This is a genomic window from Streptomyces sp. SM10 (assembly GCF_002910915.1).
GTDB lineage: Bacteria > Actinomycetota > Actinomycetes > Streptomycetales > Streptomycetaceae > Streptomyces.
Genome location: NZ_NEUF01000039.1, coordinates 1 through 55423, shown reverse-complemented (window position 1 = coordinate 55423; position 55423 = coordinate 1). Strand labels below are relative to the sequence as shown.

Here is a 55423-nt window from a genome sequence, read left to right as displayed (position 1 = left end):
AGGGCACCGCTCCGTGCCCGTACGCGTCGGACTTCACCACGGCCATGAGCTGCGCCCCGGACGCCCGCGCACGCAGGGCGCGCACATTGGCGCGCAACGCGGCGAGGTCGATCTCGGCACGGGCTCTCAGGGTCGCTGTCTCGTTCATCGCGCCCAGTCTCTCAGAGCCGTACGCCTGTGCCCTCGACCTCCCGTGCCCGGTGAGGCGGTCAGCGGTGGTCGAGGGCGTGCTCCAGATGGTCGACGAGGACCGGGACATGGCTGGTGGGGACGTCCTTCACGGCGGTGACGAGGGTGACGGCGCCGCCCTTGCGCAGCAGGGCAAGCAGCCCCTCGACGGCCTCGGTGTGGGCGGGGTCGCCGAGCTCGGTGCGGTAGCGGTCCACGAAGTCGTCGTAGCGGTCCCCCGTGCGGTCCTCGTGGTACCAGGTCCGGAGCTCCTTCGAGGGCGTCACGTCCTTGGCCCACAGGTCGACCGCCGCGTGTTCCTTCGAGATCCCGCGCGGCCAGAGCCGGTCGACCAGGACGCGGGTGCCGTCGTCGTCCTCCGGCGGGTCGTACACCCTGCGTACGCGTATGCCGCTGCCGCTGCCCACGACCGATCACCGTCCGTCCCTGTCGCTCCGGCCCGCACTGCCCGGGCCTTCGTTCCAGCCTGGATCAGGCCCGCACGTCCCGCCAGGCCGCCGGCAGGGCCTCCGCCACGTCCTGCGCGGACACCGGTGCACCGTCGGAGGCCCGGCGCGCCGCGAGCCCGTGCAGATAGGCGCCGACCGACGCGGCGTCGCGCGGTGCGAGGCCCGCCGCGAGCAGCGAACCGGTCAGCCCGGACAGCACGTCGCCGCTGCCGGCCGTGGCCAGCCAGGACGTCCCGGTCGGATTGACGCGCACGGGGGAGTCCCCCTCCTCCGCGACGAGGGTCGTCGAGCCCTTCAGCAGCACCGTGGCGCGGTACCGCGCGGCGAGTTCCCGTACGGCGGCGAGCCGGCCCGCCTCGACCTCCTCGCGGCCCACCCCGAGCAGCGCGGCGGCCTCGCCGGCGTGCGGGGTGAGGACGGTGGGTGCGGTCCGTCCGCGTACGGCTCCGGCGTCCATCAGCCGCAGCCCGTCCGCGTCGACCAGCACCGGGACGTCCACGGCCAGCACGTCGGAGACCGCCCCGGCCGCGGCCGGGGAGTCGCCGAGCCCCGGCCCGACCACCCAGGCCTGCACCCGTCCGGCCTTCGACGGCGGTCCTGGATGCACGAGTGTCTCCGGGAAGCGGGCGATCACCGCGTCGGCCCCGGAACCCGCGTAGCGCACGGCCCCCGCGCCGCCGTGCAGCGCCCCGGCGACCGCGAGGACGGCCGCGCCCGGGTACCGCTCCGAGCCGGCGGCCACTCCGACGACCCCGCGCCGGTACTTGTCGCTCTCGGCGCCGGGCACGGGCAGCAGGTCGGCGACGTCGGCGTACTGGAGGGCCTCCAGCTCCGGCCGCGCGGGCAGCTGCGCCGCCAGGCCGATGTCGACGAGCCGGAGTGCGCCCGCGTGCTCGGCAGCCGGGTCGATGAGCAGCCCCGGCTTGTACGTACCGAAGGTGACGGTCGCGTCCGCCCGCACGGCGGGGCCGAGCACCTGGCCCGTGTCGGCCTCGACCCCGCTGGGCAGGTCCACCGCGAGCACGGGCGCGTGTCCCCGGGTGACGGCGCGCACCAGGGCCGCGGCACCGGGCCGCAGGCCGCCGCGGCCCCCGATCCCGGTGATGCCGTCGACGACGAGGTCGACGGGGCCGAAGGCTCCGGGGTCAGGGCCGTCGAGGAGCTGCCCGCCGGCCTTCAGCAGAGCGTCCAGCGCCGCCCGGTGGACCTTGTCGGGTGAGGTCAGCAGGGCCCGTACGCCGGCCCCGCGCCGGGCCAGCCGGGCTCCCGCGTAGAGGGTGTCCCCGCCGTTGTCGCCGCTGCCGACGAGGAGGAGGACCCGTGAGCCGTACACCCGGCCGTTGCGCCGGAGCAGATCACCGCAGGCCACCGCGAGCCCGGCGGCGGCGCGCTGCATGAGCGCCCCCTCCGGGAGTCGTGCCATCAGGGCCTTCTCGGCCGCACGTACGGTCTCGACGCTGTAGGCGTGTCGCATACGCTCAACCCTCCGCGATCACCACGGCCGACGCCACCCCCGCGTCGTGGCTGAGCGACACGTGCCAGGTGCGTACGCCGAGTTCGGCCGCCCGCGCCGCGACCGTGCCGCGCACCTCCAACCGGGGCCTGCCGCTCTCCTCGACGCACACCTCCGCGTCGGTCCAGAGGAGCCCGCCGGGTGCGCCCAGCGCCTTGGCCAGGGCCTCCTTGGCGGCGAACCTCGCTGCCAGCGAGGCGATCCCGCGCCGCTCCCCGCCCGGCAGCAGCAGCTCCCGTTCCACGAAGAGCCGCTCGGCCAGCTGCGGCGTACGCCCCAGCGCGGCGCCGAAGCGTTCGATCTCCGCCACATCGATCCCGACCCCAATGATCACGCGCTCACTCACTCACTCGACTGTCACGGACTTCGCCAGGTTGCGCGGCTGGTCCACCTCGTTGCCCCGGGCGGTCGCCAGCTCGCAGGCGAACACCTGCAAGGGCACCGTGGCGACCAGCGGCTGAAGCAGCGTAGGCGTAGCCGGGATCCTGATGAGGTGGTCGGCGTACGGGACGACCTCCTCGTCGCCCTCCTCGGCGATGACGACGGTACGGGCGCCGCGCGCCCTGATCTCCTGGATGTTCGACACGATCTTGTCGTGCAGCACCGAACGGCCGCGCGGGGACGGCACGATCACGACGACCGGCAGGCCCTCCTCGATGAGGGCGATCGGCCCGTGCTTGAGCTCCCCGGCGGCGAAGCCCTCGGCGTGCATGTAGGCGAGTTCCTTGAGCTTCAGCGCGCCTTCCATGGCCACCGGGTAGCCCACGTGCCGGCCGACGAAGAGCACCGTGTCGTGCCCGGACAGCGAGCGGGCCAGCTCACGCACCGGCTCCATCGTCCCCAGCACACGCTCGACCTCGCCGGACATCGCGGAGAGCTGCCGCACGACGGTGCGGATCTCGTCGCCCCACTTGGTGCCGCGCACCTGTCCCAGGTACAGCGCGACGAGGTAGCAGGCGACGAGCTGCGTCAGGAACGCCTTGGTGGAGGCGACGGCGACCTCCGGACCGGCGTGCGTGTAGAGGACGGCGTCCGACTCCCTCGGGATGGTCGACCCGTTCGTGTTGCAGATGGCGAGGACCTTCGCCCCCTGCTCACGGGCGTGCCGGACGGCCATCAGGGTGTCCATCGTCTCGCCGGACTGCGAGATGGCGACGACGAGGGTGCGCTGGTCCAGGATCGGGTCGCGGTAGCGGAACTCGCTGGCTAGCTCGGTCTCGCAGGGCAGCCGCGTCCAGTGCTCGATGGCGTACTTGGCGATCATTCCCGCGTGGAAGGCGGTGCCGCAGGCGATGACGACGACCTTGTCGACCTCGCGGAGCACGCCCGGCGCGATGCGCACCTCGTCGAGGTGGAGCGTGCCGGAAGCGTCCACCCGGCCGAGCAGTGTGTCGGCGACGGCCTTGGGCTGGTCGGCGATCTCCTTGAGCATGAAGGAGGCGTGGCCGCCCTTCTCGGCGGCCGAGGCGTCCCAGTCCACGTGGTACTCGCGTGTCTCCGCGGCGAAGCCGTCGAACCCGGTGACGGTGGCACCGTCCCGGCGCAGCTCCACGACCTGGTCCTGGCCGAGCTCGATGGCGTCCCGGGTGTGCGCGATGAAGGCGGCGACGTCGGAGGCGAGGAACATCTCCCCCTGTCCCACGCCGACGACGAGCGGCGAGTTCCGCCGTGCCCCGACCACCACGTCGGGCTCGTCCGCGTGCGCCGCGACGAGGGTGAACGCACCCTCCAGCCGCCGGCACACGTCCCGCATGGCCTCGGGCAGATCGCCGCCGGCCGAGTACGCCTCGGCGAGCAGATGGGCCACCACCTCGGTGTCGGTCTCGGAGGCGAGGTCATGCCCCCGTCCGGCCAACTCCTCGCGCAGCGCGGCGAAGTTCTCGATGATCCCGTTGTGCACGACGGCGACCCGGCCCGCGTTGTCGAGATGCGGGTGGGCGTTGATGTCGGTGGGCCCGCCGTGCGTGGCCCAACGGGTGTGCCCGATCCCGGTGTTCCCGGCCGGCAGCGGCCGGTCCTTGAGCTCCTTCTCCAGGTTGAGGAGCTTGCCCGCCTTCTTGGCGGAGGCCAGCCCCCCGTCCGCGAGGACGGCGACCCCCGCGGAGTCGTACCCCCGGTACTCCAGCCGCTTCAGCCCCGCGACAACGACATCCTGCGCCGACTGCGCCCCGACGTATCCCACGATTCCGCACATATCGGCACCATAAGGCCGCAGGGTGGTGGGGGACAGTAGTGATGGTCCACGCGCGGGCGATGTCCGCATCCGGTCAGGTAGTCAAGCGAACCGGGGTAGCTCGGAGGGGAGCGTTCGCACTTCCTGGCATCCCTGAATCCTGTAGTTGTATCTCAGCAGCTCGTAGGCGAAGTCGGTCACCGCCTGACGCAGTTCGTCCCCCGTCACCGCCGTATCGCCGATCGTTCTCGACTCGACGATCAGCCCGTAATCCTGCCGGGCCGCTCCGGACTTCTTCCCGGTAGGCGTACAGGGAACGTAGAGGAAGGCCTGGGTTGCGTAGGACACCGCACGGATGCCCTGAAAGTCGACTTCGAGCTTGCTCGCGTCCGCGTCCTCCTCGACCCCTTCCAGCCACTCATCCGCGGAAATATCGTGGACCGCGCCGTCACCGGAAAGGATGGAATCCTGACTACGCGTTTTCACATTGCAGGAGAACAGGAAATTCTCTCCGACCCCGTCGACCTTCCTCCCTCGCTCGCGAGCGGTCATCGTTCCCGGGAGAATCGTGGCCGCTATGTCCCGGTCAAGCACCCCCGAACAGACCCTTTCTGGCAGACGGTCGGCTCCCTTGGTAAAACCTGTATATATCCGAAGATTCCTGCTGCCACAAGAACCAAGCCGACAAGCGCCTGCTTTGCCATTTTCCTTTGAATCGCTTCCACAATCGCACTCCACAATCTTTGACCGCTCCCGGCTCACGATGGAATCAAGCACCCCATCATTTGAAGCGGGGAAGTGCATCGGAGAATTCCTGACCTTCTTGGCACTCTTCGACCTGGTAGGTGTGCCGCAGGATCTGATACGCGAAATCGGCCACGCGCTGCTGAAGTTCGACGCCTGTCACCCGCGCGTCCCCGATAGTCCTCGCGTCGGCGATCAGTGCGTACGACTGCAACGGCTCCTGCCCGTTTTGGTCCGGCCGAGTGCAGGACACGTAGACGGAGACGCCATCGAAGGTAGTGATCACATCGACCCCCTTCGCCCGCACCTCACGTGGTTCCTGATCCCCCTCGGAATGGACCTCGCGCCACTTGGCCGATGTGACGTCGTTGATCTGGACCTCCCCGGAAAGAATAGAGTCCTGGCTACGAGTCTTGACGTAGCAGTAGAAAACCGTTCCCCGGGAATTCGAATACGCGATTCCCTTTTCCCCGCGCTCCGAAGCCGTAATCGTATTCGGAAGGACGTCGGCCGCGATCTCCCGGTCGACAGCGCCCGAACATACCTTGGCAGGCAAACGGTCGACACCCTTGGTGAAAACCTCGATGTACCCGAAAACTCCGGCAACGACGACGCCCAGACTCAGAACGACCCGAATCAGGACCATTCTCCTCGCTCCGACCCGGGGGACAATGAGCACCTCTCCCTCGTCACGAGCTTGGCCGGGCACTGCTGTCCTCCAGGTTCGTGTCACTGTCCGCCCACCCGGCGTTCATGGATTTGCGGACGATGTCTTTGGTGCCGTCCACCGGAAGATCCGAGTCGTGCCTCTTGATGGCGTCCTCGACCGACGTCTCGGTCTGCACCCGGGCCGAAGAAAGATCCTTGTCAAGGCCCTGCCCGGTGACGTAAAGAGCGTTGTCCAGCGCGCCGTCCATCTCGCGCCCGCCCATGAGGCGATCGACCGCCATACCCACGATCCCACCGAAAAAGCCACCCCCTGCCGCTCCCACCATGGCACCAGACAGGTTCTGAGGCGCCAGGGCGACGGAGCCAACTCCAACGCCCGCCGCCATCACGGACTTGAAGAAGTCTCCTTGCGCCTTGACGGCTTCGTTCTCACTCTTCTGAGCCGCCAAGTCCGCTGAAATGCCAGCATCGGCGACCGAATGTCCCACGATTCCCTCGATGAGCCCTGCGTTGTGACTCACGGCTTCGATGGCCTGAGACGTTGGGCCGCCGAAGAGGGAAGGCGTCGATATATGAGCTTCAAGGAGACTGCTCGTGTAGATACTTTCGCCCATATGAATCGCAGCTCGGCCGTTGTCATCACGGGCGACCTCGTACAGAAATCTCCTGACATCCGTAGGGGACGATAGCCCGTCCCCGTCCGCACTGTTAGTGAGGAAGATGGATTCCGCGCCCTGACCCGCCAGCGACCGGCTGATCTCAGGCATGTACGCGGCAGCCATGTGACCGAAACTCGCACCCATGGCTTTGTCCACGAGGTCGGCCCCGCTGCCAGGCTGGGCGACGGCATGCATGACGTTTCGCATGATTTCGACCTGTGCCTTGCTATGCGGGGCAGGCTCTGTCGGCACCTCGCCGAATGACACACTGGTGACAGCAGCCTCAAGTACATGTCCCACCGACTCCCCCCTGTCCGTGTACCTGGTGCTCTGAAGTACATGTTCAAGGACGGATTTGTCGTCGAAGGTGTTGGTTGCCGCTTCGGCATTGTGCGAGAGGGCGTCCATGAAGCCGGTCATGGGGTCACGTCCGTTGCCCTTTCCGAAAACCATGTCCGCCGACTGGTCCGGGGACGTCCACACGTCGTTGGTGTTCATTCCGGCGCTGCCCGCCGGAGCCATGTCCGACCTGAGGAGCTTCTTCCCGTACTCGTCGAGGAATTCGCTGTCGTACTTGCCTTGACTCATCAGGCTACTCATGACCTGGAAGCCGATGGCCCCGACCGCGCCCTTGAGAGGATTGGCCGGGTCGGCACGGAAGTTGGTGTTCCCCTCGTTGATCAGGTCGTGCTTCCACTCCCTCATCGGAACGGAGTCGGAGTACGTCGCTGATGCGAGGGTCAGGCTCAGGTTCTTCTGCAGATCCTGGAGCTCTTCCAGCTTGGAGCCCTTCACCCCCGCGTACCGGTCCGTGACTTCGGCCCAGAACTGCAGGGTGTCCTTCGGCCCTGCCGCAAGCGCAAACCGCTCCGAGAACAATGGATCCTGGCCGTACTTCTCGAGGCGCGCGTTCAGCCTGGCCAAGTCTGCAGCCGTACGGTCCTCGGGGTCCTTCTTCACGATCTTGGCCATATCGTCCGCCGCCTTCATCGCATCAGCGGCAGCGTCACGGTCCTCGTAGGAAGGCCCGCCGGAGAATCCGTACTCGGCATGGTTCGCCAGCGCCTTCAGCACTTGGCCGGCGGTGCTGTCGCTCTCTGTGGCCTTGGCGAGTATGCCCTGGAGCTCGTCTCTCAGCAGCGTCATCGCCTCTTTGCTGCCATCCGGTTCCGGGTGCACGTTCACGTAGACGGTGAAGCCTCCACCCTTCGCGCCGACGACGGAGAGGTGTTTGTCCCAGTCCCGGTCGATCGCCCGGTTGAGTTCGTCGCGGTAGCCCACGAGCTCACCTCTGGTATCGCGAAGAATGTTGCGGATGCTCGTGGCCTGCTTGACTGCGTCGGCGAATTCGCCTGCCGTCCTGTTAATGAACTCCCTCGAAACGGAAGCGTTCACCCCGGCCCAATTCGCCCTGTTCGCCTTGGCCCGCAGATCGTCCCGCGCCCTCTTCTCCATCTCCGTAAGGCGCTGAATCACTCCGGTCCAGTCCTCCACGGCAGTGCCGAGCGCAGCGAAATTTCCGTGCCGAAGCGCTTCGATGTCCATCAGGACTTGGTCCCCTCGTCGAAGCCCTTGTCCAGCGTCGCGATGCTACTGACCGTGGACGCGATGAAATGCTCGTCGCCCCGATGCGCCTTCTTGGTGAAGTCCATGTGGTTCGATATAGGCACTGTCCCCGATCGCGGCCAAGTCCTGCTGGTCGACGGCCAGGTCACCCTGCTGCCCACCGCCGCCCCCGCCTTGGTTCGGCGCTTGGTTGAGCTGCATGTGCGCGGTTCGCCCCTGCGCCGCTGTTTTCAGCTTTTCCCACTCATCCCAGGCCATGCCTGATCACTTCCCCCGGTCAGTACCAGTGCAGAGCACCCCTGCGAAGGAACCTAGCAAAGAGAATTCCGCACGACCAAGATTTCGAGGCAATCTCATGCTCCTGGGGGGCGGAACCACAACGACCTATTCTGGTGATACCCGACAGCTTCACCGCAGTTCACACCCACCCCGATGTAGTCGGATCGCCCTCGCGGCGGGCACAGGTCCCGGGGTCCCGGGACGCCACGACGAGCGTTAACTCTCGCAAAGCAACCCAAAACACACGTCGGTATCACGCCACGCAAGCGGCGTCGACAGCTTTGGAGTGCCGAAGCAGCAGCGACAGCTGACCGGGGCGCATCCTGCGCGCCGGGCGCGCACCGAGTCGGAACCCCAGGCGTTCGTGAAGGCTGAACCGCTCAAAGTTTGAGCCGCTCCTACTCTACGACTGCGCCGACGCGTCGCTGATCGAAGCGCTCTGCACGATGACGGGCGGAAGAACCCGGGGTTGGTGGGATGAGTACCGCGACCACCTTCCTGTCGCGCTGGTCGACCTCGCAGAGCTTGAGCACCACGCGGTGGAGCTCAGGGTGTGTCTTGTCATCCACATTCCCGCGCTTCTCCAGACCACCGACCACGCGCGTGCGCTGTTCCGCGAAGTGGCCCCGCCGCTCCTCCCCTACGAGGTGGAGCACCGGCTGTCCCACCGCATCAAGCGGCAAGGCGTTCTCCACGGCGACCAGGCCGTCAGGTACACAGCCTTGATTCACGAGGCTGCCCTGCGCATGGGGTTCGGCGGGCGCGACATCGTGCGCGCCCAGCTCCAACACCTGATGGACATTGGGGAACGCGACAACATCACCACGAGGGTCATCCCGTTCGGAAGCGGCTTTCCCGGCACCGGTCAGTCCATCGACTACCTGTCCGGTCACGTATCGCAACTGGACACGGTGCAACTCGATACCCATCACGGCTGCGAGTTCCTCGACGCACAGTCCCAGCTGACCAAGTACCGCTCGGTCCTGGACCGCATGGAAACAGCGGCTCTGACGCCTGTCGCGTCACGCGACCTCATCCACCGGCTCGCGCGACAGCTTTGACAAAGGAGAAGCAAGTGCCCGCCCTTCAATGGCGAACGTCCTCCTACAGCGGTGACGCCTCCAACTGCGTCCACCTGGCCATCGCCCCCGACGGAACCGTCCGACTCCGCGACAGCAAGGTCCCCCGGACCGTCGTCGCCACAGCCCCCACGCCCTCCAGCACTTCATAGGCGCCGTGCTGGCCGGGACCTTGGAACGCACCGAGCCCGCCGGGATCGCCCCCAGCAGCATGTTCACCTCCACGCGGCGACCACGTCCTCCGGCCCCCAGTGGGCAGCCAGCCCTTCGACGGGCGCCCCGGTCGTCGGCCGACGGCTGACGCAGACGAGGGCCGCGTCCTGTGCGCCCGGCACGTGTCGAGCCGCTGCCGCGAGCTCTGCGAGGTCGTGGGCCCCGAAAGGGGTCTCGTCCCGCCACTTCACTGATCCCACGAACGAGACGTGACGGGCCACAGGCTCCGCGTCCGCGCCGATGAGGTCGATCTCGGGATTGTTCTGCCGGTTCCACCAGCCGCCCATCTCGGTCGCCTCGGGGAACAGCCCGTCCGGTACCCTCCGGGCGAGCGCCTCCCTGATCACCGGCTCGATCGCACGCCCCCGCCACGACGGCCAGGACCGCTGGATCCGGGCCGCCGACACGTCACCCCGGCCACGCTCCGCCTGCGCGACGGCGTTCTCCAGATGAGCCAGCCAGAACCGCAGATACGTGTCGGCGATCCGGTAGCGCTTGAGCTTGGGAGCGGGCTTGGCGGACAACGGTGGCTCGGCGGCCACGATCCTCTTGGCCTCGGTGAGCTCCGCCAGTATCGGCGCCAGGGTGCCGTGTGCCAGCGGCCGGCCGTCCGCGCCTCCTGTGCTCGCCGCGATGCCGGAGAAGGTCCGCTCGCCGGAGCCGATCGCCCGGAGCACCCGGCCCGCCTGCAACCGTGCCGGGAACTCCGCAGCCAGGGAACGCTCGCCCGTCGTCAGCAGCACGGATGACGGGTCCCCCACCTGACGTGCCAGATACCCGGCCACCGACTCACCGGCCCGCCATTCGGTCACCAATTCGGGAAACCCCCCGGTGACCAGGTAGGCGTCCAGCGCGTCCGCAGCATCGAGTCCGGTGGAGTGCTGCACGTCGGCCGGGTTCAGCGGTCCCACGGTGTACTCACCCGCCCGCCCGTAGAACGGATGGTCGTACGACGTCAGCCGGTCCATCATCGCCAGATCGGAGCCGAGCAGCAGCAGAAGCACGGGCTTCGCGGACAGATGCATGTCCCAGACGGTCTTGAGGGCAGCATCGAACCCCGCGTCCGCTTCCTCGAGCCACGGCACTTCGTCCAGCACGAGGAGCACCGGCGCGTCCACGGGCAACGCCGCTGCCACTGCGGCGAGCGTACGGACCCAGTCGTCGGGAGCAGCGGCATGCGCCAGAGCAGCCCCGTGCTCCCGCATCCCTTCGCCCTCGGCGACCGCGTCGAACAGCGCCCGCCGGGAAAGGGTCGCGGGAAGGCCACGGGTCGCCTGGAAGAACACATACGGCAGCCCCGAGCGTGCGCAGAACTCCTGCACCAGCCGGGTCTTCCCGATCCGCCGCCGACCCTTGATCACCAATGCCTGCCCAGCACTGCCGCCCGCGGCAGAGGTGATCTTGTCCAGCCAGGAACCCAGAACCCGCAACTCGCGACCGCGTCCGGCGAAGGCCATCGCAAACCCCTTAAGTCGGATCCACTCAAAGTATGAGCCACTCCTACTTTACAACGCTCGTGAGCCGGCCCCTTGCCCCGGCCGGTCCGTGAACCTTTCCCGCCCCTGCGGGCAACAGGCGGGTGCCGGACTCACCGACCGGACCGCTGGAGGCGCTGTGCCCGGAAGACGACCACCACCGGGCGGTCCGGACGACGCCGAGATGATCGCCGGGTCCCTCGACGATCCGGAGCTCTTCGCAGGGCTGTACGACCGCCACGCGGCGGACATCCACCGGTACGCCGCCCGCCGCCTCGGGGAGGGCGCGGCGGACGACATCACCGCCGAGGTGTTCCTCGTCGCGTTCCGTACGCGCGCCCGCTACGACTCCTCCCACCGCCTCGCCAGGCCCCGGCTGTACGGCATCGCCGCCAACCTCATCGGCAGGCACCGGCGCAGCAGGGTGCGCGCCCTCAAGGCCCTGGCGCGTACCGGGGAGGACCCCGTCGCCGCGTCCTGGAGCGAGCGCTCGGACGACCGGATCGCCGTCCAGGCACCACTGGCCGGCACGCTCGCCGCGCTCTGCCCCGAGGACCGGCACGTGCTGCTGCTGGTCGCCTGGGGCGGACCTGGGCTACCAGGAGGTGGCCGACGCGCTGGGGATACCGCTCGGCACCGTCCGCTCCCGCCTCAACCGCGCCCGCAGCAAGGTCCGCGAGGCGCTGCGCACCCACGTGACCGACCCCACCCCCCACTCCGCCGCAACTCCCGCGACAATGAGTACGTGATCACTTCGCCCGCACGGAGCACCCGCCGCACCGAGCACGCGCCGACGCCCTACGTCGACCTGACCCGGGACGAGTGGAGCGCACTGCGTGACAAGACTCCGCTGCCGCTGAGCGCCGAGGAGGTCGAGAAGCTGCGAGGGCTCGGTGACGTCATCGACCTCGACGAGGTCCGGGACGTCTATCTGCCGCTCTCCCGGCTGCTCAACCTCTACGTCCAGGCCACGTCCGGCCTGCGCGGCGCCCTGAACACCTTCCTGGGCGACGCGGGCAACGGGCACGGCGAGCAGCGCGGTACCCCGTTCGTCATAGGGGTCGCCGGCAGCGTCGCCGTCGGCAAGTCCACCAGCGCCCGCATCCTTCAGGCGCTGCTGGCGCGCTGGCCGGAGCACCCCCGGGTGGAGTTGGTGACGACCGACGGGTTCCTGCTGCCGATGAAGGAGCTCGAGGCTCGGGGGCTGATGTCGCGCAAGGGGTTCCCCGAGTCGTACGACCGCAGGGCGCTGACCCGGTTCGTCGCCGACATCAAGGCCGGCAAGGACGAGGTGACGGCCCCCGTCTACTCCCACCTGATCTACGACATCGTGCCGGGCGAGCGGCTGACCGTACGCCGCCCCGACATCCTGATCGTCGAGGGGCTGAACGTGCTCCAGCCGGCGCTGCCCGGCAAGGACGGCCGGACCAGGGTGGGGCTCGCCGACTACTTCGACTTCAGCGTGTACGTCGACGCGAAGGCCGAGGACATCGAGACCTGGTACCTCCACCGCTTCCGCAGGCTGCGCGAGACGGCGTTCCAGAACCCGTTCTCGTACTTCCGCAAGTACACCCAGGTCTCCGAGGCGGAGGCGCTGGACTACGCGCGCACCATGTGGCGGACCATCAACAAGCCCAACCTGCTGGAGAACGTGGCGCCGACGCGCGGCCGTGCCACTCTGGTGCTGCGCAAGGGCCCGGACCACAAGGTCCAGCGTCTGTCGCTGCGCAAGCTCTGACTCCGGAAAGGGTGCACCCGTGCTGCATCTGCGCCTCTTCGTGCCCTCCGACCGCACCGACGAGGTGGTGGGGCTCCTGGAGCGGACCGTGGGGACCGCTCATGTCGCGGTGCTCACCGGAGCGGCGCGGAGCCCCGCGGGCGATGTGGTCCTGTGCGACGTGGCGCGTGAGGCGGGCGACGAGCTCATCGGCGACCTGCGGGACCTGGGCATCGACGACTGCGGTTCGATCAGCGTCGAGAACATGGACCTCACCCTGTCCAGGCGCGCCGACGAGGCCGAGCGGGCGGCACCGGGCGAGGGTGCGGACGCGGTGCTGTGGGAAGAGCTGAGCGAGGTCACCAACGAGGAGTCGACCTTCAGCGCCACCTATGTGACCTTCCTCGCCGTCGCCACGATGCTGGCCGCCTGCGGAGTGATGCTGGACAACGCGATCCTGATCGTGGGCGCGATGGCGGTGGGCCCGGAGTTCGGTCCGCTCGCCGGGATCTCGACGGCGCTGGTGCAGCGCGCGCCGAGGCTGGTGGTGCGGTCGCTGTGGGCGCTGATCGGCGGCTTCGCGGTGGCGATGGTCCTGACGGCCGGATTCTCCTGGCTGATGGACGCGTTCGGCCTCTTCGAAGAGGACATGGTCACGGCGAAGCGGCCCCAGACCGGATTCATCTGGCACCCGGACTGGATGTCCTTCGTGGTGGCCCTCCTGGCAGGGATCGCCGGGACGCTGTCGCTGACCTCGGCGAAGTCCGGTGCGCTGATCGGTGTGGCCATCTCGGTGACCACGGTGCCCGCCGCGGCCAACGCCGCCGTCGCCTTCAGCTACCAGGACCTGAACCAGACCTGGGGGTCGTCCGTACAGCTGCTGGCCAACCTGGGCGGCATCATCCTGGCCGGGACGCTGACGCTGCTGCTCCAGAAGGCGTTGTGGAGGAGGCGCAGGACAGCTCCCGCCTGACGGGGGCGCGGCGGTGACCTGACGGGGTGTCACCGGCTCCGGATGCGCCGGTGGCCGGGCACCCGACGGCGCGGGTCCGGCAACGTGGAGGGGCGCGGCGCTGCCGCACCCTGCACACGCGCGGCCGGCCCCGCCCGTGACACGATCCGGCGCATGACCGAGCCCCAAGACGTCGACTGCCGTCCCGCGCCGGGCCGCGCCCTCCCCTACCTCATCGGGCTGGGAGCGGCCGGCGTGGTCCTGGCAGCCGTACGGGCGGTGCTCCGGGGCACGATCGTGGACGGGTGGGCGCTCGGAGGTCTCTCGACCGCCCTGGTAGGTCTCGGGTGCCTCTACGTGGCTACCACCCGCGTGAGCGCCGACGCCCACGGGATCCGCTCCCGGACTCTGCTGCGCCGCCGGAACACCCCGTGGAGGGACATCGACGACCTGGGCGTCTACATCCAGTACGGGCGCAATCAGGAGATCCACCGCGTCTGCGTGATGCTGCGCGACGGAAACAGACGTCGGCTGCCCCTGCCGATGAGCGGGTCCTCGGCCGACCGCGCGGAGTTCGACGCGAGACTGGACGCGCTCCGCGCGCTGCACCGCCGTCACGGAGACCCCCGGTCGAGCCATGTCCCCGTCCTCTCGTCCCGCACCGCCGGGCGCGGCTCGGTCCTGGCGCTGCTCATGTGCGCGCTGCTGCTCGGGGGTGCGGGCCTGGCCGCCTGGCTCGTACCGATCGTCCAGGAGGAGAGGGCGGCCTGGCGGTCGGCCACCGCGTGCCCGGCCGGAACGCCCGCCTCGCGGCGCGGTGAGTGCCGGAGTACCGGGCACGCGGTGATCGCACGGGCCGAGGTCACCAGGGGCCGAGGAAGCAGCTGGCTGTACTTCGCCGACGGCCGGCCACTGGAGCGTCTCGCCGTCTCCCGCGAGGGGGCCCGTGGCTTCAGGCCCGGCGACGAGGTCCGGGTGACCGTCTGGCGGCACCAGGTCAGGGAGGTCATCGGCCACGACCACGCGTGGCGCGAGCACTTCACCGGCAGCGGGGAGGTGGCCGTCATCGCCGCCGGGTGCGCCCTCGCCGCGGGCTGGCCCGGTGCCCGGGTCCTGCAGCGCCGGCGTGGACGGCGGCTCCCCGACGACGAGGTCCTGCCGTCGGCGCTGCCGTTCACCGGGGCGATCGTCGGTACGGCTCTGTGGCTGCTGCCGCTCTGCTACCGGCACCCCACGTCCCTGTCCGGCTCCTCCGGGGCCCTCGCCTGGGCGGTCTCCGGATCGGTGGTGTCGCTGGGGCTGTTCACCTGGGCCTGGCACGCCACCCGTGTCCGTGCACCCCAGGACACCGCGCCCGCCGGTGGACGGGCCTCTGCCGGGGAGGAGTTCGTGACCGCCCGCTTCCTCGACCACACGGACTACAACCCGAACGGCTTCGGCAGCCACATCGCCCTCGGGGACGGAACGCCCGCCGTGGTCCCCGGCCGGGGACGCTTCGCCGCGCGGCGGATACCGGCGGACCGGCTCACCCTCAAGGCCGTACGGCGCGTCCGGGGCAGCGACGGCGACACCGTCCCCCGGAGCTGGCACATCGCCGAACTCGACGACGCGGGCCGGCCGGTCCGCCTCGCGGCCGCCCCGGCCGACCTCCTCCGCGTCACCGCCGAGCTGGAGCGGGCCGGGAGCCGGAGGGACCCGGCCATGGAGCCGGGTCCCTCCGGGAGTTGAGTGCGCGTCAGCCGAGCGCGGACTTCACCACGTCGGCCAGCTGTCCGGCCACGGCACGCGCCTGTTCCAGATCGGCCGCCTCGACCATCACCCGTACGAGCGGCTCGGTGCCCGACTTCCGCAGGAGCACGCGCCCGGTGTCACCCAGCTCGCGCTCGGCCTGGGACACCGCCGTGGCCACCTCGGGCGAGGTGTCCACCCGGGACTTGTCGACGTCCGGCACGTTGACGAGGACCTGCGGGAGACGCCGCATCACACCCGCCAGGTCGGCGAGGGTGCGTCCGGTGGCCGCGACCCGGGCCCCGAGCATCAGGCCGGTCAGCGTGCCGTCACCCGTCGTGGCGTGGTCCAGGACGATGACGTGGCCGGACTGCTCGCCGCCCAGGGCGAAGCCCTCGGCCTTCATCGCCTCCAGGACGTAGCGGTCACCGACGGCGGTCTGGACGAGGCGGATGCCCTCCCGCTCCATGGCCGTCTTGAAGCCGAGGTTCGACATGACCGTGCCGACGACGGTGTCCTTGCGCAGTTGACCGGCCTCGCGCATCGCGAGGGCGAGCACCGCCAGGATCTGGTCGCCGTCGACCTCCGCGCCGGTCGCGTCCACGGCCAGGCAGCGGTCGGCGTCGCCGTCGTGCGCGATGCCGAGGTCGGCGCCGTGCTCGACGACGGCGGCACGCAGGAGATCCAGGTGGGTGGAGCCGCAGCCGTCGTTGATGTTCAGGCCGTCCGGTTCGGCGCCGATGGTGATGACCTCGGCCCCGGCACGGGCGAACGCCTCGGGCGAGACACGGGCCGCAGCACCGTGCGCCTCGTCGAGCACGACCTTCAGACCGTCGAGCCGGTTCGGCAGGACGCCGATGAGGTGGGCGACATAGCGGTCGACGCCCTCCGCGTAGTCGGTGACCCGGCCCACTCCGGCGCCGGTCGGGCGGGCCCAGGGCTCGCCGGTGCGGTGCTGCTCGTAGACCGTCTCGATGCGGTCCTCCAGCTCGTCGGCGAGCTTGTGCCCGCCGCGGGCGAAGAACTTGATGCCGTTGTCCGGCATGGCGTTGTGGCTGGCCGAGAGCATGACGCCGATGTCCGCACCGAGCGCGCCGGTGAGGTACGCCACGGCGGGGGTGGGCAGCACCCCGACACGGAGGACGTCCACGCCGGCGCTGGCCAGGCCCGCCACGACCGCGGCCTCCAGGAACTCCCCGGAGGCACGGGGGTCCCGGCCCACCAGCGCGGTCGGCCGATGCCCCTCGAAGGTGCCGGCCTCGGCCAGTACGTGCGCCGCCGCGACCGAGAGTCCGAGCGCGAGCTCGGCCGTCAGGTCCGCGTTGGCGACACCGCGCACGCCGTCCGTGCCGAAGAGTCGTCCCACTGGTGTCCTCCGAAGGTGCTCCGAAACCGCAAAACCAAACTAATCAAAACAGGGCAAAGCGAGGCAAGGTATAGCCCAACGGAGGGCGTGCCCGAGATCGCCAGCCCTATAAAAGTGCAAACGTCTAAAGCCGTTATACGCCCGCAAGGGCTGATAGACGAACGCCCCGGCAGCACGAGGTGTGCCGCCGGGGCGAACGTGTAATGCAGACGAGCAGGCGATTTAGCGCTTGCTGTACTGCGGAGCCTTACGGGCCTTCTTGAGACCGGCCTTCTTGCGCTCGACCGCACGGTCGTCGCGGGAGAGGAAGCCGGCCTTCTTGAGCGCGGCGCGGTTGTTGTCCACGTCCGCCTCGTTCAGCGCGCGGGCCACGCCGAGGCGCAGGGCGCCGGCCTGACCGGAGACACCGCCACCCGAGATGCGGGCGACGACGTCGTAGCGGCCGTCGAGCTCGAGCACCTTGAAGGGCTCGTTGACTTCCTGCTGGTGCACCTTGTTGGGGAAGTAGTCCTCAAGGGTGCGACCGTTGATCTTCCACTTGCCGGTGCCCGGGATGATCCGGACGCGGGCGATGGCGTTCTTGCGACGGCCAAGGCCGGCGGCGGGCTGCGGGTCGCCGAAGCGGCCGGCGAGCGACTCGGAGGTGTACTCACCCTCGACGGGGACCTCCGACTCGAAGGTGGTCACCTCGGCGAAGGTCTCTTCGCCCTCGGTACCCTCGACGGGCGTCTCTGCAGTGGTCTCGGCCACGATTCTCCTCAGATCTTTCTTTACGTCTTAGGGGGGAGGCCGGAACTACTGCGCGACCTGGGTGATCTCGTACGGGACCGGCTGCTGCGCAGCGTGCGGGTGCTGGTCGCCCGCGTAGACCTTCAGCTTCGAGATCATCTGGCGACCCAGGGTGTTCTTCGGGATCATGCCCTTGATGGCCTTCTCGACAGCCTTCTCCGGGTTCTTGGAGAGCAGCTCGTCGTAACGCACCGAACGGAGACCGCCCGGGAAGCCCGAGTGGCGGTACGCCATCTTCTGGGTCTTCTTGTTGCCGGAGAGGTGAACCTTCTCGGCGTTGATGATGATGACGAAGTCGCCCATGTCCATGTGGGGGGCGTAGATCGCCTTGTGCTTGCCTCGGAGGAGGTTCGCAGCCGTGGTGGCCAGACGGCCGAGGACGATGTCCTCAGCGTCGATGATGTGCCACTGGCGAGTGACATCGCCGGGCTTGGGGCTGTACGTACGCACTTCGTAGCCTTCGCTTCTTCAGTGGATGAGGTCCAGACACATGGCACCCCTGAAGCGATCATGCAGCTGGGGCACACAATGCCGGGGACGATGCCCGTATGCGAGCCACTGGTAACTGCTCCAGAGAACCTACGTAGGGCTCTTCGCGTGAGAACCACAGAACCCGTACGTATAACAACGGTCGACATTACCCGTCCCGCCCCGCACGGGTCAAAACGCGCCGTCCCTACCGCTTGCGCTCGACCCTGCGCTCGTCCCAGACGGGCTCCGTGGTCTCCCGCACGACCCCGTCGGAGCCGAAGACGAGGTACCGGTCGAAGGACTTCGCGAACCAGCGGTCGTGCGTGACGGCCATGACCGTCCCGTCGTAGACCTCCAGACCGTCCTGCAGGGCCTCGGCCGACTCCAGGTCCAGGTTGTCCGTCGGCTCGTCCAGCAGCAGCGCGGTCGTGCCGGCCAGCTCCAGGAGCAGGATCTGGAACCGCGCCTGCTGCCCGCCGGAGAGCTTCTCGAAGGCCTGGTCGCCCTGCCGCTCCAGCTCGTAGCGCCGCAGCACCGACATCGCGCCGCCACGGTCCTTGGCCTGCTCCGTCCACAGGATCTCGACGAGCGTCTTCCCGAGCAGCTCCGGATGGGCGTGCGTCTGGGCGAAGTGGCCCGCCACGACCCGCGCACCGAGCTTCCACTCACCGGTGTGCGCCACCGGCTCCCCAGCCAGCAGCCGCAGGAAGTGGGACTTCCCCGACCCGTTGGAGCCGAGCACCGCGACCCGTTCCCCGTAGTAGATCTCCAGGTCGAACGGCTTCATCAGACCGGTCAGCTCCAGGCCGGTGCACGTCACCGCCCGCACCCCGGTACGGCCGCCGCGCAGCCGCATCCTGATGTCCTGCTCGCGGGGCGGCTCCGGAGGCGGTCCCGCCTCCTCGAACTTCTTGAAGCGGGTCTGCATCGCGTGGTAGCGGTTCGCCATGTCGGGGCTGTTCGCCGCCTGCTGCCGCATCCGCAGGACCAGCGCCTTCAGCCGCTTGTGCTCCTCCTCCCAGCGCCGCAGGAGCTCCTCGAAGCGTGCGAAGCGCTCCTTGCGTGCCTGGTGGTACGTGGCGAAGCCGCCGCCGTGCACCCAGACGTCCGAGCCCGCGGGGCTGGGCTCGACGCTCACGATCTTCTCCGCGGCCCGCGACAGCAGCTCCCGGTCGTGGGAGACGAAGAGCACCGTCTTACGGGTCTCCTTGAGCTTCTCCTCCAGCCAGCGCTTGCCCGGGACATCCAGGTAGTTGTCCGGCTCGTCGAGCAGCAGCACCTCGTCCGGGCCCCTGAGCAGGGCCTCAAGCACCAGCCTCTTCTGCTCGCCGCCGCTGAGCGTGCGCACCTCACGCCACTGCGCCTTCTCGTACGGGACGCCGAGCGCGGCCATGGTGCAGATGTCCCAGAGGGTCTCGGCCTCGTACCCCCGCGCCTCCGCCCAGTCGCTCAGCGCCTGCGCGTACGCCATCTGCGCCGCCTCGTCGTCCTCGGTGAGGATGTGCTCCTCGGCCGCGTCGACGGCCCGCGCGGCCTCCTTGATGCGGGGCTGTGCCACGGAGACCAGCAGGTCACGGACGGTGCGCTCGTCCCGTACGGAGCCCACGAACTGGGCCATCACGCCGAGACCGCCGCTCACCGAGACCGAGCCGCCGTGCGGCTGGAGCTCCCCGGCCAGCAGCTTGAGGAGTGTCGTCTTACCCGCCCCGTTCGCGCCGACGAGTGCGACGACGGCGCCGTCCGCCACCCGGAACGAAGCGTCGCCGAGCAGCACCCGTCCGTCCGGTAGGTAGTACTCCAGGTGGCCCGCTTCAAGATGTCCCATGCACAGCATTGTCACGGCAGGACAACCGTGCGCCCAACCGGATTACGGTCGGTCTAGGATTCGCCGCATGAGCTTTGGGCAAGGGGGGCCCTCCTGGGGGCCGGGAGACAGCCGGACTCCGGACTGGGCGGCGCTGGCCGAGGCGTCCGCCTCACGTGCCAGGCGCAGGAAGTGGCTGATGATCGGCGGTGGCGCGGTGGCCACGGCCGCCGTCGCCGCGATCGTGGCCACGGCCGTCATCACGACCGGCACAGGCGGCGGCACGTCCGGGTCGGACAAGAACGCCAGTGAGCTGCCGGCCCCCGCCGACCTGCCCTCGCAGTCCTCCGCGCCGGGGCCCTCCTTCTCCTCGGTGGCCCCGCCGCCCCCGCCGGACCCGAAGGACTACATAGCCGACGAGAAGAAGGACAAGGGCCCGGTCACCGTCGACGCCTTCTTCCCGGGCAGGAAGCTGACCATGGGCGACCGCGTCTACGCCAAGGGCGCCACCGCCCGTACGACGCAGTGCGCGACGACGACCCAGGGCGCCCTCGGCACGATCCTCGACTCCAACGGCTGCGACCAGGTCATCCGCGCCACGTACAGCAAGGACGGCGTCGCGGTCACCATCGGACTCGCCGTCTTCGGCACCGAGGCGGAGGCCAGGAAGGCGGCCCAGCAGGCATCCGGCGGCGTCGCCTCGCTGAGCGGCTCGGGAGTCCCCACCTTCTGCCGCGGCGGGTCCGTCTGCCGCCGCACCGCCAACTCCTACGGCCGCTACGCCTACTTCACCGTCGGCGGCTTCACCAGCGGGAAGAACGTCACCACGGCGGCCAAGGACGTCTACGCGGTCGGCGACGACCTGACCGACTTCACCTTCCGCCAGATCCGCCACCGCGGCGAGGTCCAGGCCTCGGCGGCAGCGGGGGCCCCCGTCATCTGACCGCCCGGCCCTCCCCCCACGCACCAGCCCCGTCCCTCCCCTCGACCGAGGACCCGCCGCCGTGCGTCTGACCACGCTCCTCACCATCCCGCGCGTCCTGCGCCACAGCGACGCGATAGGCGCCGACCTGCCCCCGGACGACGCCGTGGTCCTGGACGCGCCGGACACCTCGCTGCGCCTCGCCCTGGCCGCCGCCGCCGGTGGAGACCACGGACCGGCCGCCGAGCTGCTCGCGGCCACCCGCGAGCACGCCCAGTGGGAGCGCCGGGACACCTGCGTCTCCCGCCTGGCACGCGCCTCCCTGCACCACCCCGGCTGGCTGGACAGCTGGCTGGAGGAGGACCCGGAGGGCCCCGACGCCGTCCTGGTCAAGGCCGACCAGTACGTCTACCAGGCGTGGCAGATAAGGACGGGCGCCCGGGCCAGACACGTCGAGGCCGACCAGTTCAAGGCCTTCCACGCGGTGCTGCGGGACTCCGTGCCGGTGATCTCGGCCGCCGCGGAGCTCAACCCCGACGACCCCGTCCCGTGGCGCATCGCCCTGACGCAGGCCCGCGGCATCCAGGCCCCGCGCGAGGTCTTCGACACCTATCTGGCCGAGGCGGTCGAGCGCGACCCGCACCACGAGGGCTGTCACGTCCAGGCCCTCCAGTACCTCTGCGGCAAGTGGTACGGCTCGCACGAGGAGATGTTCGCCTTCGCCGAGCGCGCGGCCGACCAGGCGCCGCCCGGCTCACGGCTCCACGCGCTGCCGCTCCAGGCCGTCGTGGAGTACCTGATCGCCGACGAGGAGACGCCCGAACCCGATCCGTACACCCCGCGCGCCGAGGCCGCGGTGACCCGCGCGCAGGCGCTGTCGGACAGCTACGCCCCCGGCGACCGGGAGGCCGCGGGCTTCCGCAACCACCTGGCCCTGGTCCTGTGGTCGATGAGCCGCTACGAGGAGGCCCTCACCGCCTTCCGCTCCATCGGGGTGCACGCCACGACGTTTCCCTGGACCTACTTCGGCGACGCCCGGGCCGAATTCCTGGAGGCCCGCTCCGACACCCGTGTCGAGCTGGCCATGAAGGTCCCCTTCTTCCGCCCGTCCCCCCGGCCCCCGGCCGGCGGCGCACCCGACTGGGAGCGCGAGCTGGCGCCCCGGTCGGTGGCCATCGCGTCCACCGGACCCACCGAGGTCGCCCAGGCCGCCCTGATCTGCGGCCACAGCCTGCGGACGGCTCCGGCGGGCCGCAACCACACCTACGTGGAGATCGTGCCGGACCCGGTGCGCGGCAAGCGCGCGGCCCTCCTCCCGGACGACCCGCTCACCTCGGCGGCCGGCAACTTCACGACGGGCGAGGAGTGGCCGACCCTGGTCCTGCACCGCACACCGGAGCGCAGCAGCTTCACGCTCCTGCACCGGGGCAGGAAGGTGGCCGACCACGTCTGGGAGACCGCCGCCCCCGCCACCGACCATGCCGAGGCGACGACGGCGGCCGCCTCCCTCGCCCGCGCCTACGGGCTGGCCGACCCGCGCCCCCTGGCCCATGTCCTGCGGGCCGCCGACGACCCCGCCCGGCACCAGAGCGAGCTCGTCGCCGCCCTCGGCCTCCCGCCGCTGCCCGAGGGCTACGGCGGCGAGCAGGAGGTCCTCACCGGGCTGCCGGGCGCCCGCGTACTGGCCCGGCGCGGCTTCCTCGCGGGCATGCGGGACACCATGACCGCCCAGGACGGTGTCCACCCGGAGAGCCCCTCCGCGTCCGAGGCCCACCCCGCCCGCTGGTGGCTCCTGCGCATCCTGGGCCTGCTGGTCTTCACCGCGGCGGCGGCCTACGCCTGGTGGACCCCGGACATCGGCTGGTTCCGCTCCCTCGTCTGCACCGCCGTGGCCCTGCACGTCGCGCGCACACTGGTCCGGGCCCTGCGCCGCAGAGCCCTCAGCAGCAGCCCGCCCCAGGCAGCGTCCTGACGTTGCGGGCCTCCACGGCCCTGGCCGCCAGCAGCCCGTCCGCCGGGTAGGCCACTTCCTCCAGCGTCAGCCCGTGCGGCCGCACCACGTGTACCCCGGGGTCCCGCACCCTCGCCGCCAGCACCTCGGCCGGCCACCCGGCCGGCCGGCGCCCGTCCCCCACGAACAGGGCCGCGCCGATCAGCGCCCGCACCATGTTGTGGCAGAACGCGTCCGCCTGCACGGTCGCCGTCAGCACCCCGGACTCCGTCTCCCGCACCCAGTGGAGCTTCTGCAGCGTACGGATGGTCGTCGCACCCTCCCGCTTCTTGCAGTACGCCGCGAAGTCGTGCTCCCCCACCATCAGGGCCGCGGCCTCGTTCATCGCGTCCAGGTCGAGCGGCCGGTCGTGCCAGAGCACATGGCCACGCAGCAGCGGGTCCACACCGCCCGGCCTGTCCCCCACCCGGTACGCGTAACGCCGCCACAGCGCGGAGAAGCGTGCGTTGAAGCCCGCCGGAGCCTCGCCCGCCCGCCAGATCCGCACGTCCAGCGGCAGCCGCCCGGCCATCCGCCGCAACAGCTTCTCCCGGTGCTCGGCCCACACCTCGGCCGGCAGGTCCACGTGCGCCACCTGCCCGCGCGCGTGCACCCCGGCGTCGGTGCGCCCGGCCACGGTCAGGTCGTACGTCACCGGTGACCGCGTCACGGTGCGCAGCGCGTCCTCGATCTCGCCCTGCACGGTGCGCCTGCTGGTCTGCTTCGCCCAGCCGGAGAAGTCCTTGCCGTCGTAGGAAAGGTCCAGCCGTACCCGTACGAATCCGGGCTCTGCCTCGTCACTCACCCGAAGATCCTCTCAAAACCGAACGGGCCCGCACCGCCCCGAAGGGAGATGCGGGCCCGTACCTGGGTCTCAGAACGCTCAGGCGTCCTTGGACTCCTCAGCGGCGTCGGCCGGCTTGGCGTCCTCGACGGTCTCGGCCGGAGCCTCGTCCTTCTTGAGGGCGTCTTCCTTGACGGCGCGCTTCGTGGCGGCCTCGGCCTCACCGGTGGCGGCCTGCGCCACGGTCAGGGCCTCGACCAGCTCGATGACGGCCATCGGGGCGTTGTCGCCACGACGGTTGCCGATCTTGGTGATGCGGGTGTAACCACCGGGGCGGTTCTCGTACCGCGGGGCGATCTCGGTGAAGAGCGTGTGCACGATGCCCTTGTCCGTGATCGACTGCAGCACCAGGCGACGGTTGTGGATGTCGCCCTTCTTCGCCTTGGTGATGAAACGCTCGGCGACCGGACGCAGGCGGCGGGCCTTGGCCTCGGTCGTGGTGATGCGGCCGTGCTCGAACAGCGACTTCGCGAGGTTGATGAGAAGAAGCTTCTCGTGCGCAGCGCTGCCGCCCAGACGGGCACCCTTGGCGGGCTGAGGCATGGTTTTTCTCCTTGTGTGCTGCACCGGCCGTATCAGGTACCGGTGTCAGTTCCCGCGAGGCGGCCGCCCCGCGGAAGTCTTCGAACGTCAGCCGGACATCAGCCAAAATCAAGCCCGTCCGGCGATTGAGGACAGAAGCCCTCGCCCCGGCACGGGGCACCCTGAAATCCGGGAGCCCCCAGCCGGGAGGCGACTCAGTACTGCTCGGTCTCCACGAAGCCGGCGTCCGCGTCGTCGTCGGCGCCGAAGGCGTCGGCGGCGGCGGTCGGGTCGAAGCCGGGAGGCGAGTCCTTGAGCGCGAGGCCCATACCGGCCAGCTTCGCCTTGACCTCGTCGATCGACTTCGCACCGAAGTTGCGGATGTCGAGCAGGTCCGCCTCGGAGCGCGCCACGAGCTCACCCACGGAGTGGATGCCCTCGCGCTTGAGGCAGTTGTACGAACGGACCGTGAGCTCGAGCTCCTCGATCGGCAGCGCCAGATCGGCGGCGAGCGCGGCGTCCGTCGGGGACGGGCCCATGTCGATGCCCTCGGCGTCGATGTTGAGCTCGCGCGCCAGACCGAACAGCTCGACCAGGGTCTTACCGGCCGACGCCATGGCGTCACGGGGACGCATGGCCTGCTTGGTCTCGACGTCGACGATCAGCTTGTCGAAGTCGGTGCGCTGCTCGACACGGGTCGCCTCGACCTTGTACGTGACCTTGAGCACCGGCGAGTAGATGGAGTCGACCGGGATCCGGCCGATCTCCTGGCCCACCTGCTTGTTCTGGACGGCGGAGACGTAGCCGCGACCGCGCTCGACGGTCAGCTCCATCTCCAGCTTGCCCTTGCCGTTCAGCGTGGCCAGGACCAGGTCCGGGTTGTGGACCTCGACACCGGCCGGCGGGGCGATGTCAGCAGCGGTGACCAGGCCGGGGCCCTGCTTGCGCAGGTACATCACGACCGGCTCGTCGTGCTCCGAGGAGACGACCAGCTGCTTGATGTTGAGGATGAGGTCGGTCACGTCCTCCTTGACGCCCGGCACGGTGGTGAACTCGTGCAGGACTCCGTCGATCCGGATGCTGGTGACAGCGGCACCGGGAATCGAGGAGAGGAGCGTGCGACGCAGGGAGTTGCCGAGGGTGTAACCGAAGCCCGGCTCCAGCGGCTCGATCACGAACCGGGAGCGGAACTCGTCGACGACCTCTTCGGTCAGCGACGGACGCTGAGCGATAAGCATGTGGTGATCCTTCAGTCGTGGGCACCCGCTATTTGATGCCCGACAGATGAAACAAGGGTACGGGCGGCACGCCCCCGAAGGGACATACCGCCCGGACCCACGCTACTGCCGCACGGCCGTCACCGGCCGTGACGGATCAGACGCGGCGACGCTTCGGCGGACGGCAGCCGTTGTGCGGCGTCGGGGTGACGTCCTGGATCGAACCGACCTCGAGGCCCGTGGCCTGGAGGGAGCGGATCGCGGTCTCACGGCCGGAGCCGGGACCCTTGACGAAGACGTCGACCTTGCGCATGCCGTGCTCCTGCGCGCGGCGGGCGGCCGACTCGGCGGCCATCTGCGCGGCGAAGGGGGTGGACTTGCGCGAGCCCTTGAAGCCGACGTGGCCGGCGGAGGCCCAGGAGATCACGTTGCCCGAGGGGTCCGTGATCGAGACGATCGTGTTGTTGAACGTGCTCTTGATGTGCGCGTGGCCGTGAGCGACGTTCTTCTTTTCCTTGCGACGCACCTTCTTGGCTGCGCCCTGACGACCCTTGGGGGGCATGTCTTGACTCCAGATGGAGAGGGGAGGTGATCGGTCCTACAGCGAAGACCGCTGGTTTCCGCGGACGTCCGGTGACCCGGATATCCGCAGTGCGTCCGCTGAGGACTACTTCTTGCCCGGCTTCTTCTTACCGGCGATGGCGCGACGCGGGCCCTTACGGGTACGCGCGTTGGTGCTGGTGCGCTGACCGTGGACGGGCAGGCCACGACGGTGGCGGATGCCCTGGTAGCAGCCGATCTCGATCTTGCGGCGAATGTCGCCCTGGATCTCGCGGCGAAGGTCACCCTCGGTGCGGAGGTTGGCGTCCACGTACTCGCGGATCTTGACCAGGTCCTCTTCGGCCAGGTCACGAACGCGGGTGTTGGGGTTCACGCCGGTGGTGGCGAGGATCTCCTTGGACCGGGTACGCCCGATGCCGAAGACGTAGGTGAGGGCAACCTCCACGCGCTTTTCGCGCGGGATGTCAACACCTGAAACGCGTGCCATTCAATGGCTCCAGTTGTTATGTCGGGGGTCTTCCGCAGTGCCGCTCCCGGACGCCGACCTCGACCGCGTGGGAGGAGGTGGTACGCCCAGGTCCCCGGCCCCCGCCGGAGGTGTCGTCAGCCGAAGCGTGGACGGGCTCTGCGTATGTACGTTTACGTGCGTCGCGCGAAGAACTGCGAGATGCAGGGGGTCGTGCGTCAGCCCTGGCGCTGCTTGTGGCGCAGGTTGTCGCAGATGACCATGACCCGGCCGTGACGGCGGATCACCTTGCACTTGTCGCAGATCTTCTTGACGCTCGGCTTGACCTTCATGGGATGTCAGGTTCTCCGGGTCAGTGCCCACACCACGCCGAAGCGGGATGGCGGCAAGATCTACTTGTACCGGTAGACGATCCGGCCACGCGTCAGGTCGTAGGGAGACAGCTCCACGACGACCCGGTCATCCGGGAGGATGCGGATGTAGTGCATCCGCATCTTGCCGCTGATGTGCGCGAGGACTTTGTGACCGTTCTGGAGTTCCACCTTGAACATGGCGTTCGGGAGGGACTCGATCACGGTGCCCTCAATTTCGATGGCACCTTGCTTCTTGGCCACGCTTCGCCCTTCGAATCGGCTACCTTGATCGACTCACACCATCCGGCGTCCAGACATACGGACACACTGATGCACGAGAGCCGACGAGTCAGTCTACGTCAGCGGACTCCAAAAGACGAATCCGTCAAGTTTGCCCACTTAGCCTGATCCTTAGACACGGATCAGCCGTACGGTCCTCAGCCCAGCGGGTCGGGAGCGGCCTCGACGCCGTACTGCGCGAGCTTCGCGCGGCCGCAGTCCGGGGCGGTCAGGACCAGCGGGCCCTGCTCCGTCAGCGCGATCGAGTGCTCCCAGTGCGAGGACCAGGTGCCGTCGGTCGTCAGGACCGTCCACTCGTCGGCGAGGACCTTCGTCTGCGCCGTGCCCAGCGACACCATGGGCTCGATGGCCAGGCAGACGCCCGGGACCAGCTTGATCCCCTTGCCGCGCTTGCGGGAGACGTAGTTCAGCAGGTGCGGGTCCATGTGCATCTCGGTGCCGATGCCGTGGCCGCCGTAGTCCTCGATGATCCCGTACTTGCCGGTCGCCGGCCGGGGCTGGCGACGGATGTAGGACTCGATGGCCTTCGAGATGTCGACGAGCCGGTTGTTCACCTTCATCGCGGCGATCCCGGCCCACATGGACTCCTCGGTCACCCGGGAGAGCTCGACGAGCTCAGGAGCGTGACCGGTGCCCACGAACGCGGTGTACGCGGCGTCCCCGTGCCAGCCGTCGATGATCGCGCCGGCGTCGATCGAGATGATGTCGCCGTCCTTGAGAACGGTCTTCTCGTCCGGGATGCCGTGCACGACGACCTCGTTCACCGAGGTGCAGATGGTGGCGGGAAATCCGCCGTAGCCCAGGAAGTTCGACTTCGCGCCGTGGTCGGCGATCACCTTGCGGGCGACCTCGTCCAGGTCCCTCGTGGTGGCCCCGGGGACGGCCGCCTCGCGCGTGGCGGCGTGAACGGCAGCGACGACGAGGCCCGCCTCGCGCATCTTCGCGATCTGCTCGGGGGTCTTGATCTGCACCATCGCTGGGCGCCTTTCTGGGTGCGGAGGTGGATGTCGGGCCGTACCCCACGATACGGCGCAAACAATCGGCCGCGACGCCCGAGGGCGCCGCGGCCGGCTGCAGAGGTGGAGACGGAGGGGGTCAGCCCTCGTCGGACTTCTTGAGAGCCTCCATGGCCCGCTCGGTCACCTCGGTGACCTTGCCGAGCGCGGAGATCGTCACGACCAGGCCCTGGGACCGGTAGTAGTCGATGATCGGCTCGGTCTGCGTGTGGTAGACCTCGAGACGGGTCCGGACCGTCTCCTCGGTGTCGTCGTCCCGCTGGTACAGCTCGCCGCCGCAGGCGTCACAGACGCCTTCGGTCTTCGACGGGTTGTACGTCACGTGGAAGACGTGCGCGCTGTCGTTCCGGCAGATACGGCGGCCCGCGATGCGCTTGACCACCTCGTCCTCGGGGACCTCGAGGTCAAGAACCGCGTCCAGCTTGACGCCCTCGCTGAGAAGCATCTCGTCGAGCGCCGCGGCCTGCCCCACGTTGCGGGGGAAGCCGTCCAGGAGGAAGCCGTTCTCGGCATCCGCCTGGGCCATGCGGTCCTTGGCCATCGCGATGGTGACTTCGTCCGGCACCAGCTGACCCGCGTCCATGTAGGCACGGGCCTGCTTGCCAAGGTCGGTGCCCTGGCTGATGTTGGCGCGGAAGAGGTCGCCCGTGGAGATGTGCGGAATCGAGAGATTCGCGGCAAGGAACGCGGCCTGCGTTCCCTTACCGGCACCGGGCGGCCCGACGAGGACGATTCGCATCAGCGGAGGAACCCTTCGTAATTGCGCTGCTGGAGCTGACTCTCGATCTGCTTCACGGTCTCCAGACCCACACCCACGATGATCAGGATGCTCGTCCCGCCGAACGGGAAGTTCTGGTTAGCGCCACCGAAGCCTGCCAACGCCATCGTCGGCACCAGAGCGATCAGACCCAGGTACAGCGAGCCCGGCCAAGTGATCCGGTTGAGCACGTAGCTCAGATACTCGGCGGTAGGTCGACCTGCCCGGATACCCGGGATGAAGCCACCATACTTCTTCATGTTGTCGGCGACTTCCTCGGGGTTGAACGAGATCGCCACATAGAAGAATGCGAAGAACACGATCAACAGGAAGTACGTCGCGATGTAGTACGGGTGGTCGCCCTTGACGAAGTGGTTCTGAATCCAGGTCGCCCAGCCCGCGGTGGAGTTGGAGAACTGAACGATTAGAGCAGGAATGTAGAGCAGCGAAGAAGCGAAGATGACGGGAATCACACCCGCCTGGTTGACCTTCAGCGGGATGTAAGTGGACGTACCACCGTAGGACCGGCGTCCGATCATCCGCTTCGCGTACTGCACGGGGACCCGTCGCTGGGCCTGCTCGACGAAGACGACGAGACCGACCATCACGAAGCCGATGAGGATGACCGTGATGAACTCGATCCATCCGTCGGCCAGCTTGCCGCTCTGCTTGATGGCCCACAGGGCGCCGGGGAAGCTGGCGGCGATCGAGATGAACATCAGGATCGACATGCCGTTGCCGATGCCGCGGTCGGTGATGAGCTCACCGAGCCACATGACGCAGGCGGTGCCGGCGGTCATGGTGATCACCATGACGATGGTCGTGAAGATCGACTGGTTGGGCACGATCTGGTCGGCGACGGGGCAGCCGCTGAAGAGCGCGCCGCTGCGGGCGGTCGCCACCAGGCCGGTGCCCTGGAGGATGGCCAGCGCGACGGTCAGATAACGCGTGTACTGCGTGATCTTGGCCGTGCCCGACTGCCCCTCCTTCTTGAGGGCTTCGAGCCTGGGGATGACGACGGTCAGCAGCTGAAGAATGATGCTGGCCGTGATGTACGGCATGATGCCGAGCGCGAAGATCGTGATCTGCAGCAGTGCACCACCGCTGAACATGTTGACCAGACCGAAGAGGCTGTTGTTGCCCTTGCTTGCCTGGTCGACACAGGTCTGGACGTTCTCGTAGCTCACCCCCGGTACGGGAATGTGCGCCCCGAGACGGTAGAGCACGATGATGCCGAGCGTGAAGAGCAGCTTCTTGCGCAGGTCGGGCGTCTTGAACGCCCGGGCGAACGCGGTGAGCACGGTGCCTCCTGCGACCCCCGCGCAAAAGCGTGAGGTGACGGTCTTGAGGATCGACGGTTACGTAACAGCCAAAGGAACCCGGGCGCTTGCCCGGGACTTACCACATCAACAACGCACGCCACCTTACCGGCGGACATGCCCCCCTAGGAACGACCAACCGGGGATGCCCCAAATGAGAGGCATCCCCGGTCGGGTGTTCAGGCCACAGACCTGTCCGAGTTGTCTCAGACGAGTTCGGTGACGGTGCCGCCCGCGGCGGCGATCTTCTCCTTGGCGGAGCCGGAGACGGCGTCAACCGAAACCTGCAGCGCCACGGAGATCTCGCCCTGTCCGAGGACCTTGACGAGGTGGTTGTTGCGCACAGCGCCCTTGGCGACCAGGTCGGCCACCGTGACCTCTCCACCCTCGGGGTAGAGCGTCGAGAGCTTGTCCAGGTTCACGACCTGGTACTCCGTGCGGAACGGGTTCTTGAAGCCCTTGAGCTTCGGGAGACGCATATGGAGGGGCATCTGGCCACCCTCGAAGCGCTCCGGAACCTGGTAACGAGCCTTCGTACCCTTGGTACCACGGCCTGCGGTCTTACCCTTGGACGCCTCACCACGACCCACACGGGTCTTGGCGGTCTTGGCGCCCGGGGCAGGCCGGAGGTTGTGGGCCTTCAGCGGGCTGTTCTCCGCCATGTCAGTCAACCTCCTCAACCGTCACGAGGTGGCGGACGGCGTTGGCCATTCCGCGGAACTCGGGGCGGTCCTCCTTGACAACCGAGTCGTTCAGGCGCTTGAGCCCGAGCGAACGCAGGGTGTCGCGGTGGTTCTGCTTGCTGCCGATGTACGACTTCGTCTGCGTGATCTTGAGGCGAGCCATTACGCACCCGCTCCCGCACGCGCACGGAGCAGAGCCGCGGGGGCGACGTCCTCGAGGGGCAGACCGCGGCGAGCCGCGATCTCCTCGGGACGCTGCAGGCCCTGGAGGGCCGCCACGGTCGCGTGCACGATGTTGATCGGGTTCGAAGAACCGAGCGACTTCGACAGGATGTCGTGAACGCCGGCGCACTCCAGAACGGCGCGCACCGGGCCACCCGCGATCACACCGGTACCGGGGGAAGCAGGCTTGAGCAGGACGACGCCCGCAGCCTTCTCGCCCTGGATCGGGTGAGGGATGGTGCCCTGGATACGCGGGACCTTGAAGAAGCTCTTCTTGGCCTCTTCGACGCCCTTGGCGATGGCCGCGGGAACTTCCTTGGCCTTGCCGTATCCGACACCGACGGTGCCGTCACCATCGCCCACCACGACCAGCGCGGTGAAGCTGAAGCGACGACCACCCTTCACTACCTTGGCGACGCGGTTGATCGCGACGACGCGCTCGACGTACGCGGTCTTCTCGGCCGCAGCACCGTCACGGCCCTTCCGGTCCCGCCGCTCGCCGCCACCGGCACCGCTTCCGCGGCGCTGGGGTCCAGCCATTGGATTTACCTCTCTCTGTTACGTCCGCTGTGCGTAGGAACCGGGGCTTAGAACTTCAGCCCGGCTTCACGGGCGGCGTCAGCCAGAGCGGCAATCCGCCCGGCGTACTGGTTACCGCCGCGGTCAAACACGACGGCCTCGACGCCTGCAGCCTTGGCACGCTCGGCGACCAGGGCACCGACCTGCTTGGCCTGGGCGCTCTTGTCGCCCTCCGCACCACGGATCGACGTGTCCAGGGTCGACGCCGACGCGAGCGTGTGGCCCGCGATGTCGTCGATGACCTGGGCGACGATGTGACGGTTGGAACGCGTCACGACCAAGCGGGGACGCTCCGGCGAACCGGAGATGTGCTTGCGGACGCGGATATGGCGCCGCTTGAGAGCGGCACGCTTGTACGCGTCGCCCTTGGCGATCTTCACACCGTATGCCATGGCTACTTACCAGCCTTTCCGACCTTGCGCCGGATGACCTCGCCGGCGTACTTGACGCCCTTGGCCTTGTACGGGTCGGGCTTCCGCAGCTTGCGGATGTTGGCGGCTACCTCGCCGACCTTCTGCTTGTCGATGCCCTCGACGCTGAGCTTCGTGGGCGACTCGACCTTGAAGGTGATGCCTTCCGGAGCCTCGATGAGGATCGGGTGGCTGTAGCCCAGGGCGAACTCCAGGTTGGAGCCCTTCGCCTGGACGCGGTAACCGACACCACTGATCTCGAGCGCCTTGCTGTATCCCTGGGTCACACCGGTGATCATGTTCGCCACCAGCGTGCGGGACAGGCCGTGAAGGGCCTTGTTCTGACGCTCGTCGTTCGGGCGGACGACGCTGAGCACGCCGTCCTCACCCTTGGTGACCTCGATCGGCGCGGCGACGGTGTGCGAGAGGGAACCCTTGGGGCCCTTCACCGCGACCGTACGGCCATCGATGGTGACGTCCACACCGGCGGGAACCTGGATGGGGAGCTTGCCGATTCGCGACATGAGCTTTCCTTCCTTTCCCGACTACCAGACGTAGGCGAGGACTTCCCCACCTACGCCCTTCTTGCCTGCCTGCTGGCCGGTCAGGAGGCCGTGGGACGTGGAGATGATCGCCACGCCCAGGCCGCCGAGAACCTTCGGCAGGTTGGTGGACTTTGCGTACACACGCAGACCCGGCTTCGAGATGCGCTTGATGCCGGCGATCGAACGCTCGCGGTTCGGCCCGAACTTCAGCTCGAGAACGAGGCTCTTGCCGACCTCGGCGTCCTCGACCTTCCAGCCGGTGATGAAGCCCTCCTGCTGGAGGATCTCCGCGATGTGCGACTTGATCTTGCTGTGCGGCATGGCGACATCGTCGTGATACGCCGAGTTCGCGTTACGCAGACGCGTGAGCATGTCTGCGATGGGATCAGTCATGGTCATGAGTTGGCCTTCGGCCTCTCTCGCCGGGGTTTCCTGTATGCGCCATCCCTCTCCCCACTCAGTGGCGGGACGGGTGCGGTGCGGGGACCTACGGCGTAGTAAGTCGGTCAGGGCGGCAGGCGCCCAACCCTTCTAGCCTACGGCATGAAGAGCGGGGCTCCTGCCGACCGGATACTTACCGAGAGCTTTCTGGTCCTCTGACGCCCGGAGGCGACGGAGAATTACCAGGAGCTCTTGGTCACGCCCGGCAGCTCGCCACGGTGAGCCATCTCACGAAGGCACACGCGGCAGAGGCCGAACTTGCGGTAGACGGAGTGGGGCCGGCCGCAGCGCTGGCACCGGGTGTAACCCCGGACGCCGAACTTCGGCTTGCGGGCGGCCTTAGCGATCAGAGCCTTCTTCGCCACGGTCAGTTCTCCTTGAACGGGAAGCCGAGGTGACGAAGCAGGGCACGACCCTCGTCGTCGTTGGTCGCCGTGGTGACCACGGTGATGTCCATGCCCCGGACCCGGTCGATCTTGTCCTGGTCGATCTCGTGGAACATGACCTGCTCCGTGAGACCGAAGGTGTAGTTGCCACGGCCGTCGAACTGCTTCGGCGACAGGCCACGGAAGTCACGGATACGCGGAAGCGCGAGCGACAGCGTACGGTCCAGGAACTCCCACATGCGGTCACCACGGAGGGTGACGTGGCAGCCGATCGGCTGCCCCTCGCGCAGCTTGAACTGCGCGATCGACTTGCGGGCCTTCGTGACGGCCGGCTTCTGACCGGTGATCGTGGTGAGGTCCTTGACGGCCCCGTCGATCAGCTTGGAGTCGCGGGCGGCGTCGCCCACACCCATGTTGACCACGATCTTGACCAGACCCGGAACCTGCATGACGTTCTCGTACGAGAACTCCTCACGCAGCTTGCCGGCGATTTCCTCGCGGTAGCGCGTCTTGAGACGCGGCGCAGTGGTGGTCGTCATCAGATGTCCTCACCGGTCCGCTTGGCAACGCGGATCTTCTTGCCCTCGTCGTCAAAGCGGTAGCCGACGCGGGTGACGACCTTGTTGCCGTCCTTCTCCACGACCAGCTGTACGTTGCTGACGTGAATCGGGGCCTCGGTGGTGACAATGCCACCCGTCTGCGAACCGCGAGCCGTCTGACCGGCCTTGGTGTGCTTCTTGACCCGGTTGACACCCTCGACGAGGACGCGGTCCTGAGCGGGGAAGGCAACGATGACCTTGCCCTGCTTGCCCTTGTCCTTACCGGTGATGACCTGAACCAGGTCGCCCTTCTTGATCTTCATGCTTACAGCACCTCCGGCGCGAGCGAGATGATCTTCATGAACTTCTTCTCGCGCAGCTCTCGGCCCACGGGGCCGAAGATACGGGTGCCGCGGGGGTCGCCGTCGTTCTTGAGAATGACAGCGGCGTTCTCGTCGAAGCGGATGTACGAGCCATCCGGACGGCGACGCTCCTTGACGGTGCGAACGATGACGGCCTTGACGACGTCACCCTTCTTCACGTTGCCACCGGGGATCGCGTCCTTGACGGTGGCGACGATGACGTCACCGATGCCCGCGTAGCGGCGACCCGAGCCACCGAGAACACGGATGGTGAGAATTTCCTTCGCACCCGTGTTGTCGGCGACGCGCAGTCGCGACTCCTGCTGGATCACGTCTATCTCCTGATCGTCTGCCGGTTCCCGGCGGGGAGCTCCGTAAGTGACTTACGGAGCTCCCTCACCGAGCCTGGCGGAACTGACCTGAGGGAAACCCCTCAGGAATTACTTGGCCTTCTCGAGGATCTCGACGATGCGCCAGCGCTTCGTGGCGGACAGCGGACGCGTCTCCATGATGATGACGCGGTCGCCGACGCCTGCAGCGTTCTGCTCGTCGTGGGCCTTGAGCTTGTTCGTACGGCGGATGACCTTGCCGTACAGCGCGTGCTTGACGCGGTCCTCGACAGCGACGACGACGGTCTTGTCCATCTTGTCGCTGACGACCAGACCCTCGCGGGTCTTACGGAAACCGCGGTCGGTCTTCTTGGTCTCAGTCACAGTGCTCTCGCTCATCAGACGCTCTCCACCGTCTCGATGCCCAGCTCGCGCTCGCGCATCAGGGTGTAGATCCGGGCGATGTCCTTACGGACGGACTTGAGCCGACCGTGGTTCTCGAGCTGTCCGGTCGCCGCCTGGAAGCGGAGGTTGAACAGCTCTTCCTTGGCCTCGCGGAGCTTGTTGAGAAGCTCCTCGTTGCCCAGCTCGCGCAGCTCGGACGCCTTGGTACCGGCCGACATCACGACTCACCTGCCTCGCGCCGAACGATCCGGCACTTCATCGGAAGCTTGTGAGCAGCGCGGGTGAGCGCCTCACGAGCAATCTTCTCGTTCGGGTAGGACAGCTCGAACATCACCCGACCGGGCTTGACGTTCGCGATCCACCACTCGGGAGAACCCTTACCGGAACCCATGCGGGTCTCGGCAGGCTTCTTCGTCAGGGGGCGGTCCGGGTAGATGTTGATCCAGACCTTGCCGCCACGCTTGATGTGGCGGGTCATCGCGATACGAGCTGCCTCGATCTGGCGGTTCGTCACGTACGCCGGGGACAGCGCCTGGATGCCGTACTCGCCGAACGCAACCTGCGTGCCACCCTTGGACATACCGCTGCGCTTCGGGTGGTGCTGCTTGCGGTGCTTGACCCTACGGGGGATCAGCATTTCGGTCAGGCCTCCGTTCCGGTGCTCTCAGCCGGAGCAGCGGCGGCGGGAGCGTCGGCCTTGGGGGCCTCGGCTGCCGGCGCGGACTGCTGCGGCTTGCGGCCGCGACCGCCGCGCTCGCCACCACGGCCACCACGGCCGGCCGGGCGGTCAGCGCCGCCACGAGCCGGACGGTTGCCGGCGCGAGCCGCTGCGTTCTCGGCGCGGACCTCGGCGATGTTCTTGACGTCGCCCTTGTAGATCCAGACCTTCACACCGATGCGGCCGAAGGTCGTCTTGGCCTCGAAGAAGCCGTAGTCGACGTTCGCACGGAGCGTGTGCAGGGGCACGCGGCCCTCGCGGTAGAACTCCGAGCGGGACATCTCGGCGCCGCCGAGGCGGCCACCGCACTGGATCTTGATGCCCTTGGCGCCGGCCTTCATCGTGCTCTGCATGCTCTTACGCATGGCACGACGGAAGGAGACGCGGGAGGAGAGCTGCTCGGCGACGGCCTGGGCCACCAGCTGAGCGTCCACCTCGGGGTTCTTGACCTCGAGGATGTTCAGCTGGACCTGCTTGCCGGTCAGCTTCTCCAGCTCGCCACGGATGCGGTCGGCCTCGGCGCCACGGCGACCGATGACGATGCCCGGGCGGGCGGTGTGGATGTCAACGCGGACGCGGTCGCGGGTGCGCTCGATCTCGACCTTCGAGATGCCGGCCCGCTCCATGCCCTTCGTCATCATGCGACGAATGGCGACGTCTTCCTTGACGTAGTCCTTGTACAGCTTGTCGGCGTACCAACGGGACTTGAAGTCCGTGGTAATGCCGAGTCGGAACCCATGCGGGTTAACCTTCTGGCCCATTACCGGGTTCCTTCCTTGCTGCTGACGACCACGGTGATGTGGCTGGTCCGCTTACGGATCCGGTAGGCACGGCCCTGGGCACGCGGACGGAACCGCTTCAGGGTCGGGCCCTCGTCCACGTACGCCTCGCTGATGACCAGCGAAGAGGCGTCGGTGTGGTCGTAGTTGTGTGCAGCGTTGGCGATGGCGCTGTCCAGCACCTTGCCAACCGGCACGCTCGCGGCCTGCGGGGCGAAACGCAGGACCGCCTGAGCCTCCGTGGCATCCATGCCACGGATGAGGTCCACCACGCGGCGGGCCTTCATGGGCGTGACGCGGATGTACCGCGCCTGGGCCCTGGCTTCCATGGTTGTCCCTTCGGTGTAAGTCATAGTCGTTTCCACCCCGCGCTTAGCGGCGCTTCGACTTCCGGTCGTCCTTGACGTGGCCGCGGAAGGTGCGAGTCGGCGAGAACTCGCCGAGCTTGTGGCCGACCATCGACTCGGTGACGAACACCGGGACGTGGATCTTGCCGTTGTGCACCGCGATGGTGTGGCCCAGCATTGCCGGGACGATCATCGAGCGACGGGACCAGGTCTTGATGACGTTCTTGGTGCCTGCCTCGTTCTGTACGTCCACCTTCTTGATGAGGTGGCCGTCGACGAAGGGCCCCTTCTTGAGACTGCGCGGCATCTAAACCCGCTCCTAGCGCTTCTTGTTCGTCTTGCGGCGGCGGACGATGTACTTGCTCGATGCCTTCTTCGGCGAGCGAGTACGACCCTCCTTCTGACCCCACGGCGAGACCGGGTGACGTCCACCGGAGGTCTTGCCTTCACCACCACCGTGCGGGTGGTCAACCGGGTTCATCGCGACACCGCGGACGGTCGGGCGAACGCCCTTCCAGCGCATGCGGCCGGCCTTGCCCCAGTTGATGTTCGACTGCTCGGCGTTGCCGACCTCACCGATCGTGGCGCGGCAGCGGGCGTCGACCAGCCGGATCTCGCCGGAAGGCATACGAAGGTGGGCCATCGTGCCCTCCTTCGCCAGCAGCTGCACGGAGGCACCCGCGGAACGGGCGAACTTCGCGCCGCCACCGGGACGGATCTCGATGGCGTGGATGGTCGTACCGACCGGGATGTTGCGCAGCGCCAGGTTGTTGCCCGGCTTGATGTCTGCGGTCGGCCCGTTCTCGACGCGGTCACCCTGCGACAGACCACGGGGGGCGACGATGTAACGCTTCTCGCCGTCCGCGTAGTGCAGCAGCGCGATGCGCGCGGTGCGGTTGGGGTCGTACTCGATGTGCGCGACCTTGGCCGGCACGCCGTCCTTGTCGTGACGACGGAAGTCGATCACTCGGTAGGCGCGCTTGTGGCCACCGCCCTGGTGGCGAACGGTCACACGACCGGCGTTGTTACGGCCGCCCTTGCTGTGCAGGGGGCGGACCAGCGACTTCTCCGGCGTGGACCGCGTGATCTCGACAAAGTCGGCGACGCTGGAGCCACGACGGCCCGGGGTCGTCGGCTTGTACTTGCGGATACCCATTTCTCAGTCCTCGTCCGATTCCGGACGACTCGACCTCCGTCAGGAGGTCGGGCCGCCGAAGATGTCGATACGGTCGCCCTCGGCGAGGGTCACGATGGCGCGCTTCGTGTCGGCGCGCTTGCCGAAGCCGGTCTTGGTGCGCTTGCGCTTACCCTGCCGGTTGATCGTGTTGACCCCGGTGACCTTGACCGAGAAGACCGCTTCCACGGCCTGCTTGATCTGGGTCTTGTTGGAGCCGGGCGCGACGATGAACGTGTACTTGTTCTCGTCGAGCAGCGCGTAGCTCTTCTCGGAAACAACCGGCTTGACGAGAACGTCACGCGGGTCCGAGTAGGTCTTGCTGGTAACGGTCGCCTCACTCATCAGGCGGCGCTCCCTTCGGTCTCAGCGGTCTGGGGGCCAGACACGAAGGACTCGAAAGCGGCCTGGGTGAAGACCACGTCGTCAGAGACGATCACGTCGTACGTGTTCAGCTGGCCCGGCTCCAGGATGTGCACCTGGGGCAGGTTGCGCGCGGACAGCCACGCGGCCTCGTCGGCGCGGTCGACGACCAGGAGCAGGTTGCTGCGCTCCGAGATCTTGCCGAACAGCGTCTTGGCGGCCTTGGTGGAGATCCCACCCTCGACCACGCCGGTGACGACGTGGATGCGGGAGTGACGCGCCCGGTCCGAGAGGGCACCGCGCAGGGCGGCGGCCTTCATCTTCTTCGGGGTGCGCTGCGAGTAGTCACGCGGCTGCGGGCCGTGGACGACGCCACCGCCGGCGAACTGCGGCGCACGGGTCGAACCCTGGCGCGCGCGGCCGGTGCCCTTCTGGCGGTACGGCTTGCGGCCACCACCACGGACTTCGCCACGACGCTTGGTCTTGTGCGTGCCCTGACGGGCAGCTGCCAGCTGTGCGACAACGACCTGGTGGATCAGCGGAACGCTGGTCTTCGCGTCGAAGATCTCCGCGGGGAGCTCGACGGTACCGGCCTTGTCGCCTGCCGGCGAAAGGATGTCAATGGTGCTCATTACCTCAAGCCCCCTTGGCCGCGGTACGGACCAGGACGAGGCCGCCGTTCGGACCGGGGACTGCGCCCTTGATGAGCAGCAGACCCTTCTCCGCGTCAACCGCGTGGATGGTCAGGTTCTGGGTGGTGACGCGCTCGTTACCCATCCGACCGGCCATGCGCATGCCCTTGAAGACACGCCCAGGGGTGGCGCAGCCACCGATCGAACCGGGGGAACGGTGCTTGCGCTGGACGCCGTGTCCGGCGCCGAGGCCCTTGAAGTTGTGACGCTTCATGACACCGGCGAAGCCCTTGCCCTTGCTCTTGCCCGTGACGTCAACCTTGACGCCGGACTCGAACACCTCGGCAGTGACCTCCTGGCCCAGCGTGTACTCGCTGGCGTCAGGGGTGCGGAGCTCCACCAGGTGGCGGCGCGGGGTGACGTCGGCCTTGGCGAAGTGACCCTTGAGGGGCTTGTTCACCTTGCGCGGGTCGATCTCGCCGAAGGCGATCTGCACCGACTCGTAGCCGTCGCTGTCGTTCGTACGGACCTGCGTCACGACGCACGGACCGGCCTTGACGACGGTCACCGGGACAACCCGGTTGTTCTCGTCCCAGACCTGGGTCATGCCGAGCTTCTCGCCCAGGACGCCCTTGATGTTCTTGCTCATCTCGGCCCGTCCCTTCAGAGCTTGATCTCGATGTCGACGCCAGCCGGCAGGTCGAGACGCATCAGCGAGTCAACCGTCTTCGGGGTGGGGTCGAGAATGTCGATGAGGCGCTTGTGCGTGCGCATCTCGAAGTGCTCGCGAGAGTCCTTGTACTTGTGCGGCGACTTGATGACGCAGTACACGTTCTTCTCAGTGGGCAGCGGCACCGGGCCCGCGACCGACGCACCAGTGCGGGTCACCGTCTCGACGATCTTCTTCGCCGAGGAGTCGATGACCTCGTGGTCGTAGGCCTTGAGCCGGATGCGGATCTTCTGTCCCGCCATGGCTACTAGTAGTCCTGTCTCTCATAACGCTCTGGAACCCGGGAGTTCTCTTAACTCCGCCTCCGACCCACGCGGTCGGGCGTGTCGCATCCCCTCTACGAAGATCTCCCGAAGGATTTCCCAACCAAGGGGGTGCGGGCCGAAACCACGCTGCCGGGGGCGAAACCCCACCGGGTGCCTGGTCAGTGCCCCACTGACGCTTCCCGAAAGATTCCCGTACGTCCGACCCTGGGGGTCGACGAGTACTGTGGGACTCGCTTCCGGTCCTCCCGGCGGGAGGCGCGCAGCATTGACACTCAACCGAGCAACCTGGCTAGTGTGCCACACGGCTCGGGGGCCTGGCCAATCGGGCCGGGGATCTTACCCCCTGTGAGGGACGGGTCAAACACACGCACCGGCGCACAGCACGTGAACCCATTCGCCCGGGCGCCCGCCCAGCCGTTCGGAATGTCGCCGGATCGGGGCATGGTCAGCGGCTTTGGCATGCTGGCCCGTGCCGTGACTGCCGTATCGGCCGAGGACGTCGTCGCGTAGCCCGTTTCCCGAGGCAGCAGGGGTCCGCCCGCAGTCGTGGCCGGACCCCTTTGATTGAATCCGGCCCATGTCCACTCACGCCCCTGTCCAGGCCTGGCGCCTGCGCCCCGCCGTGCCCGAGGACGTCGAGGCCATCGCCGAGCTGCGGGCCGTCGTGATGCGCCCCGACCTGGAACGCCTGGGCCGGTACGACGAGCACCGAGTCCGGCAGCGCCTGCGGGACGGTTACGAACCCGGGCAGACCGAGATCGTGGAGCTCGACGGGGCGTTCTCGGGCTGTGTCGCCCTGCGCCCGCACGAGAGCGACGGCTGGTGGCTGGAGAGCTTCTACCTCACGCCGGAACTCCAGGGCCGTGGCATCGGCACGGAGGTCCTGGCCGGCCTTCTGGCCCGTACGGATGCCGAGCGCGCCCCGGTCCGCCTCCAGGTCCTCCAGGGCAGCGCGGCCCGCCGACTGTACGAGCGGCACGGCTTCACCACGGAGCACGAGGACCCGGTGGACGTGTACATGGTGCGCCTGCCCCGCACCTGGCCCTTGGCCGCCGCCTCGGCGGAAGGTTTCAGCTTCCCGTCGCGTACGCCACGAAGTCGGCCCACGCCTCGGCGGTGAACCCGAGCTGCGGGCCCGGTACGTCCTTGGAGTCACGGACGTGGACCGCGCGGGGCGTGGCGGCGACCTCTACGCAGTCGTTGTTGTTACTGCCGCTGTAGCTGCTCTTGGACCAGCGCAACTCGGCAGAGTTCTCTGAGGACTGGAAACTCATGTCTCACCCAGTGCTTTCTCGACGAATGCCAGCGACTCCCGTGGGCTGAGAGCCTGCGACCGGATGATTCCATACCGAAGTTCGAGCAGGTGGACCTCTTTCGGGGCGGAGACCAGGCGCGTAGTGAGCTGGGCCTCGGAGAAACCGACTGCTGTCCCCTCTCTGAGCTTCAGCACCTGCACCTCACCGCCCATCCCTGCGTGGTCCTCCCGGTCGGTCGGCATCACCTGGAACTCGACATGTCTCAACTGGGCCACTTCCAGAAGGTGTTCCAGCTGACGGCGCAGTACCGCCCGACCGCCGAGTGGACGTCTCAGTGTGACCTCCTCCTGGATGAAGGTGAGGGTCACGAGCGGCGACCTGGTGAAGATCTCCTGCCGGGCCATACGGGCCGAGACGAACCGGTCGAGGTCGTCCGGGGACAGTGCGGGCCGCCTCATCTCGAAGAGCGCCCGCGCATACTCCTCGGTCTGAAGCAACCCGTGCATGTTGTGGTTGCCGTACGCGCCGAGCTCGACAGCCTCTCGCTCCAGCCGCGCCAGGTCCCGCACCTTCTTCGGATAGCGGGCCTCCGCCACGTCGCCCCGCATGGCGGCCAGCTTCCCGCCCGCCTCCAGGACCCGGTCCGCGCTGTCCAGGAACTCGGGTTTCGGAGCACGTCTGCCGCGCTCGACGCAGGAGACCATCTCCTCGCTGTACCCGATGGCGGCACCCAGCTCCGCCTGGCGCAGGCCCGCCGCTTCCCGCCAGAGTTTGATCTGGCGACCCACCGCCTTCATCACCGCGCCGGAGTCGTCCTCGAGACCGCTGTCCCAGGACGAGCCGTCCGCGCCGTCCGCCAGATGCCCCGGCCGCCCCGCACCAACGCCCTCCACACCCGTCCCCCTCGCCTCGGCCCTACCTGATGTGCGCAACGTGCCCCGCCGGCACCGCGTCACGGCGTACGGCCCGGACCGAGCCGGGCCACAGCCGGACAAGGACGGCTCGTACGGCTGTCACCTCTTCCGAGAGTAGCCACCGAATGGCCACGCTGAGTGACATGAGTCGAGAATTCACCCGAACCGAACGTTCCGCTCCTGCCCGGGAGTTCACCGTGCTGCTCTCCCCCACCCGGCGGAGCGCCCGCCTCGCCCGCCTTCTGGCCATCGCCCATCTCGGTGTCTGGGGGCTGCCCTCGGAGCGGGCCGCGCAGATCGTCGCCGAGTTGGCCGCCAACGCGGTGTTGCACGGCCGCGTACCAGGCCGGGACTTCCGGCTGCGCCTGGCGGCCCACCACGACGGGGTGCTGCGCATCGAGGTCTCCGACACCCGTGACGATCAGATGCCGTGCACGGCCGCCCCCGTGTCCGACGCCGCGCACGGGCGCGGGCTGCTGATCGTCGAGGCGCTCGCCGACCGGTGGGGCGTGGACCGGGGCCCCGCGCCACGCAAGACCGTCTGGGCCGAAGTCGCGCACACTCCGTGACCGGATGCCGTCTCCACCGGATCGTGGAAGCCCGCGACCCGGTGAGCCGCGTCCCGGGCCGCCGCGTCCCGGTCGGCCACGACGCATAAGGCTTTTGAGGACTCGGGAAAGGACCCTCCCCACCCCAACCCGACCCCACCCCCCACCTGGTCACTCACACGGGTGACTTCGGGCAACTGGGCTGGATGTGGGATGGGTTGACTGGCATATGCTCGCCGCGACAACCACAGACATGCGACGGCCCCCGGCCGGGACGGGAATCCCGATCGAGGGCCTGACCACCGAGGAAGTAAGAGGCTTCCCGATGGATACCCAGCAGGTTAACGCGCCCCCGTGCGCAGATCCCCGTACGGCCCCGGAAATCAGGCCGACTTCCGGTGTGATCCACGACAACACCCGGCACACCGCCGCCTTCACCGTCGTCGGCAACCACCTCAGCCAGCACCGCGCGCTGTCGCTGCTCGCGATCGGGCTGGCCGTGCACATCCAGTCGCTGCCCGCGGGGGCGCGGATCGGCATCAAGCGGCTCGCCGAGCGCTTCCCCGAGAGCGAGGTCCGCATCGCCGCCGCGCTGCGCGAACTGGAGGCGACCGGCTACCTGCACCGCAGCCGCACGCGCCTCCCCGACGGCCGTGTCGTCACCCGCACCGTCTCGTGCAACCAGCCGGGGGCGGGTGCCCTCACCTCGGCGCCTCCCCGTCCCAGGGGCGGGCGGCGCACGGCTCCGGTGACCCGGACCCCGCTCGCACAGGAAGCCCCCGCAGCGCCGCCGCCACCTGTGCCGGCGGCCGAGAACCCTCAGGCGCCCCCGCCCGTGCGCGTACCGGCTCCCACCGCGCGCATCGCACCAGCACCGCCGCTCCCCCGCCCCGTGAAGGCCGACGCGGAGCGCGACCGGCTCGCCACGGCCCTGCTGGGCGATCTCCGGCGGCTCTCACCCCAGCTGTCGCTGACCGAGGAGAGCATCGCGGCCCTCGCCCCGGGGGTCGCCGCATGGCTGGAGCGCGAGGCCTGTCCCGACGCCATCCGGCACGCGCTGACCAGCGATCTGCCCACGCCCGTCAAGCACCCGGCCAAGCTCCTCCGTCACCGGATCAGCAGCCTTCTGCCGCCCCCGCTGCCGGGCGCGCGGGAACTCGCGCCGACCCGCCCGGGGACGATCGTCATCCCTCTCCAGAACTGCGACCGCTGCGATCGCGCCTTCCGCTCCCGCCACCCGGGTCACTGCCGGGACTGCCGGGCCGAGGCGGATCAGGCGGCCTGAGCCGTGGGCCCTGGGCGTCACCCTCAGGTGCGGGTGACCGTGCCGCACTCCTTCTGATCCGGCCACTCACTCCGGTCGTACGGGTCGATCAGCTCGTCGCCGGGGGGCGTCCCGTGGTCCTCGCCGGAGAACCACGGGTGCAGGAAGCCGTCGTAGACGTCGCACTCGGTGTTGCCCACGTTGGACTCGTACGACGTGAGCGCGAGCTTGCCCCGCGTCGCATCCCACCGCTCCGGGTCGTACACCACCGTCGTCAGCCGTCGGCGCACGATCGTCCGCGCCACGTCGTCGCCGCCGGTCTTCCTCAGGGCGTAGACGAAGCTGTAGTCGGCGTCGACCTCCACGGACCCCGGCTCGCCCGCCTTGAAGGTCATCCGGCCACGGACCTTGACCACGTCTCCCAGCACCCGGGCCTCGGCGGGGTCGAAGCGCGACAGGAGCATCGCCGGGTCGTTCTTCTCGCTCGGCTCGGACAACGACTTCTCCAGCTGCTCCCGTGCCCCGTCCGCGTGCGGATCGAGCAGTTGCAGCAGCGCGCGCGGTCGTTCCCCGCGCAGGACCGCCGGATCCAGGTTGGACTCGACGAGGAGGCGGCGCGTCTTGCTCAGGGCGTCCGCGACCTCGTCCTTGCTCATCCCCCCGGTCGCCTTGGCCGCCGGGAGCTCGATGCCCTGCGCCCCGTCCGCCCAGCGGAGCGCGGGAGAACCCCGGAAGGGCTCGTCCAGGGTCGGCCGGTCCGGCGCCTCCCGTGCCGGTGCGGCGGTGGGCGCCGCGGTCTCCGAGAGCAGCCGCGTCGTGTCGGTGTCAGGGCTGATTCCCCCGCCGGGCAGGTGGTCCGTCAGGAGGCTCGGCCGCATCGCGACCACCAGAAGGCCCAGCACCGCGATGAAGCCCAGGGTCCCGGCGAGTCGACGGCGCTTCCGCGGGCGGCCGTTCACCTCCTGCCAGGCGGGACCGGTGCGCCAGCCCTCCGGCTGCCACGGCTCCACCTTCTTGGGCTTCCTGCCCCAGCGCCGCCCGGCGCCCTGAGCCGCGGCGGCCTCCTCGTCGAGCGCGCGCAGCCTGGCGGTGACCATACGGGCACGGGCCGAGGGTTCCTTGGGCGCGTCGGAGCCGGCGCTCTCGGCCTGCCTGACCAGCTCCGCCCACTGCTCGTCGGGCACGGAGGACCCGTCCGTCGCGGACGAGGACCCGCTCTCACGGTCCGGCTGGCCCTCCGATGACATGTTCGTGCTCACTACGCTGTTCCGCTCCCCCACTGACGTCGTCCTCGCACCTTCATCCGGCACGCCGTAATCGCACAAGAGAACGAGTCATTCCGTAATGATCTTGTGACGACTCCGTGCGGACCTCGTGGGGCGTCACCCTCCGACGGGGAGCGGGGGAAGTGGGGCGTGGGGGAAGTGGGGCGTGGGGTTCCCGCACTCTTCGCGTCCGAGGCCCCCGCCGACAGGACCCCGCGCACGGCGAAGGGCCCCGCACCTCTCTCACGAGAGGCACGGGGCCCTTCTGGTGCTCTGTGCGGAGCAACCAGGTCAGACGATCAAGTGACTACTTGATGATCTTGGTGACCTGGCCGGCGCCCACGGTCCGGCCACCCTCACGGATGGCGAACTTCAGGCCCTCTTCCATGGCGACCGGCTGGATCAGCGCGACGTCCATGAGGGTGTTGTCACCCGGCATGACCATCTCGGTGCCCTCGGGAAGGGTCACAACGCCCGTCACGTCCGTGGTACGGAAGTAGAACTGCGGGCGGTAGTTGTTGAAGAACGGGGTGTGACGGCCACCCTCGTCCTTCGACAGGATGTAGGACTGCGCCTGGAACTCCGTGTGCGGCGTGACCGAACCCGGCTTGATGATGACCTGGCCGCGCTCGACGTCCTCGCGCTTGATGCCACGGAGGAGCAGACCGACGTTCTCACCGGCCTGGCCCTCGTCGAGCAGCTTGCGGAACATCTCGATGCCGGTGACCGTGGTGGTGGTCTTCTCGGTCTTGATACCGACGATGTCGACGGTCTCGTTGACCTTCAGGACACCACGCTCGATGCGGCCGGTGACGACCGTACCGCGACCGGTGATCGTGAAGACGTCCTCGATCGGCATGAGGAACGGCTTCTCGACGTCACGCTCGGGCTGCGGGATGGACTCGTCGACGGCCTTCATCAGGTCGAGAACGGTCTTGCCCCACTCGGCGTCGCCCTCGAGGGCCTTGAGCGCCGAGACCTTGACGACCGGAAGGTCGTCGCCCGGGAACTCGTACTCGGAGAGGAGCTCACGGACCTCGAGCTCGACGAGCTCCAGGATCTCCTCGTCGTCCACCATGTCGGCCTTGTTCAGGGCGACGACGATGTACGGAACGCCGACCTGGCGGGCCAGGAGCACGTGCTCCTTGGTCTGCGGCATCGGGCCGTCGGTGGCCGCGACCACGAGGATGGCGCCGTCCATCTGCGCCGCACCCGTGATCATGTTCTTGATGTAGTCCGCGTGACCCGGGCAGTCGACGTGCGCGTAGTGACGCGACTCCGTCTGGTACTCGACGTGCGCGATCGAGATCGTGATACCGCGCTGACGCTCCTCAGGAGCCTTGTCGATCTGGTCGAAGGCCGAGGCCTCGTTCAGCTCCGGGTACGCGTCGTGCAGCACCTTGGTAATGGCGGCCGTGAGGGTCGTCTTACCGTGGTCGATGTGACCGATGGTGCCGATGTTGACGTGCGGCTTAGTCCGCTCGAACTTTGCCTTCGCCACTGGGGTCCTCCTGAGTGGTTCTGTACGCCTTGCTTCATCGGCGCCAGGTGATCTTTGCTGGAATGCCGGTGCCGGGGGGCATTCGCCGCGCTGCGACGAACGCCCTACCGGGCTCCGGTGACAAGCCTAAAGCGTGAGCTCGGAAGAGTTACTCGCCCTTGGCCTTCGCGATGATCTCCTCGGCGACGTTCCGCGGAACCTCGGCGTAGGAGTCGAACTGCATCGAGTAGCTTGCGCGACCCGAGGTCTTGCTGCGGAGGTCTCCGACGTAGCCGAACATCTCCGAGAGAGGCACGAGGCCCTTCACGACGCGAGCGCCGCTGCGCTCCTCCATGGCCTGGATCTGGCCACGGCGGGAGTTGAGGTCGCCGATGACATCGCCCATGTAGTCCTCGGGCGTGGTGACCTCGACGGCCATCATCGGCTCGAGGAGCACGGGACCCGCCTTGCGGGCACCCTCCTTGAACGCCTGCGAACCGGCGATCTTGAAGGCGAGCTCCGAGGAGTCGACCTCGTGGTAACCACCGTCGAGAAGGGTGACGCGGACGCCGACCATCTCGTAGCCGGCCAGGATGCCGAACTGCATGGCTTCCTGGGCACCCGCGTCCACCGAGGGAATGTACTCACGGGGGATGCGGCCACCGGTGACCTTGTTGACGAACTCGTAGGAGGCGTCGCCACCCTCGATGGGCTCGAGGGCGATCTGCACCTTCGCGAACTGGCCGGTACCACCAGTCTGCTTCTTGTGCGTGAAGTCGATGCGCTCGACGGTCTTGCGGATCGTCTCGCGGTAAGCGACCTGCGGCTTGCCGACGTTCGCCTCGACGCGGAACTCGCGCTTCATGCGGTCGACGAGCACCTCGAGGTGGAGCTCACCCATACCACCGATGATGGTCTGGCCGGTCTCCTCGTCGGAGTGCACCTGGAAGGACGGGTCCTCCTCGGAGAGGCGCTGGATGGCGACACCCAGCTTCTCCTGGTCGCCCTTGGACTTGGGCTCGATGGCGACCTGGATGACCGGCGCCGGGAAGTCCATGGACTCCAGGATCACCGGGTTCTTGTCGTCGGACAGCGTCTCACCCGTGGTGGTCTGCTTCAGGCCCATGACGGCGACGATGTCACCGGCGCCCACCGACGCGATCTCCTCACGCTTGTTCGCGTGCATGCGGTAGATCTTGCCGATGCGCTCCTTCTTGCCCTTGACCGAGTTCAGCACCGCGGTGCCGGCCTCGAGGCGACCGGAGTAGATCCGGACGAAGGTGAGCTTGCCGAGGTGCGGGTCGCTCGCGATCTTGAACGCGAGGCCGGAGAACGGCTCGTCGTCCGAAGGCTTGCGCTTGATGACCAGCTCCGGGTCCTTGACGTCGTGGCCCTCGATGGCCTCGACGTCCAGGGGGGAAGGCAGGTAGCGGACGACCGCGTCGAGCAGGGGCTGGACGCCCTTGTTCTTGAACGCGGTGCCACAGAACACCGGGGTCACGGTGACGGAGTCGGCCGAACCCTTCGACGCGAGGGTGATCCGGCGGATCGCCTCGTGCAGCTGGTCCTCGGTGGGCTCGTTGCCCTCGAGGTACAGCTCCATCATCGCGTCGTCGTTCTCCGCGACGGCCTCAAGGAGCTTGCCGCGCCATTCCTCGGCGGCCTCCTTGTGCGTGTCGGGGATCTCGACGGTGTCGTACATCTCGCCCTTGGCGGCCTGGTCCGACCACACGAAGGCCTTCATCGACACGAGGTCGACGACGCCGGTGAAGTCGGCTTCGGCACCGATGGGGAGCTGCATGACCAGCGGAACCGCACCGAGGCGGTCGACGATCATGTCGACGCAGCGGTGGAACTCGGCGCCGGTGCGGTCGAGCTTGTTGACGAAGCAGATACGCGGCACGCCGTAGCGGTCCGCCTGACGCCAGACGGTCTCGGACTGCGGCTCGACGCCGGCCACACCGTCGAACACGGTGACGGCACCGTCGAGGACGCGGAGCGAACGCTCCACCTCGACGGTGAAGTCGACGTGACCCGGGGTGTCGATGATGTTGATGGTGTGGTCAACATCATTGAGCGGCCAGTGGCAGGTCGTCGCGGCGGACGTGATCGTGATGCCGCGCTCCTGCTCCTGCTCCATCCAGTCCATCGTGGCAGCGCCGTCGTGGACTTCACCGATCTTGTACGAGACGCCGGTGTAGAAGAGGATCCGCTCAGTGGTGGTCGTCTTGCCCGCGTCGATGTGGGCCATGATCCCGATGTTGCGGACCTTGGCCAGGTCAAGCGAAGTGGTGGCCATAAGGCTCAATCTTCTCTCGGTCTCGATGGGGAGAGCGACTACCAGCGGTAGTGCGCGAAGGCCTTGTTGGACTCGGCCATCTTGTGGGTGTCCTCGCGCTTCTTGACGGCAGCGCCAAGACCGTTGGAGGCGTCGAGCAGCTCGTTCATGAGGCGCTCGGTCATGGTCTTCTCGCGACGGGCGCGGGAGTAGCCCACGATCCAGCGCAGCGAGAGGGTGGCGGCACGACCGGGCTTGACCTCGATCGGCACCTGGTAGGTGGCGCCACCGACACGGCGGGACTTGACCTCGAGCGAGGGCTTGACGTTCTCAAGCGCGCGCTTCAGCGTGATGACCGGGTCAGCGCCGGTCTTCTCGCGGAGGCCTTCCATGGCGCCGTACACGATCCGCTCGGCGGTGGAACGCTTGCCGTCGAGCAGGATCTTGTTGATCAGCGAGGTGACAAGAGGAGAGCTGTAGACCGGGTCGATGATGACCGGGCGCTTCGGGGCGGGGCCCTTACGAGGCATTCTTACTTCTCCTTCTTGGCGCCGTAGCGGCTGCGGGCCTGCTTGCGGTTCTTGACACCCTGGGTGTCGAGCGAACCGCGGATGATCTTGTAACGAACACCCGGCAGGTCCTTCACACGGCCACCACGCACGAGCACGATGGAGTGCTCCTGCAGGTTGTGCCCCTCACCCGGGATGTAGGCCGTGACCTCGATGCCGGAGGTCAGACGCACACGCGCGACCTTACGGAGCGCCGAGTTCGGCTTCTTCGGGGTGGTCGTGAACACACGCGTGCAGACACCACGACGCTGGGGCGAACCCTCGAGCGCGGGCGTCTTGTTCTTCTCGACCTTGTCCTGCCGGCCCTTCCGGACCAGCTGCTGGATCGTAGGCACTACTTCTCCGGTTTCTGTGTGCCGTTCGTGAAACTAACCTGGAACACTCACCGACCCACGCGGTCGGGTGTGTCGAACACTGCACGCCCCTGCGGTGAAGCAGGAGGAACACAGATTGCGGTGGCCACTTACGGACTCGCCGTGCGGTTGAGGACACGCACCCGAGCCCAGGCACACCCCAGGCACAAGGCTTGAGCGTACCTACCTCACGGAGCTGGGTCAAAACAAATGCCCTCCAGCGGCACAGACCCGCGTCCCGGAGCCGCGCAGCGTCCGGCTGACCGCACCGGCCGGCGGCCGGCGTCGGCGCCCTCGCCCTGTGGGGCCTGGCTCCGCGCCGAGGGCCGCGCCCTCAGCCCGCCGCCGCCAGCCGGGCCCGCGCGTCCTCGGCCGCCGGGTCGCCCAGTTCGTCGAAGATGCATGCCGCCCGGCGCCAGACCTCGGCCGCGGCGGACGGGTCGCCCATGGCCGCACGGGTGTCGCCGAGGCGCAGCAGGGTCTCCGCCTCGTGGTAGCGGTCGGCCGAGGCCCGGAACAGGTCGACGGCACGCTCGTAGGACTCCACCGCCTCCTCGTGCCGGGCCAGCCGGTCGTAGGCGAAGCCCAGGCTGTCGAGAGTCGCGGCCTGGCCGTTGCGGTCGCCGCTGAGGCGCTGCCGGGCCAGGGCCTCGGTGCACCGGGCGACGGCCAGGGGATAGTCGCCGGCCGTGGCGTGCAGCCAGCCGATCGCGTTCAGGGTCCTCGCCTCCCCCGCCGCGTGGCCGGCCTCGCGTTGCAGCCGCAGCGCCTCGGCGCCGTGGGCCAGCGCCTCGTCCAGCCGCTTGCGCAGGTGGCATACCTCCATGTGGTTGTGCAGCGTCTGCGCACGGCCCAGCGGGTCACCGAGCCGGCCGTAGAGCTCGTGGGCCCGCCGCAGGCTCTCCTCCGCCGCGTCGAAGTCGCCGAGCCGGGTGGAGGCGCGGGCCAGCAACCGGTGGGCGGTGGCCTGACCGGCCAGGTCTCCGATCCGCTCCGCCGCGCGGAGCGCGATCCGCTGGCTCGCCAACTGGTCCCGCCACAGGCCGCGCGGAGCGGAGTACGCCGTCAGCGCCCAGGCGAGCTGCCAGGCATACGCCTCGAACCCCGTCTCCGCCGCCTGCCGGACCGCCCGCAGCAGGGCGGGGTGTTCGGCGGTGAACCAGGCGAGCGCCGCCGCGTGGTCGGCGGGCGGCCCCCCGGTCCGGGCCGGCAGTGGCGGCACGGGCGTGATCGTCAGCCACTGCGGCTGGAGGAGTTCGGCGGCCGGCAGCGCCTGGTGCAGATAGTGGTCGTACAAACGGCGCAGCGCGGCCCGCCTTTCAACGGTCCGGCCCCCCGAGCGCGCCAGTGACGCCGCGTAGGACCGCAGCAGGTCGTGGAAGGCGTACCGGTTCGGGACGTGTTCGGAGAGCAGGCTCAGGCGGGTCAACTCGCGCAGCAGCGGGGCCACGGCCGACTGCGGCTCCCCCGCGAGGGCGGCGGCGGCCCCGGTGGTCAGGTCCGGTCCCGGGTGGAGCCCCAGCAGGCGGAAGAGGCGCGCGGCGGAGGTGCTGAGGGCGAGGTAGGAGCAGGAGAAGACCCGCCGGGCGTCGCCCTCGGCCATGACGCACAGCCGCGCCCCGTCCGGGCGCAGTTCGGCCGCCAAGGTTTCGAGCGGGAAGGTGGGGTGGGCAGCGGCCCGTGCGGAGACGATCGACAGGGCCAGCGGCAGCCCGCCGGTCGCGGCGATGATGGAGGCGACCGCCTCCGGCTCGGCGTCGAGCCGTCCCGCCCCGAGCCGCCCGGCCAGCAGGCTCGCCGCGTCCTGTTCGGGGAGCACGTCCAGGGGCAGCGGCATGGCGCCCTCGGCCGCGACCAGCCCGTCGAGACGGTTACGACTGGTGATCACCACCAGGCCGGTGCCCGGCAGCAGCAGCCGCACCTGTTCCTCGTCCCGCGCGTTGTCGAGGACCACGAGCATGCGGCGGGAGGCCAGCAGGCTGCGGAACAGCCCCGCGCGGGCCTGAAGCCCTTGGGGTATCCGGGACAGCGGCACGTCGAGGGCCTCCAGGAAACCGTGCAGCGCCCCGAGCGGCGTGACCTCGTCCGCCGCGTCGTAGCCGCGGAGGTCCACGTAGAGGTGTCCGTCCGGGTACAGGCCGGCCGCCCGGCGGGCCCAGTGCAGTGCCAGGGCGGTCTTGCCGACGCCCGCCATCCCGGACACCACCGCGACGGCGATGCCCACCGCGTCCCCCCGCTGCTCGGCGCACAGGGAGTCGAGCCGGGTCAGTTCGTCGGAGCGGCCCACGAAGTGGGCCATGGAGGCGGGCAGTTGCTCGGGACGTACTCCGGCGGGGGCGGCTCCGGGCCGGGCCGCGGCCGACAAGGCCGACGGCTGCTCCTGGAGGCTGGGGCGGTGGTGCAGGATGTCGTCGTACAGCCGGGTCAGTCCGGGCAGCGGGTCGAGTCCGGTCTCCTTCACGACCGCCCGTCGCGCCTGCCGGTAGGCGTCGAGCGCGCCGGAGACGTCGCCGATGCGGTAGAGCCCCAGCATCAGGTGCCCCCAGGCGCGTTGCCGCAGAGGGTGCCGGTCGAGCAGGTCGCGCAGCCCGCAGACGGCCCCGGCCGCGGCGCCCACGCCGAGCAGCGCCTCGGCGTGGTCCTCCTCGGCGATCAGCCGCCGCTCGCCCGCCCGCGCGACGTGGGTCGCCAGCGGGGGCGAGAGGGGCAGTCCGGCCAGTGCGGCGGTGCCCCGCCAGAGTCCCAGGGCGGCGGACAGCTCGGTCTCGGCAGCCGCCGGGTCGCCCGCGGCGAGTGCGGCGCGCCCGCGTTCGGCGGCGGTGTCGAACAGGTCCAGATCGCGTTCGCCGGGCTCCAGATTCAGCAGGTAGCCGCCGGACACCGGAGGCATGCGTTCGGCGGAGCCGTCGCCGAGCGACAGCCGCAACCCGCGTGCGTAGGTGCGCAGGTTGGCCGCGGCCGAGGCCGGTGCGGCGTCGCCCCAGAGCACCGCGGTGAGGTCCTCGACGCCGACGACCTCGCCCGGACGCAACACAAGGGCTGCCAGCAGAAGGCGCTGCTTGACCGGTCCCAGAGGGACTTCCCGGTCGTCGCGCACCACCCTGAGGGGACCAAGTACGTCGAACCGCACGGACACCGTCCATTGTGACGCCGAAAGGCACGTCCATGTACCGCGATTGTGCGCAGGCTATACGGAGATCATCACACCCGTCACCTAGCATTCCCCCGTCCCGCCGACCCCGGTGGTCCCCACGTCGACGTGCCTGTTCCGATCGAACCGCACCCGCCCCGCGCGCCCCATGCCGCGGCGCCTGCTCTGCCCGGCTCACCCAACATTCGTGGATACGGTTTTCGGTGCATCTCAAGGAGATCGTGCGTGAGGTACGAAATTCTCGGCCCTGTCCGTGCCGTGGCGGGCGATGTCGTGGTCGACGTCGGCCCCGCCAAAATGCGGTTGCTGCTCACGGCGCTGCTCGTCGAGGCGGGGCGGACCGTGAGCGCTCCGCAGCTCGTCGCGGAACTGTGGGGTGACCGCCCGCCCCGTCGCGCGGCGGCCGCCCTGCACGTGTACATCTCCCAGTCGAGGAAACTGCTGGCTGCGCTCCCGGCGTCCGGGGCGCCCGACGGCGGTTGCGGAATGCCGCTGGTTACCAGGTCTCCCGGGTACGCCTTCCAGCTCGCCGGGGCCCGGCTGGACGCGCACGAGTTCCAGACCCTGATGGCGGAGGGCAGGGCCAGCAGCCGGGCCGGGCACCACGAGAGGGCGTCGCGTGCGTTCCGACGCGCGGCGGACCTGTGGCGGGGGCCGTGGGTGGGCGATCTGGCCGAGGGCCCCCTCATCAGCACGTTCGCCACCTGGGCCGACGAGGCCCGGCTGGAGTGCGCGGAGATGCTGATGGAGGCGCATCTGGCGTGCGGACGCCACCGCGAGATCATCGCGCCTCTGCGCACACTCGTCGCGCAGCATCCACTGCGCGAGGCGTTCCACCGGCTGCTCATGCTCGCGCTGTACCGGTCGGAGCGGCAGGGCGACGCGCTCATGGCGTACCAGGACGCGCGAATATCCCTGAAGAGCGCCCTGGGCGTCGAGCCGGGGCGGTCGCTGAGACAGGTGCAGCAGCAGATCATCTGCGCGGACCGCTGTCTGGACCTGTCGGCGACCTGAACGGTACGCGGGCGCGGGTCCGGCGCGCGATTGCCCGCGCACCGGACCCGTCGGGACGTCAGGCGGCCGGCGTGTCGGCTCCGGCGGCGTCCGCGGCGGCGGCCTCCACGCCCCGCCGGGCGCGGGCGACGGAGGGTCCGATCACGGCGACGCCGACCAGGAAGATCAGGCCCACCGCGAGCCACCCGACCATGTCGTGCCCGACCACCAGGAGCGAGACGGCGGCCGGTCCGATCGTCGCCTGGATCACCATGTGGAGGTGGAAGGCTCCCAGGTACTCGCCCCGCGCGTGCTCGGGGGCGAGCCCGAAGCCCAGGCCGAACCCGCTGGCGGACTGCCAGAGTTCGGCGAGCGTGAGCAGCAGCACGGCGCAGAGCACGACGGCGCCGGTCGCCACGTTCCCGAGGCCGCCGCCGCCGACGGCGAGGGCGACGCAGGCGAGGGCGCTGACGAGCCCGGCCCGGCGGGCGGCGGTGACGGCGCCGTCCAGGGTGTCCGAGCCGCGGGAGGCGGCCACCTGGAAGAGCACCACCAGCACCGTGTTCACCCCCATGATCAGCGGGACGATGCCGTGCGGGAGGCTGGTGCCGCGCACGATCCACAGCGGGATGCCGACCAGCAGCACCGCGCTGTGCAGGGCCAGCAGGCTGGAGGCGCCGACGACGGCCAGGAACGGCCGGTCGCGCAGGGCGCGGAACCGGCCGCGGCCTCCGCCGGCCGGCTTGGCGAGGGTCGCGGGCAGCGTCAGCACCAGGGCTGCGGCCAGCAGGAAGGTGAGCCCGTTGCCCAGCGGCAGCGCCTGGAGCGCGGCGCCGCCGAGGCCGATCAGGAGCGCGGAGGCCAGGGTGCCGATGGTGAAGCCCACGTTGAACAGGGAGCGCAGGGCGGCCCGCGCGGTCACCCGGTCCTTCTCCGGGATCAGGTCCATCACCAGCGCGCCGAACGCCGGGCCGCAGCCGAACTCGAGTGCGCCGATGAGGATCACCAGCGGGAAGAACAGGACCGCCGAGTCCACCAGCGGATACAGGGTGTACGCCCCGGCGAGCAGGAACAGCAGGATCGACAGCAGCCGCCGAGCGCCCGTGCGGTCGGTCATCCGGCCGAGCAGGACGCTCGACAGGAAGCCGCTGAATCCGGCCAGGGAGAGCCCGAGGCCGACGGTGGCGACGGGCAGGCCCGCGACGAGGACGAAGTAGACCGCGGAGCCCGACAGGAACAGGCCGTTGCCCATGCTGTCGAGGAAGTGCAGGATGCCCAGCGTCCTGGCGGGGCCGGTGAGCGTGGAGAAGTTGTCCCGGACGAATTTCTTCAGCATGCGG

63 protein-coding genes and 3 pseudogenes (1 of these 66 cut by a window edge) are annotated in these 55423 nt (G+C 68.7%); 12 read left to right on the top strand and 54 right to left on the bottom strand.

The features are described from left to right. The 9 genes and pseudogenes from alr to B9S57_RS03925 all read right to left on the bottom strand — a co-directional run. A protein-coding gene (gene alr / locus B9S57_RS03965) for an alanine racemase (protein ID WP_103514125.1) crosses the window boundary here: on the bottom strand, positions 1-148 show its 5' portion. Its footprint begins 1007 nt before the window's first position; 148 of the gene's 1155 nt are visible here — the first part of the coding sequence; its start codon is at positions 146-148; the stop codon falls past the left edge of the window. Between the two features lie 61 nt (positions 149-209). Continuing rightward, positions 210-596, bottom strand: coding sequence for a DUF488 domain-containing protein (locus B9S57_RS03960; protein ID WP_103514124.1), 387 nt, complete (start codon positions 594-596; stop codon positions 210-212). Positions 597-660: 64 nt separating this feature from the next. Next, complete coding sequence (locus tag B9S57_RS03955; RefSeq protein ID WP_103514123.1) at positions 661-2112, bottom strand: NAD(P)H-hydrate dehydratase; 1452 nt, start codon at positions 2110-2112, stop codon at positions 661-663. A 4-nt stretch (positions 2113-2116) separates the two neighbouring features. Further along, the gene (locus tag B9S57_RS03950) at positions 2117-2485 is read right to left on the bottom strand and encodes a holo-ACP synthase (RefSeq protein WP_103514122.1); all 369 of its coding nucleotides are present in this window, start codon (positions 2483-2485) and stop codon (positions 2117-2119) included. Positions 2486-2497: 12 nt separating this feature from the next. Further along, positions 2498-4345, bottom strand: coding sequence for a glutamine--fructose-6-phosphate transaminase (isomerizing) (gene glmS, locus B9S57_RS03945; protein ID WP_103514121.1), 1848 nt, complete (start codon positions 4343-4345; stop codon positions 2498-2500). A gap of 81 nt (positions 4346-4426) precedes the next feature. Then, positions 4427-4918, bottom strand: a complete 492-nt coding sequence (locus B9S57_RS03940; protein WP_103514120.1) for a hypothetical protein — start codon at positions 4916-4918, stop codon at positions 4427-4429. A gap of 187 nt (positions 4919-5105) precedes the next feature. Continuing rightward, positions 5106-5714, bottom strand: coding sequence for a hypothetical protein (locus B9S57_RS03935; RefSeq protein ID WP_146057706.1), 609 nt, complete (start codon positions 5712-5714; stop codon positions 5106-5108). A 43-nt stretch (positions 5715-5757) separates the two neighbouring features. Next, positions 5758-7941 (bottom strand): hypothetical protein, encoded by a 2184-nt coding sequence (locus B9S57_RS03930; RefSeq protein WP_103514118.1) that lies wholly within the window; start codon positions 7939-7941, stop codon positions 5758-5760. Then, a pseudogene (locus B9S57_RS03925) lies at positions 7941-8220 on the bottom strand (hypothetical protein). The gene B9S57_RS03930 and the pseudogene B9S57_RS03925 overlap by 1 nt, the downstream one beginning before the upstream one ends. A 467-nt stretch (positions 8221-8687) precedes the next feature. Between B9S57_RS03925 and B9S57_RS03920 the strand changes: the two are divergent. Next, a complete protein-coding gene (locus B9S57_RS03920; RefSeq protein ID WP_219818545.1) occupies positions 8688-9302 on the top strand; it encodes a DUF5753 domain-containing protein in 615 nt (204 codons plus the stop codon). A gap of 14 nt (positions 9303-9316) precedes the next feature. Continuing rightward, the gene (locus tag B9S57_RS03915; protein WP_103514116.1) at positions 9317-9472 is read left to right on the top strand and encodes a DUF397 domain-containing protein; all 156 of its coding nucleotides are present in this window, start codon (positions 9317-9319) and stop codon (positions 9470-9472) included. A gap of 63 nt (positions 9473-9535) precedes the next feature. Here the strand turns inward: B9S57_RS03915 and B9S57_RS03910 are convergent, their stop codons facing one another. Next, positions 9536-10990, bottom strand: a complete 1455-nt coding sequence (locus tag B9S57_RS03910; protein WP_103514115.1) for a DUF234 domain-containing protein — start codon at positions 10988-10990, stop codon at positions 9536-9538. Between the two features lie 202 nt (positions 10991-11192). On the opposite strand from B9S57_RS03910, the pseudogene B9S57_RS03905 reads away from it, so the two are divergent. From B9S57_RS03905 to B9S57_RS03890, 4 genes and pseudogenes are all read left to right on the top strand, one after another. Then, positions 11193-11757 (top strand): annotated as a pseudogene (locus B9S57_RS03905) (RNA polymerase sigma factor). After that, entirely contained in the window at positions 11754-12746 is a 993-nt protein-coding gene (gene coaA, locus B9S57_RS03900) for a type I pantothenate kinase (protein WP_103514114.1), read from the top strand. Before B9S57_RS03905 ends, coaA begins: the two are co-directional and overlap by 4 nt. Before the next feature lie 19 nt (positions 12747-12765). Then, positions 12766-13698, top strand: a complete 933-nt coding sequence (locus tag B9S57_RS03895; RefSeq protein ID WP_103514113.1) for a DUF389 domain-containing protein — start codon at positions 12766-12768, stop codon at positions 13696-13698. 153 nt (positions 13699-13851) lie between these two features. Further along, positions 13852-15405 carry a PH domain-containing protein gene (locus tag B9S57_RS03890; protein WP_103514112.1) on the top strand — a complete coding sequence of 518 codons (1554 nt, stop codon included), beginning with the start codon at positions 13852-13854 and terminating at the stop codon, positions 15403-15405. A gap of 7 nt (positions 15406-15412) precedes the next feature. Here B9S57_RS03890 and glmM read toward each other — a convergent pair whose 3' ends face one another. From glmM to B9S57_RS03870, 4 genes are all read right to left on the bottom strand, one after another. Further along, positions 15413-16771 (bottom strand): phosphoglucosamine mutase, encoded by a 1359-nt coding sequence (gene glmM / locus B9S57_RS03885; RefSeq protein ID WP_103514111.1) that lies wholly within the window; start codon positions 16769-16771, stop codon positions 15413-15415. Positions 16772-16993: 222 nt separating this feature from the next. Beyond that, a complete protein-coding gene (gene rpsI, locus B9S57_RS03880) occupies positions 16994-17521 on the bottom strand; it encodes a 30S ribosomal protein S9 (RefSeq protein ID WP_103514110.1) in 528 nt (175 codons plus the stop codon). A gap of 45 nt (positions 17522-17566) precedes the next feature. Then, positions 17567-18010 (bottom strand): 50S ribosomal protein L13, encoded by a 444-nt coding sequence (gene rplM / locus B9S57_RS03875; RefSeq protein WP_014154573.1) that lies wholly within the window; start codon positions 18008-18010, stop codon positions 17567-17569. A 226-nt stretch (positions 18011-18236) separates the two neighbouring features. Further along, complete coding sequence (locus tag B9S57_RS03870) at positions 18237-19856, bottom strand: ABC-F family ATP-binding cassette domain-containing protein (RefSeq protein WP_103514155.1); 1620 nt, start codon at positions 19854-19856, stop codon at positions 18237-18239. A 67-nt stretch (positions 19857-19923) separates the two neighbouring features. Here B9S57_RS03870 and B9S57_RS03865 point away from each other — a divergent pair, with 67 nt between their 5' ends. Both B9S57_RS03865 and B9S57_RS03860 read left to right on the top strand, forming a co-directional pair. Further along, a complete protein-coding gene (locus B9S57_RS03865; protein WP_103514109.1) occupies positions 19924-20778 on the top strand; it encodes a hypothetical protein in 855 nt (284 codons plus the stop codon). 61 nt (positions 20779-20839) lie between these two features. Further along, on the top strand, positions 20840-22729 hold the full coding sequence (locus B9S57_RS03860; RefSeq protein WP_103514108.1) for a hypothetical protein: 1890 nt from the start codon (positions 20840-20842) through the stop codon (positions 22727-22729). On the opposite strand, the gene truA is transcribed toward B9S57_RS03860, so the two are convergent. The 31 genes from truA to rpsJ form a co-directional block, all read right to left on the bottom strand. Then, complete coding sequence (truA, locus tag B9S57_RS03855) at positions 22698-23552, bottom strand: tRNA pseudouridine(38-40) synthase TruA (protein ID WP_103514107.1); 855 nt, start codon at positions 23550-23552, stop codon at positions 22698-22700. The two genes, B9S57_RS03860 and truA, sit on opposite strands and share 32 nt — an antisense overlap. 78 nt (positions 23553-23630) lie before the next feature. After that, a complete protein-coding gene (gene rplQ, locus B9S57_RS03850; protein WP_031096406.1) occupies positions 23631-24134 on the bottom strand; it encodes a 50S ribosomal protein L17 in 504 nt (167 codons plus the stop codon). A 194-nt stretch (positions 24135-24328) separates the two neighbouring features. After that, positions 24329-25351, bottom strand: a complete 1023-nt coding sequence (locus B9S57_RS03845) for a DNA-directed RNA polymerase subunit alpha (protein ID WP_003966937.1) — start codon at positions 25349-25351, stop codon at positions 24329-24331. Between the two features lie 136 nt (positions 25352-25487). Beyond that, a complete protein-coding gene (gene rpsK, locus B9S57_RS03840; protein ID WP_003956432.1) occupies positions 25488-25892 on the bottom strand; it encodes a 30S ribosomal protein S11 in 405 nt (134 codons plus the stop codon). Positions 25893-25997: 105 nt separating this feature from the next. After that, entirely contained in the window at positions 25998-26378 is a 381-nt protein-coding gene (gene rpsM, locus B9S57_RS03835) for a 30S ribosomal protein S13 (protein ID WP_014047799.1), read from the bottom strand. 197 nt (positions 26379-26575) lie between these two features. Next, a complete protein-coding gene (gene rpmJ / locus B9S57_RS03830; protein WP_003956441.1) occupies positions 26576-26689 on the bottom strand; it encodes a 50S ribosomal protein L36 in 114 nt (37 codons plus the stop codon). A 60-nt stretch (positions 26690-26749) separates the two neighbouring features. Beyond that, positions 26750-26971, bottom strand: a complete 222-nt coding sequence (gene infA / locus B9S57_RS03825; protein ID WP_003956442.1) for a translation initiation factor IF-1 — start codon at positions 26969-26971, stop codon at positions 26750-26752. A 176-nt stretch (positions 26972-27147) separates the two neighbouring features. Next, entirely contained in the window at positions 27148-27984 is an 837-nt protein-coding gene (gene map, locus B9S57_RS03820) for a type I methionyl aminopeptidase (protein WP_103514106.1), read from the bottom strand. 121 nt (positions 27985-28105) lie between these two features. Beyond that, positions 28106-28765, bottom strand: a complete 660-nt coding sequence (locus B9S57_RS03815; protein WP_103514105.1) for an adenylate kinase — start codon at positions 28763-28765, stop codon at positions 28106-28108. Further along, a complete protein-coding gene (gene secY / locus B9S57_RS03810; RefSeq protein WP_103514104.1) occupies positions 28765-30084 on the bottom strand; it encodes a preprotein translocase subunit SecY in 1320 nt (439 codons plus the stop codon). Before secY ends, B9S57_RS03815 begins: the two co-directional genes overlap by 1 nt. Positions 30085-30308: 224 nt before the next feature. Then, entirely contained in the window at positions 30309-30764 is a 456-nt protein-coding gene (rplO, locus tag B9S57_RS03805; RefSeq protein WP_103514103.1) for a 50S ribosomal protein L15, read from the bottom strand. Position 30765: 1 nt separating this feature from the next. Continuing rightward, entirely contained in the window at positions 30766-30948 is a 183-nt protein-coding gene (rpmD, locus tag B9S57_RS03800) for a 50S ribosomal protein L30 (RefSeq protein ID WP_103514102.1), read from the bottom strand. Continuing rightward, positions 30948-31547, bottom strand: a complete 600-nt coding sequence (rpsE, locus tag B9S57_RS03795) for a 30S ribosomal protein S5 (protein ID WP_103514101.1) — start codon at positions 31545-31547, stop codon at positions 30948-30950. The genes rpmD and rpsE overlap by 1 nt, the downstream gene beginning before the upstream one ends. A 47-nt stretch (positions 31548-31594) precedes the next feature. Further along, a complete protein-coding gene (gene rplR / locus B9S57_RS03790; protein WP_033297607.1) occupies positions 31595-31978 on the bottom strand; it encodes a 50S ribosomal protein L18 in 384 nt (127 codons plus the stop codon). Between the two features lie 2 nt (positions 31979-31980). Beyond that, positions 31981-32520, bottom strand: coding sequence for a 50S ribosomal protein L6 (gene rplF, locus B9S57_RS03785; RefSeq protein WP_103514100.1), 540 nt, complete (start codon positions 32518-32520; stop codon positions 31981-31983). A 21-nt stretch (positions 32521-32541) separates the two neighbouring features. Beyond that, positions 32542-32940 carry a 30S ribosomal protein S8 gene (gene rpsH / locus B9S57_RS03780; protein ID WP_073792868.1) on the bottom strand — a complete coding sequence of 133 codons (399 nt, stop codon included), beginning with the start codon at positions 32938-32940 and terminating at the stop codon, positions 32542-32544. 221 nt (positions 32941-33161) lie between these two features. Further along, a complete protein-coding gene (locus B9S57_RS03770) occupies positions 33162-33347 on the bottom strand; it encodes a type Z 30S ribosomal protein S14 (protein WP_003948630.1) in 186 nt (61 codons plus the stop codon). Between the two features lie 2 nt (positions 33348-33349). Beyond that, positions 33350-33907, bottom strand: coding sequence for a 50S ribosomal protein L5 (gene rplE, locus B9S57_RS03765; RefSeq protein ID WP_073718383.1), 558 nt, complete (start codon positions 33905-33907; stop codon positions 33350-33352). Further along, entirely contained in the window at positions 33907-34230 is a 324-nt protein-coding gene (gene rplX, locus B9S57_RS03760) for a 50S ribosomal protein L24 (RefSeq protein ID WP_014047788.1), read from the bottom strand. Before rplX ends, rplE begins: the two co-directional genes overlap by 1 nt. A 2-nt stretch (positions 34231-34232) precedes the next feature. Then, positions 34233-34601, bottom strand: coding sequence for a 50S ribosomal protein L14 (gene rplN / locus B9S57_RS03755; RefSeq protein ID WP_003974257.1), 369 nt, complete (start codon positions 34599-34601; stop codon positions 34233-34235). Positions 34602-34709: 108 nt separating this feature from the next. Beyond that, positions 34710-34997 carry a 30S ribosomal protein S17 gene (gene rpsQ, locus B9S57_RS03750; protein WP_103514099.1) on the bottom strand — a complete coding sequence of 96 codons (288 nt, stop codon included), beginning with the start codon at positions 34995-34997 and terminating at the stop codon, positions 34710-34712. Then, positions 34997-35221, bottom strand: a complete 225-nt coding sequence (gene rpmC, locus B9S57_RS03745; RefSeq protein WP_014047786.1) for a 50S ribosomal protein L29 — start codon at positions 35219-35221, stop codon at positions 34997-34999. Before rpmC ends, rpsQ begins: the two co-directional genes overlap by 1 nt. Beyond that, complete coding sequence (rplP, locus tag B9S57_RS03740; RefSeq protein ID WP_014154587.1) at positions 35221-35640, bottom strand: 50S ribosomal protein L16; 420 nt, start codon at positions 35638-35640, stop codon at positions 35221-35223. Before rplP ends, rpmC begins: the two co-directional genes overlap by 1 nt. Positions 35641-35645: 5 nt before the next feature. Beyond that, a complete protein-coding gene (rpsC, locus tag B9S57_RS03735; RefSeq protein ID WP_014047784.1) occupies positions 35646-36482 on the bottom strand; it encodes a 30S ribosomal protein S3 in 837 nt (278 codons plus the stop codon). Further along, positions 36482-36829, bottom strand: coding sequence for a 50S ribosomal protein L22 (rplV, locus tag B9S57_RS03730; protein WP_004571827.1), 348 nt, complete (start codon positions 36827-36829; stop codon positions 36482-36484). The genes rpsC and rplV overlap by 1 nt, the downstream gene beginning before the upstream one ends. A 43-nt stretch (positions 36830-36872) precedes the next feature. Then, positions 36873-37154 carry a 30S ribosomal protein S19 gene (gene rpsS, locus B9S57_RS03725; RefSeq protein ID WP_003966956.1) on the bottom strand — a complete coding sequence of 94 codons (282 nt, stop codon included), beginning with the start codon at positions 37152-37154 and terminating at the stop codon, positions 36873-36875. Positions 37155-37166: 12 nt separating this feature from the next. Beyond that, positions 37167-38003: a 50S ribosomal protein L2 gene (gene rplB / locus B9S57_RS03720; protein WP_103514098.1), complete on the bottom strand. Its 837-nt coding sequence runs from the start codon at positions 38001-38003 to the stop codon at positions 37167-37169. A gap of 39 nt (positions 38004-38042) precedes the next feature. Continuing rightward, positions 38043-38366: a 50S ribosomal protein L23 gene (gene rplW, locus B9S57_RS03715; protein WP_014154589.1), complete on the bottom strand. Its 324-nt coding sequence runs from the start codon at positions 38364-38366 to the stop codon at positions 38043-38045. Then, positions 38366-39016: a 50S ribosomal protein L4 gene (gene rplD, locus B9S57_RS03710; protein ID WP_103514097.1), complete on the bottom strand. Its 651-nt coding sequence runs from the start codon at positions 39014-39016 to the stop codon at positions 38366-38368. The genes rplW and rplD overlap by 1 nt, the downstream gene beginning before the upstream one ends. Positions 39017-39020: 4 nt before the next feature. Further along, positions 39021-39665: a 50S ribosomal protein L3 gene (rplC, locus tag B9S57_RS03705; RefSeq protein ID WP_014154591.1), complete on the bottom strand. Its 645-nt coding sequence runs from the start codon at positions 39663-39665 to the stop codon at positions 39021-39023. 14 nt (positions 39666-39679) lie between these two features. Continuing rightward, positions 39680-39988 (bottom strand): 30S ribosomal protein S10, encoded by a 309-nt coding sequence (gene rpsJ / locus B9S57_RS03700; protein ID WP_003948644.1) that lies wholly within the window; start codon positions 39986-39988, stop codon positions 39680-39682. Between the two features lie 601 nt (positions 39989-40589). Between rpsJ and B9S57_RS03695 the strand changes: the two are divergent. Continuing rightward, positions 40590-41045, top strand: a pseudogene (locus B9S57_RS03695) (GNAT family N-acetyltransferase); the annotation flags it as partial. Between the two features lie 37 nt (positions 41046-41082). Here the strand turns inward: B9S57_RS03695 and B9S57_RS03690 are convergent. Both B9S57_RS03690 and B9S57_RS03685 read right to left on the bottom strand, forming a co-directional pair. Continuing rightward, on the bottom strand, positions 41083-41286 hold the full coding sequence (locus B9S57_RS03690) for a DUF397 domain-containing protein (protein WP_103514095.1): 204 nt from the start codon (positions 41284-41286) through the stop codon (positions 41083-41085). Then, positions 41283-42065, bottom strand: coding sequence for a helix-turn-helix transcriptional regulator (locus tag B9S57_RS03685; protein WP_103514154.1), 783 nt, complete (start codon positions 42063-42065; stop codon positions 41283-41285). Before B9S57_RS03685 ends, B9S57_RS03690 begins: the two co-directional genes overlap by 4 nt. Positions 42066-42325: 260 nt before the next feature. Here B9S57_RS03685 and B9S57_RS03680 point away from each other — a divergent pair, with 260 nt between their 5' ends. After that, the gene (locus B9S57_RS03680; protein ID WP_103514153.1) at positions 42326-42751 is read left to right on the top strand and encodes an ATP-binding protein; all 426 of its coding nucleotides are present in this window, start codon (positions 42326-42328) and stop codon (positions 42749-42751) included. A gap of 304 nt (positions 42752-43055) precedes the next feature. Next, positions 43056-44015 carry a DNA-binding protein gene (locus B9S57_RS03675; RefSeq protein WP_103514094.1) on the top strand — a complete coding sequence of 320 codons (960 nt, stop codon included), beginning with the start codon at positions 43056-43058 and terminating at the stop codon, positions 44013-44015. A 23-nt stretch (positions 44016-44038) separates the two neighbouring features. On the opposite strand, the gene B9S57_RS03670 is transcribed toward B9S57_RS03675, so the two are convergent. The 6 genes from B9S57_RS03670 to B9S57_RS03645 all read right to left on the bottom strand — a co-directional run bounded on the left by B9S57_RS03670 (position 44039) and on the right by B9S57_RS03645 (position 53069). After that, positions 44039-45241: a hypothetical protein gene (locus tag B9S57_RS03670; protein ID WP_103514152.1), complete on the bottom strand. Its 1203-nt coding sequence runs from the start codon at positions 45239-45241 to the stop codon at positions 44039-44041. A gap of 325 nt (positions 45242-45566) precedes the next feature. Then, positions 45567-46760 (bottom strand): elongation factor Tu, encoded by a 1194-nt coding sequence (gene tuf / locus B9S57_RS03665; RefSeq protein ID WP_103514093.1) that lies wholly within the window; start codon positions 46758-46760, stop codon positions 45567-45569. A 148-nt stretch (positions 46761-46908) separates the two neighbouring features. Next, positions 46909-49038, bottom strand: a complete 2130-nt coding sequence (gene fusA / locus B9S57_RS03660; RefSeq protein ID WP_103514092.1) for an elongation factor G — start codon at positions 49036-49038, stop codon at positions 46909-46911. A gap of 38 nt (positions 49039-49076) precedes the next feature. After that, the gene (rpsG, locus tag B9S57_RS03655) at positions 49077-49547 is read right to left on the bottom strand and encodes a 30S ribosomal protein S7 (protein WP_014154599.1); all 471 of its coding nucleotides are present in this window, start codon (positions 49545-49547) and stop codon (positions 49077-49079) included. A gap of 2 nt (positions 49548-49549) precedes the next feature. Next, positions 49550-49921: a 30S ribosomal protein S12 gene (gene rpsL / locus B9S57_RS03650; protein WP_003948652.1), complete on the bottom strand. Its 372-nt coding sequence runs from the start codon at positions 49919-49921 to the stop codon at positions 49550-49552. A gap of 352 nt (positions 49922-50273) precedes the next feature. Next, positions 50274-53069, bottom strand: coding sequence for a BTAD domain-containing putative transcriptional regulator (locus tag B9S57_RS03645; RefSeq protein ID WP_103514091.1), 2796 nt, complete (start codon positions 53067-53069; stop codon positions 50274-50276). A gap of 246 nt (positions 53070-53315) precedes the next feature. Between B9S57_RS03645 and B9S57_RS03640 the strand changes: the two genes are divergently transcribed. Then, complete coding sequence (locus B9S57_RS03640; RefSeq protein WP_103514090.1) at positions 53316-54104, top strand: AfsR/SARP family transcriptional regulator; 789 nt, start codon at positions 53316-53318, stop codon at positions 54102-54104. A gap of 58 nt (positions 54105-54162) precedes the next feature. Here the strand turns inward: B9S57_RS03640 and B9S57_RS03635 are convergent. After that, a partial coding sequence (locus B9S57_RS03635) for an MFS transporter (RefSeq protein ID WP_103514089.1) occupies positions 54163-55423 on the bottom strand: 1261 nt, incomplete at its 5' end.

Coding starts and splice junctions, on each gene's coding strand:
- B9S57_RS03890 (WP_103514112.1), top strand. CDS start 13,852: ATGACCGAGCCCCAAGACGTCGACTGCCGTCCCGCGCCGGGCCGCGCC.
- rpmD (WP_103514102.1), bottom strand. CDS start 30,948: ATGGCTCGCCTCAAGATCACGCAGACGAAGTCGTACATCGGCAGCAAG.
- rplO (WP_103514103.1), bottom strand. CDS start 30,764: ATGGCGGAGAACAGCCCGCTGAAGGCCCACAACCTCCGGCCTGCCCCG.
- B9S57_RS03670 (WP_103514152.1), bottom strand. CDS start 45,241: ATGTCATCGGAGGGCCAGCCGGACCGTGAGAGCGGGTCCTCGTCCGCG.
- rpsM (WP_014047799.1), bottom strand. CDS start 26,378: ATGGCACGCGTTTCAGGTGTTGACATCCCGCGCGAAAAGCGCGTGGAG.
- rpsC (WP_014047784.1), bottom strand. CDS start 36,482: ATGGGCCAGAAGGTTAACCCGCATGGGTTCCGACTCGGCATTACCACG.
- glmS (WP_103514121.1), bottom strand. CDS start 4,345: ATGTGCGGAATCGTGGGATACGTCGGGGCGCAGTCGGCGCAGGATGTC.
- rpsG (WP_014154599.1), bottom strand. CDS start 49,547: ATGCCTCGTAAGGGCCCCGCCCCGAAGCGCCCGGTCATCATCGACCCG.
- rpsE (WP_103514101.1), bottom strand. CDS start 31,547: ATGGCTGGACCCCAGCGCCGCGGAAGCGGTGCCGGTGGCGGCGAGCGG.
- rplQ (WP_031096406.1), bottom strand. CDS start 24,134: ATGCCTCAGCCCGCCAAGGGTGCCCGTCTGGGCGGCAGCGCTGCGCAC.
- rpsK (WP_003956432.1), bottom strand. CDS start 25,892: ATGCCCCCCAAGGGTCGTCAGGGCGCAGCCAAGAAGGTGCGTCGCAAG.
- rpmC (WP_014047786.1), bottom strand. CDS start 35,221: ATGTCGGCCGGTACCAAGGCGTCCGAGCTGCGCGAGCTGGGCAACGAG.
- B9S57_RS03870 (WP_103514155.1), bottom strand. CDS start 19,856: ATGGGACATCTTGAAGCGGGCCACCTGGAGTACTACCTACCGGACGGA.
- rpsQ (WP_103514099.1), bottom strand. CDS start 34,997: ATGAGCGAGAGCACTGTGACTGAGACCAAGAAGACCGACCGCGGTTTC.
- rplB (WP_103514098.1), bottom strand. CDS start 38,003: ATGGGTATCCGCAAGTACAAGCCGACGACCCCGGGCCGTCGTGGCTCC.
- rplD (WP_103514097.1), bottom strand. CDS start 39,016: ATGAGCACCATTGACATCCTTTCGCCGGCAGGCGACAAGGCCGGTACC.
- rpsH (WP_073792868.1), bottom strand. CDS start 32,940: ATGACCATGACTGATCCCATCGCAGACATGCTCACGCGTCTGCGTAAC.
- rplF (WP_103514100.1), bottom strand. CDS start 32,520: ATGTCGCGAATCGGCAAGCTCCCCATCCAGGTTCCCGCCGGTGTGGAC.
- rplC (WP_014154591.1), bottom strand. CDS start 39,665: ATGAGCAAGAACATCAAGGGCGTCCTGGGCGAGAAGCTCGGCATGACC.
- B9S57_RS03675 (WP_103514094.1), top strand. CDS start 43,056: ATGGATACCCAGCAGGTTAACGCGCCCCCGTGCGCAGATCCCCGTACG.
- B9S57_RS03865 (WP_103514109.1), top strand. CDS start 19,924: ATGAGCTTTGGGCAAGGGGGGCCCTCCTGGGGGCCGGGAGACAGCCGG.
- rplP (WP_014154587.1), bottom strand. CDS start 35,640: ATGCTGATCCCCCGTAGGGTCAAGCACCGCAAGCAGCACCACCCGAAG.
- B9S57_RS03935 (WP_146057706.1), bottom strand. CDS start 5,714: ATGGTCCTGATTCGGGTCGTTCTGAGTCTGGGCGTCGTCGTTGCCGGA.
- rpmJ (WP_003956441.1), bottom strand. CDS start 26,689: ATGAAGGTCAAGCCGAGCGTCAAGAAGATCTGCGACAAGTGCAAGGTG.
- B9S57_RS03685 (WP_103514154.1), bottom strand. CDS start 42,065: ATGAAGGCGGTGGGTCGCCAGATCAAACTCTGGCGGGAAGCGGCGGGC.
- rplE (WP_073718383.1), bottom strand. CDS start 33,907: ATGACGACCACCACTGCGCCGCGTCTCAAGACGCGCTACCGCGAGGAA.
- fusA (WP_103514092.1), bottom strand. CDS start 49,038: ATGGCCACCACTTCGCTTGACCTGGCCAAGGTCCGCAACATCGGGATC.
- B9S57_RS03680 (WP_103514153.1), top strand. CDS start 42,326: ATGAGTCGAGAATTCACCCGAACCGAACGTTCCGCTCCTGCCCGGGAG.
- map (WP_103514106.1), bottom strand. CDS start 27,984: ATGGTGCAGATCAAGACCCCCGAGCAGATCGCGAAGATGCGCGAGGCG.
- B9S57_RS03845 (WP_003966937.1), bottom strand. CDS start 25,351: ATGCTTATCGCTCAGCGTCCGTCGCTGACCGAAGAGGTCGTCGACGAG.
- rpsJ (WP_003948644.1), bottom strand. CDS start 39,988: ATGGCGGGACAGAAGATCCGCATCCGGCTCAAGGCCTACGACCACGAG.
- B9S57_RS03930 (WP_103514118.1), bottom strand. CDS start 7,941: ATGGACATCGAAGCGCTTCGGCACGGAAATTTCGCTGCGCTCGGCACT.
- B9S57_RS03920 (WP_219818545.1), top strand. CDS start 8,688: ATGACGGGCGGAAGAACCCGGGGTTGGTGGGATGAGTACCGCGACCAC.
- rplV (WP_004571827.1), bottom strand. CDS start 36,829: ATGGAAGCCAGGGCCCAGGCGCGGTACATCCGCGTCACGCCCATGAAG.
- rplX (WP_014047788.1), bottom strand. CDS start 34,230: ATGAAGATCAAGAAGGGCGACCTGGTTCAGGTCATCACCGGTAAGGAC.
- B9S57_RS03910 (WP_103514115.1), bottom strand. CDS start 10,990: ATGGCCTTCGCCGGACGCGGTCGCGAGTTGCGGGTTCTGGGTTCCTGG.
- rplR (WP_033297607.1), bottom strand. CDS start 31,978: ATGGCATACGGTGTGAAGATCGCCAAGGGCGACGCGTACAAGCGTGCC.
- B9S57_RS03815 (WP_103514105.1), bottom strand. CDS start 28,765: ATGCGAATCGTCCTCGTCGGGCCGCCCGGTGCCGGTAAGGGAACGCAG.
- B9S57_RS03690 (WP_103514095.1), bottom strand. CDS start 41,286: ATGAGTTTCCAGTCCTCAGAGAACTCTGCCGAGTTGCGCTGGTCCAAG.
- rpsS (WP_003966956.1), bottom strand. CDS start 37,154: ATGCCGCGCAGTCTCAAGAAGGGGCCCTTCGTCGACGGCCACCTCATC.
- rplW (WP_014154589.1), bottom strand. CDS start 38,366: ATGAGTGAGGCGACCGTTACCAGCAAGACCTACTCGGACCCGCGTGAC.
- B9S57_RS03955 (WP_103514123.1), bottom strand. CDS start 2,112: ATGCGACACGCCTACAGCGTCGAGACCGTACGTGCGGCCGAGAAGGCC.